The sequence below is a fragment of the Streptomyces sp. NPDC101118 genome, from assembly GCF_044759445.1.
Classification (GTDB): domain Bacteria; phylum Actinomycetota; class Actinomycetes; order Streptomycetales; family Streptomycetaceae; genus Streptomyces.
The window spans coordinates 1-56,040 of record NZ_JBIVZG010000028.1; the positions used below are offsets into that span (position 1 = coordinate 1).

At 73.4% G+C, this 56,040-nt stretch carries 48 protein-coding genes and 2 pseudogenes; 23 read left to right on the plus strand and 27 right to left on the minus strand.

Annotated features, from left to right (window positions below):
* Positions 1 to 202 precede the first annotated feature (202 nt).
* The 4 genes from ACIQUQ_RS31830 to ACIQUQ_RS31845 are packed head-to-tail and all read right to left on the minus strand — an operon-like array spanning position 203 to position 5,625.
* Positions 203 to 862 carry an O-methyltransferase gene (locus ACIQUQ_RS31830; protein ID WP_399951608.1) on the minus strand — a complete coding sequence of 220 codons (660 nt, stop codon included), beginning with the start codon at positions 860 to 862 and terminating at the stop codon, positions 203 to 205.
* A 5-nt stretch (positions 863 to 867) separates the two neighbouring features.
* Positions 868 to 1,692 carry an HAD family hydrolase gene (locus tag ACIQUQ_RS31835; RefSeq protein ID WP_403982967.1) on the minus strand — a complete coding sequence of 275 codons (825 nt, stop codon included), beginning with the start codon at positions 1,690 to 1,692 and terminating at the stop codon, positions 868 to 870.
* Positions 1,689 to 4,406 (minus strand): phosphoribosyltransferase, encoded by a 2,718-nt coding sequence (locus ACIQUQ_RS31840; protein ID WP_403982969.1) that lies wholly within the window; start codon positions 4,404 to 4,406, stop codon positions 1,689 to 1,691. The genes ACIQUQ_RS31835 and ACIQUQ_RS31840 overlap by 4 nt, the downstream gene beginning before the upstream one ends.
* Positions 4,407 to 4,461: 55 nt before the next feature.
* Positions 4,462 to 5,625 (minus strand): HpcH/HpaI aldolase/citrate lyase family protein, encoded by a 1,164-nt coding sequence (locus ACIQUQ_RS31845; RefSeq protein ID WP_403982972.1) that lies wholly within the window; start codon positions 5,623 to 5,625, stop codon positions 4,462 to 4,464.
* 186 nt (positions 5,626 to 5,811) lie between these two features.
* On the opposite strand from ACIQUQ_RS31845, the gene ACIQUQ_RS31850 reads away from it, so the two are divergent.
* Positions 5,812 to 6,594 (plus strand): TerD family protein, encoded by a 783-nt coding sequence (locus tag ACIQUQ_RS31850; protein ID WP_403982975.1) that lies wholly within the window; start codon positions 5,812 to 5,814, stop codon positions 6,592 to 6,594.
* Between the two features lie 26 nt (positions 6,595 to 6,620).
* Here ACIQUQ_RS31850 and ACIQUQ_RS31855 read toward each other — a convergent pair whose 3' ends face one another.
* The 6 genes from ACIQUQ_RS31855 to ACIQUQ_RS31880 form a co-directional block, all read right to left on the minus strand.
* Entirely contained in the window at positions 6,621 to 7,361 is a 741-nt protein-coding gene (locus ACIQUQ_RS31855; RefSeq protein ID WP_403982978.1) for a Tellurium resistance, read from the minus strand.
* A 112-nt stretch (positions 7,362 to 7,473) separates the two neighbouring features.
* Positions 7,474 to 8,595, minus strand: a complete 1,122-nt coding sequence (locus ACIQUQ_RS31860) for a DUF475 domain-containing protein (RefSeq protein ID WP_403982981.1) — start codon at positions 8,593 to 8,595, stop codon at positions 7,474 to 7,476.
* Between the two features lie 23 nt (positions 8,596 to 8,618).
* On the minus strand, positions 8,619 to 9,194 hold the full coding sequence (locus tag ACIQUQ_RS31865) for a TerD family protein (RefSeq protein ID WP_399951589.1): 576 nt from the start codon (positions 9,192 to 9,194) through the stop codon (positions 8,619 to 8,621).
* A gap of 96 nt (positions 9,195 to 9,290) precedes the next feature.
* Positions 9,291 to 9,866, minus strand: a complete 576-nt coding sequence (locus ACIQUQ_RS31870; RefSeq protein ID WP_403982984.1) for a TerD family protein — start codon at positions 9,864 to 9,866, stop codon at positions 9,291 to 9,293.
* 141 nt (positions 9,867 to 10,007) lie between these two features.
* Positions 10,008 to 10,466 (minus strand): peroxiredoxin, encoded by a 459-nt coding sequence (locus ACIQUQ_RS31875; RefSeq protein ID WP_399951583.1) that lies wholly within the window; start codon positions 10,464 to 10,466, stop codon positions 10,008 to 10,010.
* A gap of 131 nt (positions 10,467 to 10,597) precedes the next feature.
* Positions 10,598 to 11,026, minus strand: coding sequence for a DUF3052 domain-containing protein (locus ACIQUQ_RS31880; protein ID WP_403982988.1), 429 nt, complete (start codon positions 11,024 to 11,026; stop codon positions 10,598 to 10,600).
* A 441-nt stretch (positions 11,027 to 11,467) separates the two neighbouring features.
* Between ACIQUQ_RS31880 and aceE the strand changes: the two genes are divergently transcribed.
* Both aceE and ACIQUQ_RS31890 read left to right on the plus strand, forming a co-directional pair.
* Positions 11,468 to 14,215, plus strand: a complete 2,748-nt coding sequence (gene aceE, locus ACIQUQ_RS31885) for a pyruvate dehydrogenase (acetyl-transferring), homodimeric type (protein WP_403982990.1) — start codon at positions 11,468 to 11,470, stop codon at positions 14,213 to 14,215.
* Positions 14,216 to 14,306: 91 nt separating this feature from the next.
* The gene (locus ACIQUQ_RS31890) at positions 14,307 to 15,107 is read left to right on the plus strand and encodes a potassium channel family protein (protein ID WP_403982993.1); all 801 of its coding nucleotides are present in this window, start codon (positions 14,307 to 14,309) and stop codon (positions 15,105 to 15,107) included.
* On the opposite strand, the gene ACIQUQ_RS31895 is transcribed toward ACIQUQ_RS31890, so the two are convergent.
* Together ACIQUQ_RS31895 and ACIQUQ_RS31900 are read right to left on the minus strand one after the other, a co-directional pair.
* A complete protein-coding gene (locus ACIQUQ_RS31895; protein WP_403982995.1) occupies positions 15,088 to 15,615 on the minus strand; it encodes a peptidase inhibitor family I36 protein in 528 nt (175 codons plus the stop codon). The two genes, ACIQUQ_RS31890 and ACIQUQ_RS31895, sit on opposite strands and share 20 nt — an antisense overlap.
* A 196-nt stretch (positions 15,616 to 15,811) precedes the next feature.
* A pseudogene (locus ACIQUQ_RS31900) lies at positions 15,812 to 17,444 on the minus strand (MFS transporter); the annotation flags it as partial.
* A 117-nt stretch (positions 17,445 to 17,561) separates the two neighbouring features.
* On the opposite strand from ACIQUQ_RS31900, the gene ACIQUQ_RS31905 reads away from it, so the two are divergent.
* From ACIQUQ_RS31905 to ACIQUQ_RS31915, 3 genes are all read left to right on the plus strand, one after another.
* On the plus strand, positions 17,562 to 18,245 hold the full coding sequence (locus tag ACIQUQ_RS31905) for a TetR family transcriptional regulator (RefSeq protein ID WP_403982999.1): 684 nt from the start codon (positions 17,562 to 17,564) through the stop codon (positions 18,243 to 18,245).
* A 76-nt stretch (positions 18,246 to 18,321) separates the two neighbouring features.
* A complete protein-coding gene (locus ACIQUQ_RS31910) occupies positions 18,322 to 19,572 on the plus strand; it encodes an alpha/beta hydrolase (RefSeq protein ID WP_403983001.1) in 1,251 nt (416 codons plus the stop codon).
* Positions 19,573 to 19,636: 64 nt separating this feature from the next.
* Positions 19,637 to 20,500: a DUF4429 domain-containing protein gene (locus ACIQUQ_RS31915; protein ID WP_403983004.1), complete on the plus strand. Its 864-nt coding sequence runs from the start codon at positions 19,637 to 19,639 to the stop codon at positions 20,498 to 20,500.
* Between the two features lie 50 nt (positions 20,501 to 20,550).
* Here the strand turns inward: ACIQUQ_RS31915 and ACIQUQ_RS31920 are convergent, their stop codons facing one another.
* On the minus strand, positions 20,551 to 21,570 hold the full coding sequence (locus tag ACIQUQ_RS31920) for an aldo/keto reductase (protein ID WP_403983007.1): 1,020 nt from the start codon (positions 21,568 to 21,570) through the stop codon (positions 20,551 to 20,553).
* Entirely contained in the window at positions 21,570 to 21,947 is a 378-nt protein-coding gene (locus ACIQUQ_RS31925) for a MerR family transcriptional regulator (RefSeq protein WP_403983009.1), read from the minus strand. The genes ACIQUQ_RS31920 and ACIQUQ_RS31925 overlap by 1 nt, the downstream gene beginning before the upstream one ends.
* Positions 21,948 to 21,999: 52 nt before the next feature.
* Between ACIQUQ_RS31925 and ACIQUQ_RS31930 the strand changes: the two genes are divergently transcribed.
* Both ACIQUQ_RS31930 and ACIQUQ_RS31935 read left to right on the plus strand, forming a co-directional pair.
* Positions 22,000 to 22,818 carry a serine hydrolase domain-containing protein gene (locus ACIQUQ_RS31930; protein WP_403983012.1) on the plus strand — a complete coding sequence of 273 codons (819 nt, stop codon included), beginning with the start codon at positions 22,000 to 22,002 and terminating at the stop codon, positions 22,816 to 22,818.
* A gap of 135 nt (positions 22,819 to 22,953) precedes the next feature.
* Positions 22,954 to 25,212, plus strand: coding sequence for an N-acetylmuramoyl-L-alanine amidase (locus ACIQUQ_RS31935; protein WP_403983014.1), 2,259 nt, complete (start codon positions 22,954 to 22,956; stop codon positions 25,210 to 25,212).
* 36 nt (positions 25,213 to 25,248) lie between these two features.
* On the opposite strand, the gene ACIQUQ_RS31940 is transcribed toward ACIQUQ_RS31935, so the two are convergent.
* Complete coding sequence (locus tag ACIQUQ_RS31940; RefSeq protein ID WP_403983017.1) at positions 25,249 to 25,902, minus strand: pirin family protein; 654 nt, start codon at positions 25,900 to 25,902, stop codon at positions 25,249 to 25,251.
* A 59-nt stretch (positions 25,903 to 25,961) separates the two neighbouring features.
* On the opposite strand from ACIQUQ_RS31940, the gene ACIQUQ_RS31945 reads away from it, so the two are divergent.
* The 5 genes from ACIQUQ_RS31945 to fabF all read left to right on the plus strand — a co-directional run bounded on the left by ACIQUQ_RS31945 (position 25,962) and on the right by fabF (position 30,836).
* Positions 25,962 to 27,161, plus strand: a complete 1,200-nt coding sequence (locus ACIQUQ_RS31945) for a PucR family transcriptional regulator (RefSeq protein WP_403983020.1) — start codon at positions 25,962 to 25,964, stop codon at positions 27,159 to 27,161.
* Between the two features lie 89 nt (positions 27,162 to 27,250).
* Positions 27,251 to 28,168: an ACP S-malonyltransferase gene (locus ACIQUQ_RS31950; protein ID WP_399951547.1), complete on the plus strand. Its 918-nt coding sequence runs from the start codon at positions 27,251 to 27,253 to the stop codon at positions 28,166 to 28,168.
* Between the two features lie 19 nt (positions 28,169 to 28,187).
* Positions 28,188 to 29,183, plus strand: coding sequence for a ketoacyl-ACP synthase III (locus ACIQUQ_RS31955; RefSeq protein WP_403672782.1), 996 nt, complete (start codon positions 28,188 to 28,190; stop codon positions 29,181 to 29,183).
* 65 nt (positions 29,184 to 29,248) lie between these two features.
* Entirely contained in the window at positions 29,249 to 29,497 is a 249-nt protein-coding gene (locus tag ACIQUQ_RS31960; protein WP_399951541.1) for an acyl carrier protein, read from the plus strand.
* 76 nt (positions 29,498 to 29,573) lie between these two features.
* On the plus strand, positions 29,574 to 30,836 hold the full coding sequence (fabF, locus tag ACIQUQ_RS31965) for a beta-ketoacyl-ACP synthase II (protein WP_403983024.1): 1,263 nt from the start codon (positions 29,574 to 29,576) through the stop codon (positions 30,834 to 30,836).
* An 87-nt stretch (positions 30,837 to 30,923) separates the two neighbouring features.
* Here fabF and ACIQUQ_RS31970 read toward each other — a convergent pair whose 3' ends face one another.
* Positions 30,924 to 31,418, minus strand: coding sequence for a DUF3145 domain-containing protein (locus ACIQUQ_RS31970; protein WP_403983026.1), 495 nt, complete (start codon positions 31,416 to 31,418; stop codon positions 30,924 to 30,926).
* 317 nt (positions 31,419 to 31,735) lie between these two features.
* On the opposite strand from ACIQUQ_RS31970, the gene ACIQUQ_RS31975 reads away from it, so the two are divergent.
* Positions 31,736 to 32,659 carry an SGNH/GDSL hydrolase family protein gene (locus ACIQUQ_RS31975; protein WP_403983029.1) on the plus strand — a complete coding sequence of 308 codons (924 nt, stop codon included), beginning with the start codon at positions 31,736 to 31,738 and terminating at the stop codon, positions 32,657 to 32,659.
* A 77-nt stretch (positions 32,660 to 32,736) separates the two neighbouring features.
* Here ACIQUQ_RS31975 and ACIQUQ_RS31980 read toward each other — a convergent pair whose 3' ends face one another.
* Positions 32,737 to 35,184: a beta-glucosidase gene (locus ACIQUQ_RS31980; protein WP_403983032.1), complete on the minus strand. Its 2,448-nt coding sequence runs from the start codon at positions 35,182 to 35,184 to the stop codon at positions 32,737 to 32,739.
* Positions 35,185 to 35,325: 141 nt separating this feature from the next.
* On the opposite strand from ACIQUQ_RS31980, the gene ACIQUQ_RS31985 reads away from it, so the two are divergent.
* Positions 35,326 to 35,904 (plus strand): TetR/AcrR family transcriptional regulator, encoded by a 579-nt coding sequence (locus tag ACIQUQ_RS31985; RefSeq protein WP_403983035.1) that lies wholly within the window; start codon positions 35,326 to 35,328, stop codon positions 35,902 to 35,904.
* 102 nt (positions 35,905 to 36,006) lie between these two features.
* On the opposite strand, the gene ACIQUQ_RS31990 is transcribed toward ACIQUQ_RS31985, so the two are convergent.
* Positions 36,007 to 36,795 carry an NAD(P)-dependent oxidoreductase gene (locus tag ACIQUQ_RS31990; RefSeq protein WP_403983038.1) on the minus strand — a complete coding sequence of 263 codons (789 nt, stop codon included), beginning with the start codon at positions 36,793 to 36,795 and terminating at the stop codon, positions 36,007 to 36,009.
* A gap of 58 nt (positions 36,796 to 36,853) precedes the next feature.
* Here ACIQUQ_RS31990 and ACIQUQ_RS31995 point away from each other — a divergent pair, with 58 nt between their 5' ends.
* Positions 36,854 to 37,756, plus strand: coding sequence for a LysR family transcriptional regulator (locus ACIQUQ_RS31995; RefSeq protein WP_403983041.1), 903 nt, complete (start codon positions 36,854 to 36,856; stop codon positions 37,754 to 37,756).
* 1 nt (position 37,757) lies between these two features.
* On the opposite strand, the gene ACIQUQ_RS32000 is transcribed toward ACIQUQ_RS31995, so the two are convergent.
* The 3 genes from ACIQUQ_RS32000 to ACIQUQ_RS32010 all read right to left on the minus strand — a co-directional run bounded on the left by ACIQUQ_RS32000 (position 37,758) and on the right by ACIQUQ_RS32010 (position 40,311).
* On the minus strand, positions 37,758 to 38,660 hold the full coding sequence (locus tag ACIQUQ_RS32000; protein ID WP_403983044.1) for an EI24 domain-containing protein: 903 nt from the start codon (positions 38,658 to 38,660) through the stop codon (positions 37,758 to 37,760).
* Positions 38,661 to 38,791: 131 nt separating this feature from the next.
* The gene (locus ACIQUQ_RS32005) at positions 38,792 to 39,214 is read right to left on the minus strand and encodes an organic hydroperoxide resistance protein (RefSeq protein ID WP_403672809.1); all 423 of its coding nucleotides are present in this window, start codon (positions 39,212 to 39,214) and stop codon (positions 38,792 to 38,794) included.
* Positions 39,215 to 39,279: 65 nt separating this feature from the next.
* On the minus strand, positions 39,280 to 40,311 hold the full coding sequence (locus ACIQUQ_RS32010) for an NADP-dependent oxidoreductase (protein ID WP_403983046.1): 1,032 nt from the start codon (positions 40,309 to 40,311) through the stop codon (positions 39,280 to 39,282).
* A gap of 91 nt (positions 40,312 to 40,402) precedes the next feature.
* Between ACIQUQ_RS32010 and ACIQUQ_RS32015 the strand changes: the two genes are divergently transcribed.
* Positions 40,403 to 40,822, plus strand: coding sequence for a MarR family winged helix-turn-helix transcriptional regulator (locus ACIQUQ_RS32015; RefSeq protein WP_403983049.1), 420 nt, complete (start codon positions 40,403 to 40,405; stop codon positions 40,820 to 40,822).
* Between the two features lie 1,249 nt (positions 40,823 to 42,071).
* Here ACIQUQ_RS32015 and ACIQUQ_RS32020 read toward each other — a convergent pair.
* Positions 42,072 to 42,986, minus strand: coding sequence for a hypothetical protein (locus ACIQUQ_RS32020; protein ID WP_403983052.1), 915 nt, complete (start codon positions 42,984 to 42,986; stop codon positions 42,072 to 42,074).
* 104 nt (positions 42,987 to 43,090) lie between these two features.
* Here ACIQUQ_RS32020 and ACIQUQ_RS32025 point away from each other — a divergent pair, with 104 nt between their 5' ends.
* Positions 43,091 to 43,666, plus strand: coding sequence for a hypothetical protein (locus ACIQUQ_RS32025; RefSeq protein ID WP_403983055.1), 576 nt, complete (start codon positions 43,091 to 43,093; stop codon positions 43,664 to 43,666).
* Between the two features lie 98 nt (positions 43,667 to 43,764).
* Here the strand turns inward: ACIQUQ_RS32025 and ACIQUQ_RS32030 are convergent, their stop codons facing one another.
* Positions 43,765 to 44,451, minus strand: a complete 687-nt coding sequence (locus ACIQUQ_RS32030) for an esterase/lipase family protein (protein ID WP_403983058.1) — start codon at positions 44,449 to 44,451, stop codon at positions 43,765 to 43,767.
* A gap of 193 nt (positions 44,452 to 44,644) precedes the next feature.
* Here ACIQUQ_RS32030 and ACIQUQ_RS32035 point away from each other — a divergent pair, with 193 nt between their 5' ends.
* On the plus strand, positions 44,645 to 45,682 hold the full coding sequence (locus ACIQUQ_RS32035) for a rod shape-determining protein (RefSeq protein WP_399951493.1): 1,038 nt from the start codon (positions 44,645 to 44,647) through the stop codon (positions 45,680 to 45,682).
* The gene (locus ACIQUQ_RS32040; protein WP_403983061.1) at positions 45,679 to 47,295 is read left to right on the plus strand and encodes a GAF domain-containing protein; all 1,617 of its coding nucleotides are present in this window, start codon (positions 45,679 to 45,681) and stop codon (positions 47,293 to 47,295) included. Before ACIQUQ_RS32035 ends, ACIQUQ_RS32040 begins: the two co-directional genes overlap by 4 nt.
* Before the next feature lie 50 nt (positions 47,296 to 47,345).
* Here the strand turns inward: ACIQUQ_RS32040 and ACIQUQ_RS32045 are convergent, their stop codons facing one another.
* Positions 47,346 to 49,082 (minus strand): FG-GAP repeat domain-containing protein, encoded by a 1,737-nt coding sequence (locus ACIQUQ_RS32045; RefSeq protein ID WP_403983064.1) that lies wholly within the window; start codon positions 49,080 to 49,082, stop codon positions 47,346 to 47,348.
* Positions 49,083 to 49,182: 100 nt separating this feature from the next.
* Complete coding sequence (locus ACIQUQ_RS32050) at positions 49,183 to 49,626, minus strand: Lrp/AsnC family transcriptional regulator (RefSeq protein ID WP_403983067.1); 444 nt, start codon at positions 49,624 to 49,626, stop codon at positions 49,183 to 49,185.
* A gap of 70 nt (positions 49,627 to 49,696) precedes the next feature.
* On the opposite strand from ACIQUQ_RS32050, the gene ACIQUQ_RS32055 reads away from it, so the two are divergent.
* From ACIQUQ_RS32055 to ACIQUQ_RS32065, 3 genes and pseudogenes are all read left to right on the plus strand, one after another.
* Positions 49,697 to 50,491, plus strand: coding sequence for a LysE family transporter (locus tag ACIQUQ_RS32055; protein WP_403983070.1), 795 nt, complete (start codon positions 49,697 to 49,699; stop codon positions 50,489 to 50,491).
* A gap of 17 nt (positions 50,492 to 50,508) precedes the next feature.
* Positions 50,509 to 51,960: pseudogene (locus ACIQUQ_RS32060) on the plus strand (acyl-CoA synthetase); the annotation flags it as partial.
* On the plus strand, positions 51,946 to 53,454 hold the full coding sequence (locus tag ACIQUQ_RS32065) for a carboxyl transferase domain-containing protein (RefSeq protein WP_403983122.1): 1,509 nt from the start codon (positions 51,946 to 51,948) through the stop codon (positions 53,452 to 53,454). The pseudogene ACIQUQ_RS32060 and the gene ACIQUQ_RS32065, both read left to right, overlap by 15 nt.
* A 67-nt stretch (positions 53,455 to 53,521) precedes the next feature.
* On the opposite strand, the gene ACIQUQ_RS32070 is transcribed toward ACIQUQ_RS32065, so the two are convergent.
* Positions 53,522 to 54,580 (minus strand): esterase-like activity of phytase family protein, encoded by a 1,059-nt coding sequence (locus tag ACIQUQ_RS32070; RefSeq protein ID WP_403983073.1) that lies wholly within the window; start codon positions 54,578 to 54,580, stop codon positions 53,522 to 53,524.
* 192 nt (positions 54,581 to 54,772) lie between these two features.
* Entirely contained in the window at positions 54,773 to 56,032 is a 1,260-nt protein-coding gene (locus tag ACIQUQ_RS32075) for an MFS transporter (protein WP_403983076.1), read from the minus strand.
* Positions 56,033 to 56,040: the final 8 nt, after the last annotated feature.

The following is a 56,040-nucleotide window of genomic DNA, read 5'->3' on the forward strand; positions in this document are numbered from 1 at the left end:
CAGACGTCGCAATCCACACCGAACCCGGAGGCCCTCACCCATTCAAGAACCCAGCACGCGTGTCACCAACGTCCCAGGACGACACACCTAGGCCGCGCCCCTTCCCTCGGTGCCGGGCCGTCCCCTCGGGGGACGGCCCCGCCACGGCGCGCGGGACCCGCGAGGCGGCGCGCAGGGGCCGCAGGAGCGGGCCCGCGCCGGGTCACCGCTTCCGCGACAGCGTCAGCCCGTCCGAGATGATCGTCAGCACGCTGTCCATCCGCCCGTCCTTGGCCACGTGGTCGTTGAACTGCCGGATGGCCGCCGGAGCCCCCGTCGCCGCCGGGTCGACGACCCGGCCGTGGAAGAGGGTGTTGTCCGCGACGATCAGGCCGCCCGGCCGCATCCGCGGGACCAGCTCCTCCCAGTACGCGATGTAGCTCTCCTTGTCCGCGTCCAGGTACGCCAGGTCGACGTGCGGCTCCTCCGGCATCGCCCGCAGCGTCTCCAGGGCCGGCGCTATGCGCAGCTCGATGCGGTCGGCGACGCCCGCCTCCTCCCAGGCCGCGCGGCCCACGGAGGTCCACTCCTCCGAGATGTCGCAGGCGATCAGCCGGCCGTCGGCGGGCAGGGCCTGGGCCATCGACAGCGCGGAGAAGCCGGTGAACGTACCGACCTCGACCACGTGTCTGGCACCCACCAGCCGCACCAGGAAGGCCAGCAGCGGCCCCTGCTCCTCAGCGGACTGCATGCCCGCGACACCCGGGAAGCGCTCGTACGTGGTCTCGACCAGCCCCCGCTGCACCGCGTCCAGCGGGGGGTTGTGGTCGAGCACGTAGGCGTACAGCTCTTCGGTGATCTTGGTCGTGTTGCCCTTGGTCATGCCGGTCAGTCTTCCCGGCGAACCCTCGCGTTACGGCTGAACCGGCGGACGATTTCCTCGCCCGCCACGACACCGGCCAGATCCAGCGCCGTCACGCCCGGCGCCGTCCAGCCCGCATCGGCCAGCTCGCCGTGCCCCGGCCGCCAGCCGGCGTCCGCGGCCAGCAGCAGGTCGGCGTCCAGCAGCGAGTCGCCGGCGGCCAGGGTGCGGGTGGCGCCGGTGCGCCGGGCCACCTCGCGCATCGCCGCGCTCTTGGTGAGCGGGCGCGGCACGGCGTACACCTTCCGCCCCTGGAGGGAGACGGTCCAGCCGCGCGCCCCGGCCCACTCCGTGAGGGCCTTCAGCCACTCCTCGGGCAGCAGCTGCCGCTCGACGACGAGGTACGCGAAGAGGTCCTCGGCCACCCGCTCCTTGCGCAGCCAGGACGGGTCCGAGGTGGCGATCAGGTGGTTGCGCACCTCCTCCAGCGGGGCGCACTCCTCCGCCAGCCGCCGGGCGACCTGCCGCCGCCAGTCCCGGTCCGGGACGCCGTCGACCAGCAGCTGCCCGCCGTTGGCGCAGATCGCGTACGGCGCGGGGCGGCCGGGGAAGCGGATCCGCTGGTACTGCTTGCGGGTCCGGGTGGTGGTGGGGACGAAGACCACCGACGGGTCGGCGGTGAGCTCGGCCAGCAGCGCCGCCGCGGTCTCCGTCATGAAGGAGAGCGGCCTGCTCTCGTGCACCTCGACGCAGAGCAGCCGGGGCGCCAGCACGTCGGGCATGGTCAGCCCGAGGGCCGCGGACGAGTAGATGAGCGTCCGGTCGAGGTCGCTCGCGACGAGGACGGTCACTTGGCCGCCACCGCCTTGCCGTCGGCGCCGGTCGCGCCGCGCGTGTACCGGGGGTGGATTAGGCCCACGCAGCTGTACGGCAGGTCGTCGACCTCCTCGACGGGCACCCCGCGCTGTTCGGCGAGCAGCCGCACGTGGCCGAGGTCGGCGCCCGCGCCGCGGCGCGCCAGGATCTTCCAGGGGACCCGCCGCAGCAGGACCCGCGTCGTCTCGCCGACGCCGGGCTTGACCAGGTTCACGTCGTGGATGCCGTACTCCTCACTGATCCGTTCGACGGCCGCCCAGCCCTCCCAGGTGGGGGCCCGGTCCGCCGCCAGCAGCTCCTTGACCTCGGCGTCCACCGCGTCGGCCACTTCGTCGAAGCGGGCGGCGACGGTGTCGACGAAGTCGGCCGAGACATCGGCCCCGGCCAGCTCCCGGTAGAACTTCGCGCCGTGGAAGTCGTGGGGGCCGACGAGGTCCGCGCGCAGCACGGTACGGGATATGAGCCCGGAAACGGTGGAGTTCAGGCAGGCCGACGGGATGAGGAAGTCCTCGCGGGTGCCGTACGTGGCGACGCAGCCGCCCGGGTCGGCGAGCACCACGATGTCGGGGTTGAAGCCGGGGCCGCCTTCCTCCTCCCGGTGGGCGTGCAGCGCGGCGGTGAGCTCGCGGGTGATGGCGCCCTTGCCGGTCCAGCCGTCCACGAAGACCACGTCCGCGGGGTCGTGGTGGGCGGCGAGCCAGCGCAGGGCGTTGGCGTCGATGCCCCGGCCGCGCACGATGGAGACGGCGTAGTGGGGCAGGTCCAGGCCGTGCCGGTGCCGGGCCCAGCGGCGCATCAGGACGCCGACGGGGGTGCCGGCGCGGGCCAGCGAGACGAGGACGGGGCGCGGGGAGCGCTCGGCGAGCACGGTCTCGGTGACCGTGCCGACGGCGCGGGCGACCCGGGTGGCGGAGGCGGCCAGCGCCTGCTGGTAGAGCTCCTGGTAGCGCTCGCTCGGCTGGTACTCGACCGGCAGGGACTCGGCGTAGTGCGCGCCGCCCGCCTGGATGGCCTCCTCGCGCTCCTCGGTGGGTGCCTCCAGCCGGACTCCGGACAGGTCCTGGAGCAGCCAGCCGACGTCCTCGGCGGCGTAGGAGGAGAAGTCTGGGCCTCGGAGAGGCTCGGGCATGATCGGCTCCTGCCGGTCGGATGCGGGGGTGCGCCGGTCCGCGGATGCGGTCGCGGAGGCCGGTGCGGAGGCGGGTGTGGACGCGTACGGCGGTACGTACGAGGGGACGACGGCCAGCAGCACCCGGCCCGTGTGCGGGGCGAGGACGGCGGGCAGCCCGTCGGGGGCGTGCAGGGCGGGGGTGTCGCCCGCGGAGTCGACCACCACGACGACGGCGTCGAAGCCGGCTCCGGCGACGTTGTACGCGAAGCGGTCGCCGGGGCCGTCCGCCGGCTCGTCGTGGGCCGGGAAGACCAGGCGGGTGCGGATGGCGTAGCCGGGGTCGTCGACGGCCAGCACCGGGGAGCGGGTGGTGGTGGAGAAGCGGACCTCGGCGGCGCTGCCGGAACGTTCCAGCTCCCGCGCGAGGGCCAGCGGCGCGTACATCAGCTCCTCGTTGCCGAGGACCAGGACGCGGCCGGGCTCCGGGCCGAGCGCGGCCGCGATCCGGGCGGCCATGCCGGGGAGGGCCTCCGCCAGGGCCGCGCGGTGCGCCGGGGTGAACCCGTGGCGGCCGCCGTCGGGCACGCCGGCGGGCCAGCCGAGCTCGACGCGGAGCGGTGGTACGCCGGAGGACCCGGGGCGCCGCCCCGGACCCCGCTCCTCGGCCGCCGGAGCGGCTGGACGGTACGAGGAGGCGGCGCCAGGACCCGGCGGCGCGCCCGCCGGGGCGGAGGGCTCGGCGAGGGCAGCGACGGGGGATGCTGCGGGGGCGGGGGCCGCGGCGGCCTCGTGTGCCGCCACCAGGGCCTGGCCCTTCTCCAGGACCCCCGGCGGGAGGTGGACGGTGCCGGAGGCGAGGGCGACCAGGTCCACCCGCGCGCCCAGGGAGTCCGCGAAGGCGGCGAGGCGGTCGCGGTCCTCCGGCGAGCGCATGTCGACCAGCGCCACGACGACGTACCGGTCGCGCGGGTGGCGGTCGTGGAGGTCGCGGATGGTGTTCAGCACGGTGTTGCCGGTGGAGAACTCGTCGTCCACCAGCACCAGCGGCCCGGTGCCGGCCAGCAGCTTCGGGTCCTCCGGCAGGAGCAGGTGCGAGGTGGCGTGGGAGTGGGACTCCTCGAACCCTCCCGCGGTGGCCACGCCCGGCACCGGCCGCCGGGTCGAGTGCAGGTACGGGGCGTCGGCGAGCCCGTCGGCCACGGAGTGCCCGAGGCCGGTGGCGGTCTCCGCGTACCCGAGCACGACCGCGCGGGCGGCCTCGTCGGGCCCCAGCAGCTCGCGCACGCGCAGGCCGAGCCCGTAGCCGGCCCGGTGGACCGTCCCGGGCGACTGCGGCACGTGCTTGCCCAGCACGTTGGAGACCAGCAGGTGGGCCCGCTTCGGGTTGCGGCGCAGGGCGAGGCCCAGCAGGTCCCGCAGCCCGCCGCCGGCGCCCGCGCCGTGACCGGCGGCAGCACCCGCACCGTCACCGCCGGCAGCACCGGCTCCGGAACCAGCACCGCCGCCGGCACGTGCACCAGCCCCGCCGCCCGCACCGTCACCGGCATCCCGCAGGTCCACGCCCAGCCGTTCGGCCACCCATGATCCCGACCACACCACGTCGTCGACTCGCCCTTCCGTCGTCTGCACCGGCTCAGCCCGACAGCCCGGCGGTGAGCAGGTCGACGAAGCCGACCTCCTCGCGGGCCACGCCGAAGACCTCGGCGCGCAGCATCGTGCGCTCCGCCCAGGCCCGGTGGGGCTTCACCTCGTTCATCTTGTTCGTGTAGGCGGAGCGCATGACTCCGCCGCCGCCCCGCTCCGGCCGCAGGATGTCCTGGGCGTCGCTGAACTCCTCGTGGGAGACCACCGAGAGCGCGTGCACGGGAGTGGTGTGCGCGGGGTGGATGCAGGTCTTGCCGAGCAGGCCGTTGGCCCGGTCGAGTTCGATCTCGCGCAGCAGCCCGTCGAGGTCGTGCTCGATGAGGGCGGTGCGGAGTTCCTCCGCCTGTCCGTCGAGGAAGGGGCTGCGGCGCAGCTGGGGCTTGAACTTCCGCTCCTGGTGGCGGAAGTACTCCCAGACCGGTCCGGTGACCGTGAAGCCGGTGCCGTCGGCCCGGGAGAGGACGTTGACCACGTCCGCGATGACGCCGGCGACGATCTGGACGTCGTACGCGGTCATGTCGGGGGTGCGGCGCAGCCCGTAGGCGGAGCAGAAGTCGGTGACGCCCAGGCGCAGGGCGAGGACGCGGTCGCGGTGCCGGTCGACGGTGCGGAAGATCCCGGCGAGCGAGGCGGCCCGGGTCTCCAGGTGGAGCAGCTCGGGCGATTCGAGCACCGGCATGGCGTAGAGCCGGCGATCGCATACGGACTCCGCACGGGTGAGGGCCTCCAGGAAGGCCTCGCCGCGCTCTTCCGTGAACTTCGGGAGTACGAATCCGGCCAAGTGCCGGACGGCCGGTCCGAGCCGGGCGGTGAGGTCCGGGATCTGCTCCGGTACGCGGACGCGGACGAAGAGCAGCGGCACCTCGCCGCCGGCCGCGTCGAGGTCGGCGAACTGGCGGACGAGGTTTTCCTCCGCGCCCGCGACTTCGCCGTCGCTGATGGAATCCTCCAGGCAGAGCACCATGGAGACCACTCCGCGGGCGGCCTGCTTGCGTACGTCCTCGGCGAGCCGGGGCCGGGTGGCGGGGCTGTAGAGCGTCGCTCCGAGGGCCGCGGCGAGCGTGCGGGCCGGCGACCCGGCGTCGAATTCGACGGGTTCCTGATGGAAGAGGTCCTTACGGACAGCAGGCGAAACGTGCCCGAAATGACGCATGTGCTTCCCCCGTACTGCCTCGGCGGCCCCTCTGGCGTGGCCGGTAATAGTACGTACGAATGAGTGTCAAGAGTTCCTCAAGCTCATGAAATTCAGGTAACCCCCTTGCACCATGCCCACCCTCCCCCGCGCCGACAAGGGGGGCCGCATTGTCCCGCTCCGCTCCCAGAGGGCAGGATGACGGGCATGACGCACGCGATGCAGAAGGGTTCGAACATCCCCGTGGCCGCCACTGCGGTCCGGGCGGTGCTGCGCTGGACCAGCGGTCCGGAGGTTCCGGACGTCGACGCCTCGGCCCTGGTACTGGGCCCTGACGGCCGTGTGCGCTCGGACGAGGACTTCGTCTTCTACAACCAGCCGAGGCACCCGTCGGGGGCCGTCTGGCGGCTGGGCAAGAAGCGGCTCGGGGAGGCCGTGACGGACGCCGTCCAGGCCGACCTGGCCGCGCTGACCTCCGCGGTCGACCGCGTGCTCGTCGTCGCCTCGGCCGAGGACGTGCCCTTCGAGCGGGTCCCGGACCTGCGGATCCTGCTGTACGACGCCGCACCGAGCGCCGGCGGCGACCCGCTGGCCTACTTCGACGTCCGCCCGGAGACCGGCACCGAGACGGCGATGATCTGCGGCGAGCTGTACCGGCGCGGGGACGCCTGGAAGTTCCGCGCGCTGGGCGAGGGCTACTCGAACGGCCTGGAGGGCCTGGCGACCGACCACGGCATCTCGGTCGACGAGAACGCCGAGATGCCCGGTGCGGAGGCCGCCGTGGAGCAGGCCACGCAGGCCATGCGCCCGACGCCCGCCACCGCCACGCCCGCCCCGGCCCCGCAGACCCAGGCTCCGCCGGCCACCCCGCCCGCGTACGGCTACCCGCAGCCGGTCTCGGCCCCGCCGGTGCCCGTGCCGGTGCCGGGCCCGGGCGGCGACCCGGACTTCCGGCTGCCGCCGCAGGGCCCGCAGTTCCTGCGGCGCTGAGCGCCGGGGAACCTCCGGGGTGCGGCTCAGGTCTTGCTCGTCTTGTAGCCGCGCCCCCATTGCAGTCCCCATCCGTAGAGCCGGTCGAGCTCGGCCTGGAAGCCGTACACGAACTTCACCTCACGGCGCACGATCAGCTCGCCCTTGACGTTCTCCAGCGACACCACGGCGCAGGACCGCGCCTGGGGGTGCCGCTCGTCGAGGGCGATCTCGATCCGGGGTCCGGTGACCGGGTAGAGGGTGACCAGGGCGTGGGTGCGGTCGAAGGCCGGCGTCTGGTCGTAGATGTAGACGAAGACCAGCAGGCGCTTGATCGAGTCCCAGTGGTCGAGGTTGACGAAGAGCGTCTCGCCCGAGGGGGCGCCGAACCGGTCGTCGCCGCTCAGCTTCACGTACGGCGGGCTGTTGATGTCGCCGAGGAAGTTCCCCAGGGGCTGTACGACGCCCCGGCTGCCGTCGGTGAGCTCGTACAGGCAGCCGATGTCGAGGTCGACGTTGACCATGCCCTGGGTGTGGGCCTGCACGATCTCGGGCTTGAAGAGCTTGAAGGGGTGGCGCAGGAGCTGGCCGCTCTGGCCGGACCGGCCGCCGATGTCGGAGGTCCGCATCCGCCAGGAGAGGTTGACCCGCAGGTTGCCGTTGACCGCGCCCTGCTTGGTCAGCGAGACGACCGGATGTCGCCTGGTCAGCTCGATCGCGTTCGACGATGCGCTGCCGGACTGGAACTGCGCCGCCCGGCCGCCCCGCAGCCCGTCGAAGAACCCCATCTCCCCCACAACTCCCCAGGTCGTCCGTGCTCGGTGGCAAGACCGCGGGGCGGCCGAAGGGTCCGTACCCTCCCGGCCGCCCCGCGTAGAGCGTTCCGCAATCACCGCCGGGTCACACCCCGGAGGCGACCTCCGCCTTGTCGTCGGACCCCAGCCGCTTGTTGCGGACGACCGAGGACCAGAAGGAGGCGGCGATCAGCACCACGCCGATGAGGCCGGTGATGATCTCGCTGATCTCGTGCTCGATGGTGACGAGCAGGATGACGGCCAGGGCGCCGATGGCGTAGTGGGCGCCGTGCTCCAGGTAGACGTAGTCGTCCAGGGTGCCCTGGCGGACCAGGTAGACCGTGAGCGACCGGACGTACATGGCGCCGATGCCGAGGCCGAGCGCCATCCAGAAGATGTGGTTGGTGATGGCGAAGGCGCCGATCACGCCGTCGAAGGAGAAGGAGGCGTCGAGGACCTCCAGGTACAGGAAGAGGAAGAACGCCGCCTTGCCGGCCAGGCCGACCGCCGAGACCTCCTTGCCCGCGGCCTTGGCCTTCTCCTCTTCCTCGTGCTCGCGCTCCTCTTCCTCTTCGAGCTTGTCCTCGAAGTAGGAGGAGAGGCCGCCGACGATGAGGTACGTGATCAGGCCCGCCACACCGGACAGCAGCACGGTCGCCGACTTGTCCGCGTGACCGGTGCTGGTGTGCGCGTTCGTCGCGAAGGTCATCGCCGTGACCAGCAGGGCGATCAGGGCGATGCAGACCGACAGCATGTCGACCTTGCCGAGCTTGGCGAGGGGACGCTCCAGCCAGGCGAGCCACTTGATGTCCCGGTCCTCGAAGATGAAGTCCAGGAAGATCATCAGCAGGAACATTCCGCCGAAGGCCGCGATCGCCGGGTGGGCGTCGGTGACGAGCGCTTCGTACTGCTCGGGCTGGTCCAGAGCGAGGTTCACGGCCTCGATCGGACCGACCTTCGCACTGATGGCCACGATGGCCACCGGGAAGACCAGGCGCATGCCGAACACGGCGATCAGCACACCGATCGTGAGGAAGATCTTCTGCCAGAAGGCGTTCATCTTCTTCAGGATTCCGGCGTTCACGACCGCGTTGTCGAAGGACAGCGAGATCTCGAGGATCGACAGGATCAGGACGATCCCGAACGCCTCCCACCCCCACTGCCACGCGGCAAAGGCCAGCCCGAGCGCCGTGACGGCGAACGACCAGCCGAAGGTTTTCAGAACCACAGGTACCTCATCCAGGCGCGGCTTTACGAAACATTGACCCCGAAGTCTAGAGCGATGCCCCTCAGGCCCGACGCGTACCCCTGGCCCACGGCCCTGAACTTCCATTCGCCGCCGTACCGGTACACCTCGCCGAAGATCATCGCGGTCTCCGAGGAGGCGTCCTCGCTCAGGTCGTAGCGGGCGAGTTCGGCGCCGTCGGCGACGTTCACGACGCGGATGAAGGCGTTGGTGACCTGGCCGAAGGTCTGGCGGCGGGCGTCGGCGTCGTGGATCGAGACCGGGAAGACGATCTTGTCGACCTCGGCCGGCACCAGCGTGAGGTCGATGAGGATCGACTCGTCGTCGCCGTCACCCTCGCCGGTGAGGTTGTCGCCGGTGTGTTCGACGGACCCCTCGGGGCTCCTGAGGTTGTTGTAGAAGACGAAGTACGGGTCCCCGAGCACCCGGCCGTTCTGGCACATCAGGGCGCTGGCGTCGAGGTCGAAGTCGGCCCCCGTCGTGGAGCGCGCGTCCCAGCCGAGCCCGATCATCACGCGGGTGAGGTTCGGTGCGGCCTTGGAGAGGGAGACGTTGCCCCCCTTGGCGAGTGTGACGCCCATGTTCGTGGTCCTCCCCGGACGACGGTGTGGTGGCAAAGCCGGTCCGGCGCCGCACACACGGGGTGCGCGGCGCCGGACCGGTTACTGCTCGGCGGCTCAGACGTTGACGCCGAAGTCCTGCGCGATGCCCCGCAGGCCGGAGGCGTAGCCCTGGCCGATGGCGCGGAACTTCCACTCGGCGCCGTTGCGGTACAGCTCGCCGAAGACCATGGCGGTCTCGGTGGAGGCGTCCTCGCTGAGGTCGTAGCGGGCGAGCTCCACGTTGTCCGCCTGGTTGACGACGCGGATGAAGGCGTTGCGCACCTGGCCGAAGCTCTGCTGGCGGCTCTCGGCCTCGTAGATCGAGACCGGGAAGACGATGCGGTGCACGTCGGCCGGCACGCCGGCCAGGTTCACCTTGATCTGCTCGTCGTCGCCCTCGCCCTCACCGGTGAGGTTGTCACCGGTGTGCTCCACGGAGCCGTCGGGGCTCTTGAGGTTGTTGAAGAAGACGAAGTTCGCGTCGTTGGTGACCTTGCCCTGGTCGTTCGCCAGCAGGGCGCTGGCGTCGAGGTCGAAGTCAACCCCGGTGGTGGTGCGAGCGTCCCAGCCCAGGCCGACGATGACCGCCGTCAGGTTGGGGGCGGCCTTGGTCAGCGAGACGTTGCCGCCCTTGCTGAGGCTGACTCCCACGGGTCCTCCATTGGTTTGTGTGGGGCGGTGCCCCGTCGTGCGTTGCTATCGGATCAACGGTTCGATCCTAGTGACGGGTTCCCGTCCGCACCGGATTTTCCGGGGCTGCCGCACCGTCTTTTCCCAGGCTGCCGCGCCGCATCAGAGGCTGTCGAGGGCCTTGACGTACTCGTTCAGGTCCCGGGCGTCGGCCAGGCCGTTGACCACGGTCCAGCGGACGACGCCGTCCTTGTCGATGATGAAGGTGCCGCGGACGGCGCAGCCCTTGTCCTCGGCGAAGACGCCGTACGCGCGGGAGGTCTCGCCGTGCGGCCAGAAGTCGGACAGCAGCGGGTACTCCAGGCCCTCCTGCTCGCCGAAGACGCGCAGGGTGGGGACGGAGTCGTTGGAGACGGCCAGCAGCTGGGTGTCCTCGTTCACGAAGCGCGGCAGCTGGTCGCGCAGCTCGCACAGCTCGGTGGTGCACACGCCCGTGAAGGCGAAGGGGTAGAAGAGCAGGACGACGTTCTTCTCGCCGCGGAAGTCGGAGAGCCGGACGGTGACGCCGTGGTTGTCCTTGAGCTCGAAGTCAGGGGCCTTGTCGCCGACCTCGATGGCCATCGCTCGCTTCCCTTCGGTGGGGCTGTACGGGTGCGGCACAGCCTATGCCCGGCGGCCCGGTGCGGAAAAAACGCGGGACCCCCGCCGACCGGGTGGTCGGCGGGGGTCCCGTCCGCACGTGCGGCGCCGGATCAGCGCTTGCCGGACTTGGCGGCCTTCGGGGTCATCAGACGGCTGGCGATCCACTCCTTGCCGACGCTGACGCTCTTGGTCTGCGACAGACCCGCGGTGGTGGCGGCCTCGCTGATGTCGCTGGGCTCCACGTAACCGTCGCGTCCGGTCTTGGGCGTCAGCAGCAGGATCAGCGCGCCGTCCTCGACCAGCTCGGTGGCGTCCACCAGCGTGTCGGTCAGGTCGCCGTCCTCGTCGCGGAACCAGAGGAGCACGGCGTCGGCGACGTCGTCGTAGTCCTCGTCGACGAGCTCACCCACGACTCCCTCGACGATCTCGCGGAAGTCGTGATCGACATCTTCGTCGTAGCCGATCTCCTGGACCACCTGCTCGGACTGGAAACCCAGCCTGACGGCCTGGTTCTCCGCGTGGTCCGCGGTCGCGCTCACGGGTTGCCTCCTGCTCATGTTCGGTGAATGTCTTCGGCCGCGCGCGTACGCGCAGCATTGGGCGTAGTCCACACGGGACCGGCGGATCGCGCAAGTACCCGGCCGTCGAGACCGTCGAAACGGTGACGATCAGGGTCGTCTCGCCGCAACTCAGGGCACCTCGACACCGCCCCTTCCGTGATCCGCGCCACATCGTCCAAGGGTATTCGGAATCCCTTGATGACTTTCCTACCCCTTTGAGGGACGAACGGCCTTACGAACCTCGTAAACCTCTTGGGCGTAAGGTTGCGAGATGTCCGGACCGTCCCATTGGAAACTCGGCAATCACCGGAAGTTCCCTGGGTTACCTAGCGGTAAAGATGACGTCCCGGACGCGGCGGTAGACGATGGGAGGCGGCCTGAAAGCCCAAGGCACGACTCCCCCGACAGCGAAGGAACAGCGTGGCTTCCGCATCCGATCGCAACCCGATCATCATTGGCGGCCTGCCGAGTCAGGTACCGGACTTCGATCCGGAGGAGACCCGGGAATGGCTCGACTCCCTGGACGCCGCCGTCGACGAGCGGGGCCGTGAGCGTGCCCGCTACCTGATGCTGCGGCTGATCGAGCGGGCCCGCGAGAAGCGCGTGGCCGTGCCCGAGATGCGCAGCACGGACTACGTCAACACCATCGCCACCAAGGACGAGCCGTTCTTCCCCGGCAACGAGGAGATCGAGCGCAGGGTCCTCAACGCCACCCGGTGGAACGCGGCCGTCATGGTCTCCCGCGCCCAGCGCCCCGGCATCGGCGTCGGCGGCCACATCGCCACCTTCGCCTCCTCCGCCTCCCTCTACGACGTGGGCTTCAACCACTTCTTCCGGGGCAAGGACGAGGGCGACGGCGGCGACCAGATCTTCTTCCAGGGCCACGCCTCGCCGGGCATCTACGCCCGCGCCTACCTGCTGGACCGCCTCTCCGAGCAGCAGCTCGACGCGTTCCGCCAGGAGAAGTCGAAGGCCCCGTACGGCCTTTCGAGCTACCCGCACCCGCGCCTGATGCCGGACTTCTGGGAGTTCCCGACCGTCTCGATGGGCCTCGGCCCGCTCGGCGCGATCTACCAGGCCCGGATGAACCGCTACATGGAGGCGCGCGGAATCGCGGACACCTCCAAGTCCCACGTTTGGGCGTATCTCGGTGACGGCGAGATGGACGAGCCCGAGTCGCTCGGCCAGCTCTCGCTCGCCGCCCGCGAGGGCCTGGACAACCTGACCTTCGTGGTCAACTGCAACCTCCAGCGCCTCGACGGCCCGGTCCGCGGCAACGGCAAGATCATCCAGGAGCTGGAGTCCCAGTTCCGTGGCGCCGGCTGGAACGTCATCAAGCTGATCTGGGACCGCTCCTGGGACCCGCTGCTGGCCCAGGACCGCGACGGCATCCTGGTCAACAAGATGAACTCGACGCCGGACGGGCAGTTCCAGACGTACGCCACCGAGACCGGCGGGTACATCCGCGAGCACTTCTTCGGCGACGACCACCGGCTGCGCCAGATGGTCGAGAACATGAGCGACCACCAGCTGCTCCACCTGGGCCGCGGTGGCCACGACCACAAGAAGATCTACGCGGCGTACGCGGCGGCCAAGGCGCACAAGGGCCAGCCGACGGTGATCCTGGCGCAAACGGTGAAGGGCTGGACGCTGGGCCCGAACTTCGAGGGCCGCAACGCCACGCACCAGATGAAGAAGCTGACGGTCGACGACCTCAAGCGCTTCCGCGACCGCCTGCACATCCCCGTCACGGACGCGCAGCTGGAGAACGGCGCGCCGCCGTACTACCACCCGGGCCGGAACTCCGAGGAGATCCAGTACATGCACGACCGGCGCCAGGCGCTGGGTGGGTACGTGCCGACCCGGGTCGTGCGGGCCAAGCCGCTGCCGCTGCCGGAGGACAAGACGTACGCGGCGGCCAAGAAGGGCTCCGGCCAGCAGTCCATCGCCACGACCATGGCCTTCGTCCGCATCCTGAAGGACCTGATGCGGGACAAGGAGATCGGCAAGCGGTTCGTGCTGATCGCTCCGGACGAGTACCGGACCTTCGGCATGGACGCGTTCTTCCCGAGCGCCAAGATCTACAACCCGCTCGGCCAGCAGTACGAGGCGGTCGACCGCGACCTGCTGCTCGCGTACAAGGAGTCGCCGACCGGCCAGATGCTGCACGACGGCATCTCGGAGGCGGGCTGCACGGCCTCGCTGATCGCGGCCGGTTCGGCGTACGCGACGCACGGCGAGCCGCTGATCCCGGTGTACGTCTTCTACTCGATGTTCGGTTTCCAGCGCACGGGTGACCAGTTCTGGCAGATGGCCGACCAGCTCTCGCGCGGTTTCGTGCTGGGCGCGACCGCCGGCCGTACGACCCTGACCGGTGAGGGCCTCCAGCACGCGGACGGACACTCCCAGCTGCTCGCCTCGACCAACCCCGGGTGCGTGGCGTACGACCCGGCGTACGGGTACGAGATCGCGCACATCGTCCAGGACGGCCTGCGCCGGATGTACGGCGCGACCGAGGACGGCCGGCCGGGCGAGGACGTCTTCTACTACCTGACCGTCTACAACGAGCCGATCCAGCACCCGGCCGAACCGGCGGGCGTGGACGTGGAGGGCATCCTCAAGGGCGTCCACCGCGTCAGCGCGGGCGAGGCGGGTGCCGTACCGGCGCAGATCCTCGCCTCGGGCGTGGCGGTGCCGTGGGCGCTGGAGGCGCAGCGGATCCTGGCCCAGGAGTGGAACGTCCGGGCCGACGTGTGGTCCGCGACCTCCTGGAACGAGCTGCGCCGCGACGCCGTCGAGGTGGAGGAGCACAACCTGCTCCACCCGGAGGAGGAGCAGCGCGTCCCGTACGTCACCCGCAAGCTGTCCGGCGCGCAGGGTCCGTTCGTGGCGGTCTCGGACTGGATGCGGTCCGTGCCCGACCAGATCGCGCGCTGGGTGCCGGGCCGGTACACCTCGCTGGGCGCGGACGGCTTCGGCTTCGCGGACACCCGCGGCGCGGCCCGCCGGTTCTTCCACATCGACGCGCAGTCGATCGTGCTGGCGGTGCTGACGGAGCTGGCCAAGGACGGCGTGATCGACCGTTCGGTGCTGAAGCAGGCGATCGACCGGTACCAGCTGCTCGACGTGGCCGCGGCCGACCCGGGCGCCGCCGGCGGCGACGCGTAGCCGTACGTACGGCGCCGCAGCGCCGGGAGGGGCCGGGACCGCGGTCAGCCGTGGTCCCGGCCCCTCCGGCGTCTTCTTTACGATGCGGGGCATGAAGGAACCGTCCCGCCAGCTCCGCTGGGAGCGCCGCACCCAGATCCCGCTCTTCGTCTGTGCCGTCGCGTTCGGTGTGGCTTACGCCGTGCCGATCGTGGCGCCGGAGGCGAGCCCGCGGGTGCACGAGGCGTGCCTGTTGGTGGAGTGGTGCGTGTGGGGCGCCTTCGCCCTGGACTACCTGATACGGATGGCGCTCTCGGCGGACCGCCGCCGGTTCGTCCGTACGCACTGGCTGGACCTGCTGGCCGTGCTGCTGCCGATGCTCCAGCCGCTGCGGCTGCTGCGGCTGGTCTCGACGCTGCTGCTGGTCGGGCGGCGGGCCCGGATGGCGCCGCAGATCAGGCTGACCACCTACGTGGCGGGCGCGGTGGTGGGGCTGCTGATGTTCGGCTCGCTGGCGGTGCTGAGCGTGGAGCGGGACGCCCCCGACGGCAACATCAGGAACCTGGGGGACGCGGTCTGGTGGTCCTTCACGACCATGACCACGGTCGGGTACGGCGACCACTCCCCCACCACCGGGCTCGGCCGGGTGCTGGCGGTGGGCCTGATGCTGTCGGGCATCGCCCTGCTCGGTGTGGTGACCGCCAACATCGCGGCCTGGTTCATCTCCCGCTTCGAACGCGACGACCTGGAGGAACGCCGCCAGACCGCCGCGATCGCCGCCCTGACCGAAGAGGTCAGGGCCCTCCGCACGGAAGTGGCCCGCCTCTCGGGGAACGAGCCGGCGGCGGTGCCGGCGGCGGCGCTCCCCGAGGCCGGTGCGGCCGTGGCGCCGCCTAGTTCTCCCACACCTTGAACGCGCGGATCTGGTACGGCGATTCGGGGAGCCAGACGCCGTCGCCGGGGTAGGTCTGGAACTCGCCGGTCTCGGCGCACTCGGCGGACTGGTACGTGGTGACCGGGCGGCCGGTGCGGTTGGCCAGGGCCTGTGCCGTCTTGCCGGGCGGCAGCGGTACGCAGCTGTCCACGTCCGTGGTGCTCAGTTCGTGGACGCGCCGGGTGCTCTGGAAGCCGGGTTTGGCCCAGAGGCAGAGCTGGCCGCGCTCGCAGGTGCCGAGCGTGAGCGGCGGCGGGGCGGCGCCCCGGGTGCCGGGGGCGCCGGCGGGGGCGGGGGCGGTCCGGGTTCGGGCGGCGGGCTGGATGCCGGGGGCCGTGTGGGCACCGGAGGCCGTCTGGGCGCCGGATGCCGTCGTGGGGGTGGTGTGGGTGGTCGGGGCCGCCTGGGCTTGCGGGGTCGTGCTGGGCAGCAGGGCCGTGGCGGCCAGGAACGCGGCCGCCGCGAGGGTGCTGGGGTACGTGCGCATGGTTCGTCCCGTCTCGTGGTGCGGCGATGGCCCGTACGGGTGGTCCTGGCGGACCGGGGGCCCGTACGGATCGCCGTGACCCCACGCTGACCTGCGCCGATGCCCTGGCGGAAGGGGGCAGGCGCGGGTCCACCCGGATAGGCGAGAGCCCCGCCGGCGGTGGCCGGCGGGGCTCTCGTACGCATCGGGTTGACGCCCGTGCGGCGGTCCGGGCGGGCGGGTCAGATGTGGCCGACTCCGGCGCCCGCCTCGGCGTTCTCGCCCCGCTTGGTGAGGAGCGCGACGGCCGCGGCGAGCACGCCGACGACGCCGGCCACCAGGAAGGCGAGGCTCATGCCCGACACGAACGTGTCGTGGACCACGGTGGAGATCGTCTGCGTGACGGCCTCCGGCGTGCCCTCGGGGGACGGCGGGACGTAGCCGACCTCGACCCCCTTCTTCATGAGTTCCAGCTGCTCCGGCTGGAGCGGCGGGAGCTGGGCGTGGGCCCAGTTGTCCTCGAACTCGCCGTCGACCTTGGCCGCCATGACGGCGCCGAGGACGGCCGTGCCGAGGCTGCCGCCGACCTGCATGGCGGCCTGCTGGAGGCCGCCCGCGACGCCGGACAGCTCCAGCGGGGCGTTGCCGACGATGACCTCGGTCGCGCCGACCATGACCGGTGCGAGGCCGAGGCCGAGCAGGGCGAACCAGAGGGACATGGCGAGGGTGCCGGTGCCGGCGTCGAGCCCGGCGAGGCCGAAGCAGGCGGCGGCGGTGGCGACCATGCCGGCGACCAGCGGGATGCGCGGGCCGAGCTTGGTGATGGCCGCGCCGGCCGCCGGGGAGCCGATGATCATCATGCCGGTGAGCGGCAGCAGGTAGAGGCCGCTGTCGACCGGGCTCAGGCCGTGGACGTTCTGGAGGTAGAAGGTCACGAAGAAGAGGCCGCCCATGAAGGCGAAGGCCATCAGGACCATCAGGACCGTGCCTGCGGAGAGCGGTACGGAGCGGAAGATGCCCAGCGGGATGAGCGGTTCGCGGACCTTGGTCTCCCAGAAGGCGAAGAGCACGAAGGAGATCACGGTCCCGGCGAGGAAGCCGAGGGTGCGGCCGTCGCCCCAGCCCCACTCCGGGGCCTTGATGATGGACCACACGAGCCCGAACATGGCTCCGGAGAGCAGCAGGACGCCGAGCAGGTCGAAGGACTTGGGGGCGTTCTCGGCGCGGTGGTCCTTGAGGATGACCAGGCCGAAGACGAGCGCGATGAGACCCACCGGCACGTTGATGAAGAAGCAGGACTGCCAGCTGACGTGCTCGACCAGCAGGCCGCCGACGATCGGGCCGCCGGCGGTGGAGGCGCCGATGACCATGCCCCAGATGCCGATGGCCATGTTGAGCCGCTCGGCGGGGAAGGTGGCGCGCAGCAGGCCGAGCGCGGCGGGCATGAGCAGTGCGCCGAAGAGGCCCTGGAGCACGCGGAAGGCGATGACCAGTTCGACGCTGTCGGAGAGGCCGATGGCGGCGGAGGCGGAGGCGAAGCCGGCGATGCCGATGAGGAAGGTCTGGCGGTGGCCGAACCGGTCGCCGAGCTTGCCGGCGGTGATCAGGGAGACGGCCAGGGCGAGCAGGTAGCCGTTGGTGATCCACTGGACCTCGGCGAGCGTGGCGCCGAGGTCTTCCTTGATCGTCGGGTTGGCTATCGCGACGATCGTGCCGTCGAGGGTGACCACCATGACGCCGATCGCGACAGCGAAGAGCGTGAGCCACGGGTGGCCGCGCAGCCCCTTGCCCGGCTCATCGCCGGGGGTCTCGGAAGTCGCCCCGTCGGCGACGGTGAGCTGAGAAGTCATGACAGGAAGGCTAGTGTCAGTCGCTGACATTTCTCCAACGGGTTAACGAGACAGCGACTGTCATTTGGCTCACAGGCTAGGGTGAGCCGCCCAGGCGGAGAGAGGACAAATCCGGTGATGACGGAACATCGAATCGCGCCGGCCGCCCCGACCGGAGCCCCGACCGGGCTGCGCGAGCGCAAGAAGCAGCGCACCCGGGACGCGCTGCTGCGCGCCGCCCTCGTGCTCTTCACGACCAAGGGCTACGAACAGACCACGGTCGACGAGATCACCGAGGCCGTCGACGTCTCCCAGCGCACCTTCTTCCGCTACTTCGCGAACAAGGAGGAGGTGGCCTTCACCGCCCAGGACCTGGTCGAGTCCCACTTCCTCGCCGCCCTGCGCGCCCGCCCCCCGGAGGAGAACCCCTTCACCGCCCTGCGCGGCGCGGTGCTCGGCGCCTGGGAGACCATCGAGGAGGCCATCGGCGAGGTCGTACCGGTCGAACTCCACATGCGCACCTACCAGATGATCGAGTCGACCCCGGCGCTGCTCGCCGTGCACCTGCGCCGGTCCGTGGAGCTGGAGGAGCAGATCGCCCGGCTGGTGGCCGACCGCGAGGGCCTGGACGTGAACGCCGACCCCCGCCCCCGCGTCGCGGTCGCCGCCTTCTCCGGCGTGATGCGGGTGACCGGACGGCTGTGGGGACTGGGCTCCGACGCCTCCGTCGAGGCGATCCGCCGGATGACGGAGGAGTACCTCGACCACCTCACTCCGGCCCTCGCCGCCGACTGGCGGACACCGGCGGCGTACGGAGGGTGACGCCGGCGCGGTACGGAGGGTGACGCCGGTCACCCTGTGGGGACTCGCCCGTACGGGTCTCCTACTGTGGTCCGCAGTGACTCCCACCGACCCTTCCCCAGCCACCGCTGGGGGCACCCCCACCGCCAGCGGCCTCACCGCCGGGCGCGCGCTGCTCGCCCTCGTGGTGGTCCTCGTCATGCTGTTCACCACCGGCTGGACCGCCCTGCACCGTTCGGCGGAAGAGCCGTCGCCGCGCGCCGGGGCCCTGGCCGTGTGGGCCCGCGCCACCATCGACGGCCGCCGGCTGCCCCCCGCCGACGCTCCCGCCTCACGCCTGCGGAGCTTCTTCGCGAGCCTGGACGGCGCCCAGCGCGCCCGGCTCGCCGACCGCTTCCCGCTCGTCGTCGGCGGCCTCGACGGCGCGCCCGTCACCCTGCGGTACCGGGCCAACCGCCGGGCCCTGACCCTCGCCCGCACCGCCGAGCAGGCCCGCGCACGGGACAGCGGGCTGGCCCCGGCGGCCCGGGACGAGTCCGCCCGCCGCGCGCACCGGTTCGGCTCGCTGCTGGAGCCCGGGCGGCGGATCCTCTTCTTCGACCCCACCGGCGGCGGCCTGGTCGCGGAGGTCTTCGGCGACCTGGACACCGCCGGCCGGGTCTCCGTCGTCGTCCCGGGCGTCGACACCGACGTCCTGACCTTCGAGCGCACCCAGCGCCGCTACTCCGCCCCCGTGGGCATGGCCGAGGCGCTGTACGACGCCGAGCGCGCGGCCGCACCCGGCGACCCCACCGCCGTGATCGCCTGGGCCGGGTACACCACACCGGCCGGCGTCGGGGTGGACGCCGCCACCGGGCACCTCGCCGCCCAGGGGGCCGCACGGCTGGCCGCCCTCACCGCGGGGCTGCCCGGGCACTCCTCGGTGGCCCTGTTCTGCCACAGCTACGGATCCGTGGTGTGCGGGGTGGCCGCACGGCACCTGCCGGCCCGGGTCACCGACATCGCCGTCGCCGGCAGCCCCGGGATGCGTGCCCGATCGGCGGCCGGACTGGGCACGGCCGCGCGGGTCTGGGCCACCCGGGACCCCGAGGACTGGATCGGCGACGTGCCGTACCTGGAGGTCGGGGGCATCGGGCACGGGGCGGACCCGGTGGACCCGGCGTTCGGGGCGAGGGTGCTGTCCTCCGCCGGCGCGAAGGGGCACACCGGCTATTTCACGCCAGGATCGGTCTCCCTCGGCAACTTCGCCCGGATCGGCGTCGGTTCGTACACGTCGGTGACCTGTGTGCCGGGTGAAACCTCCTGTACGCGCGGGGTTTCCGGGACAGACGGTCCCGCAGGGGCCTAGGGACCGGAAATCCGCCCATTGTGCGAGGGGACGCCGGGGCGTACGCCCGCTTACGATGAGCCGCATGGGTGACGTACTGGCCGGAAATCACGCCGTCTGGGAGTTCCATTCGGACTCGGTGCTCATCCGCTTCGAACGGGGGATCAGGACGCCACGGCTGTGGGCAGCGCTGGGTCAACGGCGCGTGCCCTACGAGGCGTTGGCCGGTGCGACGGTCACCCCGGGGAAGCGGGACACGGTGGTGCTGCGGGCCGAGCCGCGGCCGGGCGCCGATCCGCTGGTCGAGGCTGCCGCGGGGCAGCTCAAGGAGGCCTGCGACCCGTACCGGCTGGTGCTGCCGGCCGACCGGGCCGCGCTCGCGGGCGAGCTGGTGCGGCAGCTGCGGGACGCGCTGGGCCCCGTGCCGGACGAGCCGGCGAATCGTTTCCTGGTGGCCGTGCCCGAGGCTCCGGTCCAGTTCAAGGGGTACGACGCCAAGGCCTCCTTCGACGGCACGGCCGTGACGCTGCGCTGGTCGCGGACGGGCGCGTCCACCACCAAGTGGCGGGCCGGCGACCAGTACCTGCCCGTGGCGGAGCTGGGCGGCGTGGAGTGGCGCACCCCGGAGGCGCCCGGCGGGCACCTGCGGCTGCTGCGCCGCGAGGGGCCGGGCGCGGGGGCGCGTACCGCCGAGCCCGACCAGGACCCGGCCACCGTGCTGTTCGGCACGGGCAGCGGTGCGGTGCACGAGTCGCTGCCCTTCGCCGCGGCCGTACTGCGGGCGGTACGGAGCCGGGGGCCGGCCCTGCCGGTCGCGGCGGTCCGCCCGCGCAGCGACCCGGCCGACATCGCCGACCGGATCAGGCACCTGGGCGAACTGCACAGTGCCGGGCTGCTCACGGACGACGAGTTCACCTCGAAGAAGGCGGAGCTGCTGGCCCAGCTGTGAGGGGGCCGGCCGGCACCGGGCTCCGGCCGGCACCGGGCTCCGGCCGCCCCCTATGCCTCCCTGGCCAGCGAGGTGAAGGTCATGTCCGGGTAACGGTCGCCCGCGACCCGGCCCGCGAGGGGCTCCAGCAGCGCGAGTTCCTCCGCGGTCAGCGCGATCCCGGCGGCGGCGGTGTTCTCCAGCAGCCGGGACCGCTTGCGGGTGCCAGGGATCGGCACGACCGCCAGGCCGTGCACCTCGGCCCGCTGGTGCACCCAGGCCAGCGCGACCTGCGCCGGGCTCGCACCGCGCGCCGCGGCCACCGCCCGTACCGGCTCCAGCAGCAGGCCGTTGGCCCGCGCGTTCTCGCCGCTGAAGCGGGGCTGGACCTGCCGGAAGTCGCCGGCGGTCAGCTCCTTGCCGGCGTCGGCGAAGGCCCCGGTCAGGAAGCCCCGGCCGAGCGGCGAGTACGGCACGAAGGCCACGCCCAGCTCGGCCGCGGCGCCCACCGCGCTCAGCTCCACGTCCCGGCTGAACAGGGACCACTCCGACTGCAGCGCGGTGATCGGGTGCACGGCGTGGGCCTCGCGCAGCTCCGCCCCGGTGACCTCGCTCAGCCCGAGGTGGCGCACCTTGCCCTCGGCCACCAGCTCCGCCATGGCGCCGACCGACTCGGCGAGCGGCACGGCGGGGTCGCGGCGGTGCATGTAGTAGAGGTCGACGGTCTCGACGCCCAGGCGTTTGAGGCTGCCCTCGACGGACGAGCGGATGTGGTCGCGGTCGTTGCGGATGCCCCGGTAGGAGGGGTCGTCGGGCCTGCGTACGAGGGCGAACTTGGTGGCCAGGACGATCTCGTCCCGGTGGGCGGCCACGAAGGGGGCGAGGAACTCCTCGTTCCTGCCGAGGCCGTAGACGTCGGCGGTGTCGAAGAGGGTGACGCCGGCCTCCAGGGCCGCGTCCAGGGTGTCGCGCGCCGCCGCCTCGTCCGTCTCGCCGTAGTACTCGCTGATGCCCATGCAGCCGAGGCCCTGGACGCCCACCAGCGGGCCGCCGGTGCCGAGTGCCACCTGTGCGATCTTGCCGTGCTCCATCAGGATCGTGCCCTCCCCGTGTAGATGCCGATCTTGCGGTCGAGGACCGCGAGGGTGCCGGTGAGCTCGTCGATCCGCGCGAGGACGTCGCGCCGGGTCCGCTCCAGCAGCTCGCGCCGCTCGTCGAAGGTGTGGTCGCCCGCGCGGACCAGCTCCGCGTACCGGACCATGTCGGCCACCGCCATGCCGGTGGCCCGCAGCTTGCCGACGAAGGCCAGCCAGTCGAGGTCCCGGTCGCTGAACCGCCGCTGTCCGGAGTGCGACCGGTCCACGTGCGGCATCAGGCCGATCCGCTCGTACCAGCGCAGGGTGTGCGCGCTCAGTCCGGTGCGCTCCGCCACCTCGCCGATGGTGTACCGGGTCTCCGTCAGGCTCATGGCCCCCACGCTAGAGACTTGGAGTGCACTCCAAGCAAGTAGGCTCGGCGGCATGGAGAGCCTGCGCATCATCGAGACCTGGCCCGTGCCGACCGCCGCCGCCGCGGTGGTCCGGGCCGACGGCACCGTCGCCGGAACGCACGGACCGGTCGGACACCGCTTCGCGCTGGCCTCCGTCACCAAGCCGCTCGCCGCGTACGCCGCGCTGGTCGCGTACGAGGAGGGGGCGGTCGAGCTGGACGAGCCGGCCGGGCCCGAGGGCGCGACCGTACGCCACCTGCTCGCGCACACCAGCGGGCTGGCCTTCGACGAGCACCGGGTGATGGCCCCGCCCGGGCAGCGGCGGCTCTACTCCAACGCCGGCTTCGAGGTGCTCGGCGACCACATCGCCAAGGCCACCGACATCCCCTTCGCCGAGTACCTGCACCAGGCGGTGCTGGAGCCGCTCGGCATGACCTCGACCACCCTGGACGGCTCGCCGGCCAAGGACGCGGTCTCGACCGTCGAGGACCTGGTCCGCTTCGCGGCGGAGCTCCAGGCACCCCGCCTGCTCGACCCCCGGACGGTGGCCGAGGCCACCGCGGTGGTGCACCCGGGCCTCAAGGGCGTGCTGCCCGGCTACGGGAGCCAGTCCCCCAACGACTGGGGCCTGGGCGTGGAGATCCGCGACGGCAAGTCCCCGCACTGGACCGGCGCCGGGTCCTCGCCCCGCACCTTCGGTCACTTCGGCCAGGCCGGCACCTTCCTGTGGGTGGACCCGGACGCGCGCGCCGCGTGCGTGGCGCTGACGGACCGCCCCTTCGGGCCCTGGGCCGTCGAGGCGTGGCCGCCCTTCACGGACGCGGTGCTGGCCGAGCTGCGTTCCCTTTGAGACGCAGATCACGTACCCGCCTCCTGACGGTCTGTCCGGTTGCGGCTGAAAAGCGCCCGTAGTCGGCCGTCTTCGGATGGATAGATTCCGGTTCTCACCCCGCCACCCCCCACTGGTCGGAGAGAAAGAGAACCGGTGCGCACGCGCAGAATCTGGCTGACGGCCGTCGCCGTCACCGCAGGAATCGCCGGCGTCCTCACCCTCCAGGGTGTGGTCGGCACGGACGGCCTCGACCCCGAGTCGGAGAACGGCGGCAGATCCTCCGGACCGGTCGTCTCCACCGTGCGCACCCCGGCCCTGGAGGTGTCCGGCGCCGAGGCCGCGTACAAGGACGAGGACACCGGCCCGTTCAGCATGCTGGCCGTCTCCTGGGCCGACCCCTCCCGCACGGTCGACGGCGTGATCAAGGTCCGCGCCCACTCCCGGAAGACCGGCGAGTGGGGCCGCTGGCTGACCCTCGGCTCCGAGGGCGAGGCCGCGTCCGACGGCGCCGCCCGCCCCGGCCTGCGCGGGGTCTCCGAACCCGCCTGGACCGGCCCCTCCGACGGCGTCGAGGTCCGGGTCGAGGGCCACGGCTCCGCCGCCCTGCCCAAGGGCCTGCGGGTGGACCTGGTCGACCCGGGCAGCTCCCGCGCCGTGCGGGCCGAGCCGGCCGCGTACGCCGTCGGCAGCACGGAGGAGGAGACGGCCACCCCCACCGCGCCGGCTCCCGAGCCGTCCGAGAGCGCCACCGCGCCGGAGCCCACGCCCGCCGGCACCCCCACCGCCGACGGACCCGCGCCCTCCGCGAGCACCACCTCCCCCGAGCCGTCGGCCACCACCTCGGAGCCCGCCCCGGCGACGCCGTCGCCGAGCGTCTCCACCACCCCGCCCCCGGCGGCGCCGGTCTCCACCGTGCCCCGGCCGCCGATCGTCACCCGCGCCGAGTGGGGCGCCGACGAGACGATGAACGACGAGGCGCCCACGTACGGCACCGAGGTCAAGGTCGCGTTCGTCCACCACACCGCGCAGAACAACGACTACAGCTGCGCCGACTCGGCCGCGATCATGCGCGGCCTGCACACGCTGCACGTGAAGACGAACGGCTGGAAGGACCTCGGCTACAACTTCATCGTCGACAAGTGCGGCACGGTCTTCGAGGGCCGCAAGGGCGGCGTCGACCTCCCCGTCGTCGGCGCCCAGACGTACGGGTTCAACACCGACACCACCGGCATCGCCGTGATCGGCAGCTACACCGACGTCGACGCACCGGCCGCCGCCAAGACCGCGGTCGCCCGCGTCGCCGCCTGGAAGCTCGGCCAGTACAAGTACGACCCGGCCGGCAGCACCACCGTCAAGGCCGTCATCAACAACGGCAAGTACACGGCCGGTACGGACGTCACCTTCCAGCGGATCTCCGGCCACCGCGACGGCTTCGCCACCGAGTGCCCCGGCACCACGCTGTACGGACAGCTGCCCGCCCTGCGCACCTGGGCCGCCGGCCCGGTCGCCGGACTGGCCGTCAGCTCCGTGTCGGGCGCGGGGAAGTCGGGCAGCACCTACTACACGAAGGGCGCGGTCACGGTCCGCTGGACCGCCACCACCCCCGCCGCCCTGATCGCGAAGTACGAACTGCTCGTGGACGGCACGCCCGTGGCGAGCACCGGCGGCACCGCCGGCTCGGCGTCGGCGACCCTGGCCCCCGGCAGCCACCAGGTCCGGGTCCGCGCCACCCACCAGTCCGGGCGCACCTCGGACTCGGCGGCCGTCACCGTGGTCGCGGAGACCACCCCGCCCACCTTCCCGGTCCAGCCCTCGCTCGCCCTGCGCGCCGGCACCGTGGAGCCCACGGCCGTCCCGGTCACGCTCTCCTGGCGGGCGGCCGACACCGCGGCGCTGAAGAACGTCAAGCTCACCGCCCCGGTCCAGGTCACCTACCTGCCGACCACGCTGAGCTCCGCGAAGACCGCCGCGCCCGGCGTCACCACGGCCTTCACGATGACCGCGTACGACCAGGCAGGCAACACCGCCACCGCCTCGGGCACCGCCGCGCCGGCCGTCGTCCAGGAGACGGCGGCCGTCAGGTCGGGCACCTGGGCGGCCCGTTCGAGCAGCAGCTACCTCGGCGGCGGCTCGCTCTCGACCTCGTCCGCGAACGCCTCCCTCAGCTGGACCTTCACCGGCCGCTCGGTGGCGTGGGTGGTGTCCCGGGCGAGCGGTTCCGGACAGGCGTACGTCTACCTCGACGGGACCAAGGTCGCCACGGTGGACCTGAAGTCGGACACGGTGAAGTACCGGGACGCGATCTTCACCAAGTCCTGGACCACCGCCGGCACCCACACCCTGAAGGTCGTCAACGCCGGCACCGCCGGCCGCCCGACGGTCACGACGGACGGCGTCGTCCACCTGAAGTAGCCGGGCCGGCCCTTCGGGCCGCTGCCGGAGCCGCCGTCACGGCAGCTCCCACATCAGCAGCTCCCCCGGGGACTCCGCCACGATCTCCAGGCCCTCCGCGCCGGTGATCCGCGCCGAGTCCCCGGGGCCGAGCAGCTCGCCGTCAAGGCCGTGCTCGCCGCGCACCACGTGCACGTACACGCGGGCCGCGTCCGGTACGGCCGTCCGCTCGCCGGCGGCCGGCCGGCGCACGTGCAGCACCGCGCCGGCGGCCGGCAGGGCGTACGGGGTGCCGTCGGCGATGTCCCGGACCACCTCGTACGAGGGATCGCCCCCGGCCTCCAGAGGCGCGAGCCACATCTGCACGAAGCGCAGCGGAACGTCGCCGTCGTTCCGCTCGACGTGCCGGACACCCGCGGCGGAGCCGAGGCGCTGCACGTCCCCGGGCCGCACCACGGTCGCGTGGCCCGCCGTGTCGCGGTGGGTCAGCTCGCCCTCCACGACCCAGGTGACGATCTCCGTGTGGCTGTGGGGGTGCTCCTCGAAGCCCGCGCCGGGCGCCAGCAGCTCCTCGTTGCACGCCAGGACCGGCCCGAACCTGATGTTCTCGGGGTCGTAGAAGCTCCCGAAGGAGAAGGCGTGCCGGGTCGTGATGCCGGCCTCCCCGTCCCCGCCCGCATACCGGTCAGCACCGCGCCGCACATCCGTCATGGGAGCCACCGTAGACCCCGGGGCTCCGCCCGGGCGTCCGGATAAGGCAGTCTTGTCCCGTGCCAGAACCCGATCGTGAGCATTCCCCCGCGCATCCCGCCCACCCGCACGCCGCGACGCTGCGACGGCTCGAGAAGTCGTCGGGCCGCCTGGCCGCGAACGCGATCGCCCGCATGGACGAGATGCTGCCGTGGTACCGGGCGATGCCCCCGGAGAACCGGTCGTGGATCGGTCTGGTCGCCCAGGCCGGCATCGCGGCCTTCACCGAATGGTTCCGGCACCCCGAGACCCCCCAGGCCATCTCGACCGACGTCTTCGGCACGGCTCCGCGCGAGCTGACCCGGGCGATCACGCTCCGCCAGACCGTCGAGATGGTGCGCACCACGATCGAGGTCATGGAGGCCGCGATCGAGGAGGTCGCCGCACCCGGCGACGAGTCGATCCTGCGCGAGGCGCTGCTGGTGTACGCCCGGGAGATCGCCTTCGCCACGGCCCAGGTGTACGCGCAGGCCGCCGAGGCCCGCGGCGCCTGGGACGCCCGGCTGGAGTCCCTGGTCGTCAACGCGGTGCTGTCCGGCGAGGCCGACGAGGGCGCGCTCTCCCGGGCCGCCGCGCTCGGCTGGAACTCGCCGGAGCACGTCTGCGTGGTGCTGGGCACGGCCCCCGACGGCGACAGCGAACTCACGGTGGAGGCCATCCGGCGCGCCTCCCGGCACGCGAAGGTCCAGGTGCTCACCGGGGTGCTGGGCGACCGGCTGGTGGTCATCGCGGGCGGCAGCGACAACCCGCTGGGCGTGGCCAAGGCGCTGATCGGCCCGTTCGCCGCGGGCCCGGTCGTGGCGGGGCCCGTCGTACCCGACCTGCTCACCGCGACGAGGTCCGCGCAGGCCGCGGCCGCGGGCCTGAAGGCCTGTTCGGCCTGGCAGGACGCGCCGCGCCCGGTGCTGGCGGACGATCTCCTGCCGGAGCGCGCCATCGCGGGAGACCCCTCGGCCCGCGAACAGCTGGTGGAGGAGATCTACAGACCGCTGGAGGAGGCCGGATCGGCGCTCCTGGAAACCTTGAGCGTCTATCTGGAGCAGGCGAGCAGTCTGGAGGGGGCTGCACGGATGTTGTTCGTGCACCCGAACACCGTGCGCTACCGGCTGCGACGTGTGACGGACGTCACCGGATGGTCCCCGTCCGATGTACGTTCAGCGTTCACCCTGAGGATCGCGCTGATTCTGGGGCGTCTGGCCGACGGTGATACTGGGTCCTAGACTTTTGTAGGACATCAACAATTACCCCATCGGTTCTTCGTCCCTGTCCCCACGGGCGGCGGGGACCATCGACAAGAGAGAGTGTGAGGGTGCTCGTACTCGTCGCTCCCGGCCAAGGCGCTCAGACGCCCGGCTTCCTGACCCCCTGGCTCGACCTTCCCGGCGCCGCCGACAAGCTCGCCGCCTGGTCCGACGCCATCGGTCTCGACCTCGCCCACTACGGCACCCAGGCCGACGCCGACGCGATCCGTGACACGGCGGTGGCCCAGCCGCTGCTCGTCGCCGCGGGTCTGCTGTCCGCCGCCGCCCTGGACGCGGGCTCCGCCTTCGGCGCCGTCGCCGGCCACAGCGTCGGTGAGATCACCGCCGCCGGCTACGCGGGCGTGTTGTCCGAGACGGACGCGCTCAAGCTCGTCCGTACCCGCGGCCTGGCGATGGCCGAGGCCGCCGCGGTCACCCCGACCGGCATGTCCGCCGTGCTCGGCGGCGACCGGGACACCGTGGTCGCCCACCTGGAGAAGCTGGGGCTCACCCCGGCCAACATCAACGGCGCGGGCCAGATCGTGGCCGCCGGCACGATGGAGCAGCTGGCCGCCCTGGGCGAGGACAAGCCCGAGGGCGCCATGAAGGTCGTCCCCCTCAAGGTCGCGGGGGCCTTCCACACGCACCACATGGCTCCGGCCGTGGCCACCCTGGAGGTGGCCGCCAAGGCCCTCTCCCCGGCGGACCCGTCGCTGAGCTACGTCTCGAACAAGGACGGCCAGGTCGTGGCTTCGGGCGCCGAGGTCGTCGCCCGCCTGGTGGGCCAGGTGGCCAACCCGGTGCGCTGGGACCTGTGCATGGAGACCTTCGCGGAGCTGAAGGTCACCGGGATCGTCGAGCTGTGCCCGGGCGGGACCCTGACGGGCCTTGCCAAGCGCGCGCTCAAGGGTGTTCCCTCGGTGGCCCTCAAGACCCCGGACGACCTCGAAAAGGCCGCCGCGCTCATCGCCGAGCACGCGGCCTGAGAGAAGGAGCCCCCACAGCATGTCGAAGATCAAGCCTGCCAAGGGCTCCCCGTACGCCCGCATCCTCGGTGTCGGCGGCTACCGCCCGACCCGCGTGGTGCCCAACGAGGTCATCCTGGAGACGATCGACTCGTCCGACGAGTGGATCCGTTCCCGCTCCGGCATCGCCACCCGTCACTGGGCCGGCGAGGACGAGACCGTCGCCTCGATGTCCGTCGAGGCCTCCGGCAAGGCCCTGGCCGACGCCGGCATCTCGGCGGAGCAGATCGGCGCCGTGATCGTCTCGACGGTCTCGCACTTCAGGCAGACCCCCGCGGTCGCCACGGAGATCGCCGACCGCATCGGCGCGGGCAAGCCCGCCGCGTTCGACATCTCCGCGGGCTGTGCCGGCTTCGGCTACGGCCTGACCCTGGCGAAGGGTCTGGTCGTCGAGGGTTCCGCCGAGTACGTGCTGGTCATCGGCGTGGAGCGGCTCTCGGACCTGACCGACCTGGAGGACCGTGCCACGGCCTTCCTGTTCGGTGACGGTGCCGGTGCCGTGATCGTCGGTCCCTCGGACGAGCCGGCCATCGGCCCGACCGTCTGGGGCTCCGAGGGCGACAAGTCGGAGACCATCAAGCAGACCGTGCCGTGGGACAAGTACCAGACCGGGGACAAGTTCCCGGCCATCACGCAGGAGGGCCAGGCGGTGTTCCGCTGGGCCGTCTTCGAGATGGCGAAGGTCGCCCAGCAGGCGCTGGACGCGGCCGGGATCACCCCGGACGACCTGGACGTCTTCATCCCGCACCAGGCAAACATGCGGATCATCGACTCGATGGTGAAGACTTTGAAGCTGCCGGAGCACGTCACGGTCGCCCGTGACGTCGAAACCACCGGCAACACCTCGGCCGCCTCGATCCCGCTCGCGATGGAGCGGCTCCTGGCGACCGGGCAGGCGAAGAGCGGGGACACCGCGCTCGTCATCGGCTTCGGGGCGGGTCTCGTCTACGCCGCGACGGTCGTTACTCTCCCCTAGGCGTCCGGATCCTCCGGTCACCCGCCGAGCACCACCTTTTACGACAGCTATCGAAGGAGCGCCAGATGGCCTTCACCCAGGACGAGATCGTCGAGGGTCTCGCCGACATCGTCAACGAGATCGCGGGCATCCCGACCGAGGACGTTCAGCTCGACAAGTCCTTCACCGACGACCTGGACGTCGACTCCCTGTCCATGGTCGAGGTCGTCGTCGCCGCCGAAGAGCGCTTCGACGTCAAGATCCCGGACGAGGACGTCAAGAACCTCAAGACGGTCGGCGACGCTGCCGACTACATCCTGAAGCACCAGGCCTGATCGAGCGCGCTTGTCGCCACCCGGCGGTGGCGCCGTGACAATTCAGCACCCTCTTACACGTGGAGAAAGAATTCCTGTGAGCCCGACCAATCGCACCGTGGTCGTCACCGGTATCGGCGCCACCACTCCGCTGGGTGGCGACAGCGCGTCGACCTGGGAAGGCCTGCTCGCCGGCCGTTCCGGGGTCAAGCCCCTGGAGGGCGAGCGGTTCGCCGACCTGCCGGTCCGCATCGCCGCCCAGGCCGCCGTGGACCCGATGGACGTGCTGCCCCGCCCGGTGGCCCGCAAGCTGGACCGCTCGGCGCAGTTCGCGCTGATCGCGGCCAAGGAGGCCTGGCAGGACGCCGGTTACACCGGCCCCGCCGGCGAGGACGCGTCGATCGACCCGGACCGCCTCGGCACCGTCATCGCCTCCGGCATCGGCGGCGTGACGACCCTGCTCGACCAGTACGACGTACTGAAGGAAAAGGGTGTGCGCCGGGTCTCCCCGCACACCGTCCCCATGCTCATGCCGAACGGCCCGTCGGCCAACGTCGGCCTGGAGGTGAACGCCCAGGCGGGCGTGCACACCCCGGTCAGCGCCTGCGCGTCCGGCGCCGAGGCCATCGGCTACGCCGTCGAGATGATCCGTACCGGCCGTGCCGACGTGGTCGTCGCCGGCGGCACCGAGGCGGCGATCCACCCGCTGCCCATCGCGGCCTTCGCCAACATGATGGCGATGTCCAAGAACAACGAGAACCCCACGCTCGCCTCGCGTCCCTACGACAAGGAGCGCGACGGCTTCGTCCTCGGCGAGGGCGCGGGCGTCGTCGTCCTGGAGTCCGCCGAGCACGCCGCCCGCCGTGGCGCCCGCGTCTACTGCGAGGTGCTCGGCCAGGGCCTGTCGGCCGACTCCCACCACATCGCGCAGCCCGAGCCCACCGGCCGCGGCGTCGCGGCGGCGGTGCAGAACCTGCTGGACAACACCGGCCTGAAGCCGTCCGAGGTGGTCCACCTCAACGCGCACGCCACGTCCACCCCGCAGGGCGACATCGCCGAGATCAAGGCCCTGCGCAAGGTGCTGGGCGACGACCTCGACCACGTCGCGATCTCCGCGACCAAGTCGATGACCGGCCACCTGCTGGGCGGCGCCGGCGGCATCGAGACCGTCGCGACCGTGCTGGCGCTGCACCACCGCCTCGCGCCGCCGACCATCAACGTCGACGCCATGGACGAGGACATCGACGCCGACGTGGTCGTCGGCGAGCCGCGGAAGCTGCCCGAGGGCCAGATCGCCGCGATCAACAACTCCTTCGGGTTCGGCGGCCACAACGTGGTCCTCGCCTTCCGGACGGTCTGATCCGCGGAGTCCCACTGACGTGAAGGGCCCCGCCCGGCGCTTGCCGGGCGGGGCCCTTCGTCATGACCACGGGCGCTCCGCGCGCCCTCAGACCACCTGGTGGAGCCAGCGGACGGGGGCGCCCTCGCCCGCGTAGCGGAAGGGCTCCAGCTCGTCGTCCCAGGGCTTGCCCAGCAGCCTGGCGATCTCCGCCTCCAGGTCCGTCTCGCCGCCGGCGGCACGGGCCAGGGCGGCGCGCAGCCGGTCCTCGGGGACCAGGATGTCGCCGTGCAGGCCGGTGACGGCGTGGAAGATGCCCAGTTCGGGGGTGGAGCTGTAGCGCTCGCCCTCGGCGGTGGGGCAGGGCTCGGCCGTCACCTCGAAGCGCAGCAGGTGCCAGCCGCGCAGGGCGGAGGCGAGCTTGGACGCCGTACCCGCCTCGGCCTCCCAGGAGAACTCGGCCCGCCAGGTGCCCGGCGACGCGGGCTGTCTGATCCAGTCGAGGCTCACCCGCACTCCGAGCACGCCCGCAACCGCCCATTCCACGTGCGGGCAGAGCGCGCGCGGTGCGGAGTGCACGTACAGAACTCCACGTGTCGTCACCGGGACCTCCAGTGTGGGACGAGGTTCGCCTTCCCCAGCGGCCTCGTTCCGGTGCCGCTCCCGAGGTCACCGATAGTAAACAACATCGGGAGTGAATCTCCTGAAAACGGACAGTATGTGACGTGTTGTAATTTACCGGAACCGATCTGACATTGCGCCACTGGGGTTGTGCGGCTGAATCGCCACGGGGAAAAGCTACCGTGCGCCGGGGTCCCAGGTGTGACGTACGGTCGGTCCCAAGGGCCGGAAACACCGAGCTTTCACTCAGCAGGACGCCGACGGAACACCGCCCGGCGACGAGGGAGGGGACCACGGGCATGTGGAGGACGACGGGGCGCCACCGCGTCGGGACCACCGTCGCGGGAGCGGCGACGGCCGCACTTGTGCTGGTCGGAGCGGTCTCGGGCTGTTCCGCGGGTGACGGCGGGGGTCAGGGTGGACGCGGCGGGGTGTCCGCCGCGCGGCCTTCGGCGAAGCCCACCCCTGAGTGGAAGGCGAATCCTTCCTCCATCGCCGCTGTGGGTGACTCCATCACCCGTGGTTTCGATGCCTGTTCGGTTCTGGCGGACTGTCCCGAGGCCTCGTGGGCGACCGGCAGCGATCCCGAGGTGCGCAGTCTGGCCACCCGGCTGCTCGGGGACGCGAAGGCCGCGGGCAGCAGCTGGAACTTCGCCCGCACGGGCGCCCGCATGGCCGACCTGCCGGCGCAGCTGGAGGAGGCGGCGGTGCAGCGCCCCGAGCTGGTCACGGTGATGACCGGTTCCAACGACGCGTGCCGGGCCACGGCCGGCGCGATGACGCCGGTGGCCGAGTTCCGCACCGACTTCGAGCGGGCGCTGAAGACGCTGCGGGCCAGACTGCCGAAGACGCAGGTGTACGTGTCGAGCGTGCCGGACCTGATGCGGCTGTGGGAGCAGGGCCGGGGCAGCCCGCTGGGCCGGAAGATCTGGAACCTGGGCGTGTGCCCCTCGATGCTGGCGGACCCGCTCGCCGTGGACGCGCCCGCGGTGACGCGGCGCAAGTCGGTGCGGGCCCGGGTGGTCGCGTACAACGACGCGCTGCGCGAGGTGTGCGGGAAGGACCCGCTGTGCCGGTACGACGGCGGCGCGGTCTTCCAGTACCCCTTCACGGTCGGGCAGCTGAGCCGGTGGGACTGGTTCCACCCGGGCAAGGACGGGCAGGCGCGGCTGGCTGAGCTGGCGCACCGCCAGGTGACGGCGGCCCGGGCGCCGCTGGCGTAGGGGGCTGATGGAACCGGGGCGGGTGGAACCGGGGCGGGTGTCAGGGCCCGCCCCGGCTCCGGTCCTGGGGGTGCGGGTCAGTGGACGATCGTGGCGGTCAGGCGGAGGTCGCCGACCGAGCGCCCGGCCTGGATCTCGTACACGCCGGGCACGTGCGCCCAGGACCCGGCCTCCTCGTCCCAGATCTCGAAGGCGCGCGCGGGCAGCGCGATCACGGCCTCGGCGGTCTCGCCGGGGCCCGCCTCGACGCCGGCGAAGGCGGCCAGCCAGCGTGCCGGGCGCTCCACCTTGTCCGCGAGCGGGGCGGCGTACAGCTGGACCACCTCGCGGCCGGGCCTGGTACCGGTGTTGCGGATCCGGACCCGGGCGGTGGATCCCGTCACTTCGAGCGACTCGTACGCCCAGTCGGTGTAGCCGAGGCCGTGGCCGAACCAGTACGCGGGGACGGCGCCGGCCTTCTCCCACGCGCGGTAGCCGATGAACAGGCCTTCCCCGTACTCCAGGCGGCCGTCGACCGGGGTGACGTCGGTGACGGGTACGTCACCGAGGGCGGCCGGCCAGGTGGTGGGCAGGCGCCCGCCGGGCTCCGCGACGCCGAGGAGTACGTCGGCCAGCGCGGCCCCGCCCTCCTGGCCGGGGAACCAGCCGAGCAGCACGGCCGCGACCTCGTCGCGCCAGGGCAGCTCGACCGGGGAGCCGGCGTTGACGACGACCACGGTGCTGGGGTTGGCGGCGGCCACGGCCCGGACCAGGTCGTCCTGCCGGCCCGGCAGGCGCAGGTCCTTGCGGTCGAAGCCCTCGGACTCGACGCGCTCGGTGGTGGCGACGACCACGACGGCGGTGTCGGCGGCGCGGGCGGCCTCCGCGGCCTCGGCGATCAGCTCGTCGCCGTCGCGCTGCGGGCCGAGGTGGAGGAAGGAGAACATGACGGCCTTGAGGGGCGCCGCGGTCATGTCCGGCACCTGGTACAGCAGGGAGACCTCGACGGGCTCGCCCTCGGTGAGGGTGACGCGGCCGCGCTCGCTGGGGGCGCCGAAGAAGGCCTCGAAGGGGTCCGCCTCGTCGCCCATCTCCTGGACGCCCGTCCAGAGCGGGGTTCCGCCGACGGTGAGCGTGAAGGCGCCGAGCCCCCGGGTGCCGAAGGCGTGCCCCCCGCTCTCGCGGGGCACGAAGGTGCCGGTGACCTCGATGGTTTCGAGGGTGTCGTACGAGACGCCGGCGGGCAGGTCGTCGCCGATCCACTGCACCTGGCCGCTGGGCAGGGTGCCCTCGCCCAGGACCGTGCCCTCGGCGTCGCGGCAGACGGCCCGGAGGGTGAAGCCCTTGTCGGCGGGGGCGAGTTCGTCGCTGGGGTCGGCGCCGATGCTGAAGGTCAGGGCGCCTTGGGGCAGGGCGGCGGTCAGTCCGTCGAGCGGGGAGACCACGCGTTCGGGGAAGACGGTGGCGGAGCCGCCGCCGAGGACGCGGGCGTCGCGGGCGGCGGCGCCGACGAGGGCGACGGTGCGGCCCTCGGGGAGCGGGAGGGCGCCGTTCTCGTTCCGTACCAGGACGAAGGAGCGGCGGGCGATCTCGGCGGCCAGGGCCTGGCCGTCGACGGCCGCGGGCGGCTCGGCGACCACGGGCGGCGCGCCTTCGAGGAGGCCGACGCGGGCGGCGAGGCGGAGGACGTTGCGCACGGCGGCGTCGACGTCCGCCTCGTCCGCCTCGCCGGCGCGGACGGCGGCGGCCAGCGGCTCGCCGTAGACGGTCTGCGGGCCGGGCATGGCCACGTCGAGGCCGCCGGCGATGTCTCCGGTGGTGGAGCGGGCGGCCATCCAGTCGGAGACGTTGAGGCCGTCGAAGCCCCACTCGCCGCGGAGCACCTCGTTCACCAGGTAGCGGTGCTCGGTCATCGTCGTGCCGTTGACCTGGTTGTAGGCGGTCATGATGCCCCAGGGGTGGGCGTTCTCGACGATGGCCTCGAAGGGGGCCAGGTAGAGCTCGCGCAGGGGGCGGGGCGCGATGCGGTTGTCGACGGTGAAGCGGTCGGTCTCGGCGTCGTTGCCCACGAAGTGCTTGACGGTGGTGCCGACGCCGCCCTCCTGCACGCCCTTCACGTAGCCGGTGCCGATCAGGCCGGTGAGGTACGGGTCCTCGGAGTAGCACTCGAAGTGGCGGCCGCCCAGCGGCGAGCGGTGCAGGTTCACGGTGGGCGCGAGGAGCACGTGGACGCCCTTGCGGCGGGCCTCCTGGGCGAGCAGCCGGCCGGCGCGGCGGGCCAGCTCGGGGTCCCAGGCGGCGGCCAGGGCCGTCGGGGACGGCAGGGCGATGGACGGGTCGTCCGCGGTCCAGCGCACGCCGCGGACCCCGATGGGGCCGTCGGACATCACCAGGGACGCCAGCCCGATCTCGGGGAGGGCGGGCAGGGTCCACATGTCCTGGCCCGACAGGAGCCGGGCCTTCGTGTCGAGATCGAGCTTGCCGAGTGCCGCTTCGACGGCCTCGTCGCGGGTCCGGTCGGCCTGGGTGTCGGGCGTCTCCGCCACGGCCGCACCTCCTCGTTGCAGTGCTGGTGGGGTGCCCCCATCGTGCAGCCGTTCCCTGTAGACCGGTAGGTGACGTTATTGTTTCGTGACTATCGCATGCCGTACGGTCCTCGTGAGGGACCGAAGGAAGGGGTGCCGGCGATGGCCAGGGCCAGGAGCGAGGAGCGGCGCGGGGAGATCCTGCGCGCCGCCGTCGAGGTGATCGCCGAGCGCGGCTACCGGGGCGCGTCGCTGGGCGCGGTGGCCGAGCGGGTCGGCCTGACGCAGCAGGGCGTGCTGCACTACTTCCCGACCAAGGAGGCGCTGCTCGTCGCGGTGCTGGAGGAGCGGGACCGCTGGGACACCGGGGGCGGGCCGCGGTCGGCCGACGCCTGGCGGCTGGACCTGCTGGCCTCGCTGGTGGACTACAACGCGATGCGCCCGGGGATCGTGCAGACCTTCTCGGCGCTGCTGGGCGAGAGCGTCACGGACGAGCACCCGGCGCGGGAGTTCTTCACCCGCCGGTACGTCCAGGTGCGCGAGGACATGGCGGCGATGCTGCGTGCCGAGTTCGGGCCGCGGCTGCCGTCGGGGCTCACGCCGGAGCAGGCCGCCCCGCTGCTGACGGCGGTGATGGACGGTCTCCAGTTCCAGTGGCTGCTGGACCCCGCGTCCGTGGACATGCCGGCGGCCTTCCGGTCGTTCGTGACGCTGCTGGGGACGGGCCCGGAGGCCGCCTGAGACACCCGTACCCCGCCGGGGCGGCCGGCCCGCCCCCCGCACGGGCCGGCCGCCCCGGCGAGGTGTCCCGGGGTGCCGTCGGAGAGCGTGCCAGGCGCCGCCTCAGAAGCGGATAAGTGCCAGGTCCCGCCCGGCGAGATCCGGGCGGGCGGCGAGGCCCGCGCGTACGGCCTCCAGCACCGGCAGTTCCGCCAGCGCGGTCGCCAGGCCCACGTCCTTGGCCGCGAGTGACACCGGGAAGTGCGCGCCCTCGGCGAAGGCCCGGCCCACGGCCCCGGCGAGCGGCCCCTTGGCGAGCTCCGTACGCACCAGCTCCTCCGGCAGCCCCAGCGCCCGGCCCAGCCTCAGGGCCTCGGCCACGACGGCCACTCCGCCGATCACGGCGTTGATCAGCACCAGCTTCAGCGCCGCCCCCGCGCCGGGCCCGCCGCAGCGCGTCACCGCGCCCAGCCGGTCGAGCACCCGCTCCACGGGGCCGGGCAGCGGCCCGCCGGCGAGCACCCAGAGGTCGCCCGTGGCGGCGCGGTCCACGCTGCCCATCACGGGCGCGTCGGTGAGGGTGGCCCCGGCCGGCAGCCGTGCCGCCAACTCCCCTACGGGCTCCGGGCCGATGGTCGAGGTGTCGATCCAGTGCGCGCCCGGCCGCAGCGCGGGCACCAGGTCCTCCGCGACGGCCAGGACCGCCGCCGGGTCGGCCAGCATCGTGATGACGACGTCGGCCCCGCGGACCGCCTCCGCCACGGTCGCGGCCACCACGGCACCCTCGGCGGCCAGTGGCGCCGCCTTGCCGGCGGTTCGGTTCCACACGGTCAACGGGTGTCCGCAGGACATCAGGTGACGGGCCATCGGTGCACCCATGCCGCCCAGTCCGATGAATGCGATCTTCTCCATGCCCCCGACGCTAGGCCGCCCGCATTAATGCGACAAGCGAATGTCTAGCATGGCACCCATGCCTGATCCGCATAGCTTGTACGAGGTCTTCCTGCGGGTGGCCCGGGAGGGCTCCTTCACCGCCGCCGCCCGCGCCCTCGGGTACACCCAGTCCGCGGTCTCCCGTCAGATCCAGGCGCTGGAGGACGAGTGGGGCACCGCGCTCTTCGACCGGCTGCCGCGCGGCGTGCGGCTGACCGAGGCCGGGCGGGTGCTGCTGCCGCACGCGCAGGGCATGCACGACCGGCTGCGGGCGGCGCGGGCCGAGCTGGACGCGGTGCGTTCGCTGGGCGGCGGGATGCTGCGGCTCGGGGCGTTCGCCGCCGCCGACGTGACGCTCGTACCGCGGGCCATGGCGGAGTTCCGCGAGCGGCACCCGGAGGTCGCGGTGGTGCACACCGAGGGCCCGACGGCCAGGCACGTGGCCCTGCTGGAGGCCGGCGAGCTGGACCTGGCCGTGGTGAGCACCCCGGCCGGGCACCCGCTGCCGGGCCCCGAGCTGCAGCCGCTGCTGGACGAGCCGATGTACGTGGCGCTGCCCCGCGGGCACCGGTTGGCCGGTCGGCGCTCCCTGCGGCTGGCGGAGCTGGCCGGGGAGGAGTGGATCGAGGGCGACGTGCGGCCCGAGCGGACGCTGATGTTCCCCGCGCTGCGGGCGGGCTTCGAGCCCCGGGTGGCGTTCCGGGTGAACGACTGGACGGCCAAGCAGGGCTTCGTCGCGGCCGGGCTCGGCATCACGGTGCTGCCCGCGCTGGCCGCCGGGGCGGTGCGGGCCGACGTGGCACTGGTCCGGGTCTCGCCGCGGGACCTGCCGCACCGGGAGGTGTACGCGGCCACCCCGCGCGGCCTGACCCGCTCCCCCGCCGTGACGGCGTTCCTCGGGGTGCTGACGGGGGTGGCGGAGGGGCTGGGCCTGGAGTGACTCAGGCCGGGGTGGAGTACGGGTTGCGGCCCTTGCCGGTGTCCGGTCCGCCCATGACCGGCGGCGGGCCGAAGCCGGGTGCGGGGCCGGCGGGAGTCGTGCCGGGGGCCGCCGCGGCGACCTCGTCAGGGCCGTCGGCCTGGTCGTCCGCGTCGTCCGCGTCGCCCGCCGCGCCCGTGAGGTCGCGGACCATCAGGGTGGCGCCCGCCACCGCGCCCGGCATCAGGAACACCGCGACCAGCGGGACCAGGAAGGACAGCACCAGCGGCACGCCGAAGCCGAGGGCGAGCATCCGCCGCCCGCGCAGCAGCGCCAGCTGGTCGGTGAGGCCGACCCCGCGCCGCTGGAGGGCGACCGAGGTCAGTTCCTGGGTGAGGAAGAAGCCGGAGACGCAGAAGCCGAGGGCCGGGATCACGGTCTGCCCGATGACCGGCACGAACCCGAGGGCGAAGAGCAGGATCCCGTAGAGCACCACGCGCGCCAGGATCCGCAGGCTGTCCCGGGCCGAGATCAGCAGCTCCTTCCAGAGCGGCAGGCCGGACTCCGGCACCTCGCCGCCCTCGGAGCGGTCGACCTGCTCGGACAGCGACTCGTAGAAGGGCTGGCCGATCAGCAGGGTCACCGCCGTGAAGGTGATCACGGCGAGGAACAGCCCCAGGGAGAAGACCAGGAAGGTCAGGAAGCCCCGGAACAGCCCGATCCAGGGCGAGGACCAGTCGTCGGCGAAGGGCGTGGCCCAGGCCGTCAGGTCGTCGGCGCCGTAGCCGAGGGCGATCAGCGCCCCCGCGTAGAGCAGGAGCGAGACCAGCCCGGGCAGCAGCCCGAAGCCCAGCCACCGGCCGTGGCCGACGACCCACCGCTGTCCCGACACCAGATAGCGGAAGCCCCCCGCAAGATCTCGCATGGGACCAGCCTAACGACCGAGGGCCGCACCCCGGTCGACGGGATGTCGACGGGGGTGCGGCCCTCGGCGGAGGCGGTGCGCCGCGGATGCCTCAGACGACTCGGAGGCTCAGCGGCTCAGCGGCCGGTGGCTCAGACGGCGAGCTCGACCGTGATGTTGCCGCGGGTGGCCTTGGAGTACGGGCAGACCTGGTGGGCCTTCTCGATGAGCTCCTTGGCCTTGGCCTCGTCCACGTTCGGGATCGTGGCGGAGATCTTGACGATCAGGCCGAAGCCGTCGTCGTTCTTGCCGATGCCGACCTCGGCGGTGACCGTCGAGCCGGAGATGTCGGCGTTCTCGTTGCGGGCGACGACACCGAGGGCGCCCTGGAAGCAGGCGCTGTAGCCGGCGGCGAACAGCTGCTCCGGGTTGGTGCCGGCGCCGCTGCCGCCCATGGCCTTGGGCGGGTTCACGACGACGTCGAGCTGGCCGTCGTCGGTGGCGACGCGACCGTCACGGCCGTTCTCCGCGGTGGCGACAGCGGTGTAGAGCACGTCGGACTGCTGGATGGACATGTAAGGAAAATCCTCCTGGTCAGCACCACGACTCGCGCCCACGATCGCGGTGGTCTGGAGTGAGCCTAGCGGGTGAAAGAAACGATCATCTTTCCGGTGTTCTCGCCGCGCAGCATTCCGAGGAAGGCGTCGACCGAGTTCTCGATGCCCTCGACCACCGTCTCGTCGTAGGTCAGCTCGCCCGAGCGGAGCCAGCCGGCCACGTCGGAGACGAACTGCTGCTGGAGGCCGTAGTGGTCGCCGACCATCACGCCCTGGAGGCGCAGCCGCTTGCCGATGACCAGGGCCAGGTTGGCCGGGCCGGGGGTGGGCTCGGTGGCGTTGTACTGGGCGATCGCGCCGCACAGGGTGGCACGGCCGTGGACCTTCAGGGAGCCGATGGCGGCTTCGAGGTGGTCGCCGCCGACGTTGTCGAAGTAGACGTCGATGCCCTCGGGGGCGGCGTCCTTCAGCTGGCCGGCGACCGGGCCGTTCTTGTAGTTGAAGGCGGCGTCGAAGCCGTACTTCTCGGTGAGCAGCTTCACCTTGTCGTCGGAGCCGGCGGAGCCGATGACGCGCGAGGCGCCCTTGATCTTCGCGAACTGGCCCACCAGGCTGCCGACCGCGCCGGCCGCGCCGGAGACGAAGACCTCGTCACCCTCCTTGAAGGAGGCCGTCTCGAACAGGCCCGCGTAGGCGGTCAGGCCCGGCATGCCGAGGACGCCGAGGTATGCGGAGAGCGGGGCGAGGGTGCCGTCGACCTTGGTGGCGAGCTTGGCGTCGCCCTCGGCGTACTCGCGCCAGCCGAGGCCGTGCAGGACGTGGTCGCCGACCTGGAAGCCCTCGTCGGTGGAGGCGACGACCTCGCCGACCGCGCCGCCGTCCATCGGGCGGTCCAGCTGGAAGGGCGGGATGTAGGACTTCACGTCGTTCATCCGGCCGCGCATGTAGGGGTCCACGGACATGTGGAGGTTGCGGACCAGGATCCGGCCGGGCTCCGTGGGGACGACCACGGGCACCTCGCGCAGGGCGAAGTCCTCGGCGACGGGCCAGCCCTGGGGGCGGCGCACCAGGTGCCATTCGCGGCTGACGGAGGGGATGACGGGGGTCTCGGTCATGGCTTTACTTCACTCCCTGAATGATTTCCGGACTGAAACAACCATGCGCCGGGATATTTCATGTTGTCAAGTAAATGGGTACCCTGGATCCATGCCCAGCCAGAGAGACCCCCTGACCTGTGAGGTCGTCGAGCTCATCGCCGCCGTGGTGTCCCGGTACCACGAGGAGTACGAGCACGCGGCCGCGCGTCACCAGCTCACCGGCGCGCAGGCCAAAGTCCTCGGCCTGCTCGCCCAGGAACCCATGCCGATGCGGCACATCGCGCAGACGCTGAAGTGCGAGCCGTCGAACGTCACCGGCATCATCGACCGCCTGGAGGGCCGGGGGCTCGTCGAGCGCCGCCCGGACCCGGCGGACCGCCGCGTGAAGCTCGCCGTCGCCACGGAGGCGGGCGGCGACACCGCCGCCCAGCTGCGCGACACCCTGGACTTCGCCCGCGAGCCGCTGGCCGCCCTCTCGGAGGCGGAGCGCACGACCCTGCGGGACCTGCTGAAACGCATGCTCGGCTGACCGGGTCCCGTACGGTGCCGCCGCCCCCTCCCGGCCCGGGCGGGCCCCGCCGGGAGGGCGACCACGCCCGGCCACCGATGCCCAGGCGCCGGGCGCGCCGGAACCCGACGTCAGGCGCTGCGCACGGGAGGCGGTCCCGCACGCACGTAACGCGGGCTCGTCCCGCCCCGCGTCCGCGGCGGTCGCGCCGTCCGGCGCTCTGCCCAGCCGGACCGTGCCGACGGCAGCCCGCCCGGGCACCTGCGGTGGCCCGCGCAGTGACGGGCCCCCTGCCGGGGTGCGGGTGCGGCCCCTTGCTGCGAGCTCGGCGCGCGCCTACACGGGCAGGCCGGCCCATGGCCCCGAACAACGCCGCACCCGGCGGTCGGCGGTCGGCAGTCGGCGGAAAGTGCCCCGGGCGCGGGCCAGGACCGGCCCCGGCCGGGTGGTGGGTGGGCGGCACGGAAGCGTGCAGACCCGGCACGGGAGCAGGCGCACGCTGCGCCGGGAGCTCCGCCACGGCCGGCACCGGGCGCGGATGGCATCGGCGCGGGGCGGGACGGGACGGGACCGGCACGGTGGTGAGGCCACGGCGCCGCGGAAGCCATCCAGGCCCCCGGCACGAGTGCCCCGGCGCGGGGCCTGAGCAGGCCCCGCCGAGAACTCCGTCACCTGGGGGCCGGGCTTGAATGGCCACGGCGCAGAGCCGGACCGGACCCGGCACGGTGACGGGGGCCGTGGGTGACCCGGGGCCCAAACACACCGCCTCCGCCACCAGCAGCGGGCGGCCGCGGGCGCCACCGGCGCGGGTCGGGATCGGCACCGGCACCGGCACCGGCGCGGTGGTGAGGCGGTGGGTGGCGCGGGGCGCAATCACGCCGCCTCCGCCACCAGCAGCGGGCGGCCGCGGGCGCCACCGGCCGCCACAGCGCAGAGCCGGACCGGACCCGGCACGGTGAGGAGGGCCGTGGGTGGCCCGGGGCCCAAACACGCCGCCTCCGCCGTCAGCAGCGGGCGGCCGCGGGCGCCATCGGCGTGGGTCGGGAGCGGCACCCGGCACGGTGGTGAGGTCCCGGGCGGCGCGGAAGCGGGCACGTCACCGGCACGAGAGCCCCGGCGCGAGCGGGCTCACGCCGCCCTGGGCACCGGCCACCGGCAGGGGCGGGCGCGGGTACCACCGGCACGATGGCGGGACCGGCACCCGCGCGCGGGCGGGGGCCGCATCCGGGCCGGCGGCGGTGCGGGGTGGGGCCCGGAGACCGCCGGACGGCTAGACGCACCACCAGAGGAACCACTCGCACTCGTCCGACTGCGTCGGGGTGGGCGAGGGGGTCGGGGTGGTGCCTTCGTCGTCCTTGCCGTTGCCGTTGTCGTCGGCGTCCGGGGACGCCGTGTCGCCCGGCTTGCCGTCGTCCGTGGCGCGCGGCTTGCCCGAGTCCTTCTTCGGCTTGTTCGTCCTGGCCGAGCCGTTCCTGGACGGCGACGCCTCCGGTGTGGGAGCGGTCGTGGTGGGGGCCCCGGTCGTCTCCCGGGGCACCGGAGGGGTACCTGCGGCGGTGGCGGCCGGGCTCGTGCCCTCCACCGTCGCCGCCCCGCCCTCGCTCGCGAGCGGCGAGGGGTCGGCCGCGCCCCCGGTCTCCTCCGCCTCCGGCTGCTCCATGCCCAGGTCCTGCTGCTGGACCACCGTGGACGCGCGGTCCTTCGCCGGGTCGTCGGCCACCAGGTTCGCCACTGCCAGCGAGCCGGCCACCGCGAAGACCAGGGCCGAACCGGCCGTGAGGGCGGTGCGCCGCCGGCGCCGGTGCGCCGACCGCCGCCGCCTGGCGCCCCCGGGCTCCCCGGCCTCGGGCGCGCCGATGACCCCGAGGTCGCCGGAGTCGGCCGGGTCACGGGGCTCGGGGCCCTCCGCCGGGAGGCCGTACGCGACGGCTTCCGGGGCGGCGTACGCCTGTGGCGCGGGGTACGAGCCGGGGGCCGGGTACTGGGCGTACGGGCCCGCCTCGGCATACCCGCCGGGCTCCTCGTACGGCCCGGGCCCCGCGTACGACCCCGGCGCCGCGTACGGCTCGGGGGCCGCACCCGAGGGCGCGGCGGGGCGGGTGGTCAGGTACTCGGCCGGCGTGCCGCATCCGGCACACGCGAGTGCGCCGTTGAGGTGCCGCCGACACGCGTTGCAGTAGTCCATGGCGCCCGCAGGCTACGTGGCGCCCGGCAACATCGGAGTCCCGGGACTGTAAGGATCCTGTGTGGAATTCGGCCGCCGCCAGGCGGAATGGCAGCCTGTACCTCATGAACGCCTTCGGCCCGGCCGCCTTCCAGCTCGTCCTGCTGCGCCGGATGGCCGACTTCCAGCCGGACCTCGCCGAGGACGCCCGCCGCTCGCTCGGCGCCACGCTCGCCGACCAGCGCGAGGCCAACAAGCGCTGGCAGGCCATGGTCCGCTCGCCCCGCTCCCGCGGTGCCCTGGCCCGCTACCGCTCCGTGCTCGGCCCCGCCGAGTCCGTCGGCCGGCGCCGCATCGGGGACCTGGAGTGCGAGGCACTGCTGTGGCCGGTGCCGCTGTGGCCCACGCTCCGCTTCGAGGTGCTGGCCGGGCCGGACGGCGCGGTGTGGAACGAGTGGCTGGTCAGGGCGCCGGGCGAGCCGGGTCCGGTGCTGGAGACCCTGGACGACCTGGCCCCCTGGTCCTGCGTGGTCGACGAGGTGGCGCGCGCCTTCGCCCCCGTACGGCCGATGGAGGGCACCGCCCCCACGCGCTGGCGGCTGGAGTTCCACGGGAAGGACGCGGCGGGGGCAGAGGGGCGCTGCGTGGCCGAGTTCACGTACGGGCTGCTGCAGCGCCTCTCCCGGGACGGCGGTGCCTGACGGCCCCGGATGCGGGTGCCGGAGGCCGGCGCATCCGGCGGCGGCCTGAGGGGGCCGCCGGCGCCCTGGCCCGAGCGCGGCTCAGGAGGACGCGCGGTTCAGGAGCCCAGGAAGGCCCGTACCCCCTGCGCCACGCCGTCGTCGCCGAGCAGGTCGTTGTGCTTGAGGCAGCCGACCGCGGTGTTGACGGCGCCCGAAAGGGCCACGCTGCCGTCGGGGTTGATGACCTCGTCGCAGTTGGACCAGAAGGTGGCGTACGCGACGGAGCCCGGCGTCTCGTCGCCCTCGGCCAGCCGGCTGACCACCCAGGAGCCAGGGGTCATGTCGCGGCAGGCCTGGTCCCACAGGGCGCAGGCCCACGCCGTGGAGGTGCCGTGGTTGGGGCCGGCGAGGGAGGCCCAGCGGCCGACGGTGGCGGTCCCGCCGCCGAACTTCACGTACCAGCGGGTGACGAGCGAACCGAACGAGTGCGCGACCAGGTCGACGCGGTCGGCGCCGGTCTGCGCCCTGACCTGGTCGACGTACGAGGAAAGGCGCCCGGAGAGCACCTCGTTGACGGACTGGTGGGTGTCGTAGCCCCAGGAGAACAGCTCGGCGTCCGGGTAGCCCGCCGCCCTGAGCTTGCCGCGGAGCGATCCCCACACGCCGGGGTCGGCGTTGTAGCCGTGCACGAACACGACCGGGTTCCTCGGTACGGCCTGGTCAGCGGCGTGGGCCGGGAGCGGGGCGAGGAGTGCGGCGAGCAGGACGAGGAGGGCTGCCAGTCTCTGGCGGGCCGTCAGCATGCGGGCCTCCATACCTTGTTACGCGCGAGTAGTGAGGGCATGTTGGGGCCTGACACGGCAGAAGACCACCCTTGTGCAGCACCCCCGTGCGGCTCAGCCCAACGTGGCAAATGTCCGAAATGCCCGAGAAGGTGTGAATTGTGATCGGCGCTCGGCCGGTCGCCTTGCGTCAGCGCTCTCGGGAGGATCCGCCGTGACCGTCAGTCTTGAGCAGTTGCGCCGCTGCCACGTCGCCGTCGACCTGGGTGCCGCCAGGACCCGCGTCTACGTGAAGGGCCAGGGACTGGTCGTCGACGAGCCCAGCGTGGCCGCGGTGAACACCCGGACGGGCGCCCTGATCGCCGTCGGCACCTTCGCCGAACGGATGACCGGCCGCACCCCCGACTACATCCGGGTGGCCCGCCCCGTCTCCGGCGGCACCGTCGTCGACATCGAGATGGCCCAGCGGATGCTGCGCCACCTGCTCGGCGAGAAGCTGCGCCGCGCCCTGCGCCGCAAGCCGCGGCTGCGTGCCGCCGCCTGCACCCCGCACGACGCCGACCCGCTGGCCCAGCGGGCGGCCGTGGAGACCCTGGTCGGACTCGGCGCCCGGCGCGTGGAGCTGGTCGACACCCTGATCGCCGCGGCCGTCGGCTGCGGACTCCCCGTCGAGCAGCCGACCGCGACGATGATCATGGTGTGCGGCGCCGCGGCGACCCAGATCGCGGTCCTCTCGCTCGGCTCGATCGTCACCGCCGAACGCGTGGGCGTGGGCGGCGACGCCGTCGACCACGCCATCGTCCAGCACCTGCGCCACCAGCACGAGCTGATGCTGCCCAGCCAGGCCGTACGCCCCCTCCAGCTGGCCCTGCACGGCAACGGCATCACCCCGCACGGGCCGGCCGTCACGGAGATCCACGGCCGGGACGTGGCCACCGGCCTCGCCCGTTCCGTGCGGGTCGACACCGCGGCGGTGCGCAACGCCATCCACACCCCCCTGACCGCCGTGCTCGACGGCATCGGCAAGGTCCTCCGGGACTGCCCGCCCGACCTCGTCGCCGACCTGACGGACCGGGGGATCATGATGGTGGGAGGCAGCGCCCTGCTGCCCGGCCTCGACCAGATGCTGCGGGACGCCACCGGCATGCCCGTCGCCATCGCGGAACGGCCCGACGTGTGCGCCGTGATGGGCCTCGGCGCGATGCTGGAAGGGAAGATCGCCCCGATGGTTCTCAACCCCCTGGCCGAATGACGCCCCACGAGCCCGACCCCACCCCCGCCCACGACCCCAGCGGCAGCCGGGACGTCTCCCCCGAGGCGCCCCGGCTGCCGGTGCTGCTGGAGGCCGTGCTCAGCGTGGGCACCGACCTGGAGCTGCGCTCCACGCTCCAGCACATCGTGGACTCCGCCACCGAGGTGTGCGGTGCGCGGTACGGCGCGCTCGGCGTCGTCGACCCGGACCGCACTCACGGCAGCAAGCTGACGGACCTCTTCACCTCGGGCCTCACCGAGGAACAGGCCGCCCGCATCCCGAAGCGTCCCGACGGCCGGACGGGCCTGCTCGGCGCGCTCATCAACGACCCGCGGCCGCTGCTGCTCGACGACCTGACCACCGACCCCAGGTCCGCCGGCCTGCCGCCCGGGCACCCGCCGATGCGGACCTTCCTCGGGGTGCCGATCCGCGTCCACACCGAGATCTTCGGCAACCTCTACCTCGCCGAGAAGCGCGGCGGCGGTCCCTTCACCGAGGACGACCTCGCCCTGGTGCGCGTACTGGCCTCGCAGGCCGGCATCGCCATCGGCAACGCCCGGCTGTACGAGACCGCGCGCCGCCGGGAGCGCTGGATCGAGGGCGCCGCCGCGGTGACCACCACCCTGCTGGCCGGGCGGCCCGCGGCCGACGCCCTGATGTGCGTGGCCGACCGGGCCCGGCTGCTCGCGGACGCGGCGGCCGGGGTGGTGCTCCAGCCCACCCCCGAGGGCGGCATGGAGATCGTCGCCGCCTCGACGCACGACGACCCCGGCGACCTGATCGGCACGACCATCGCGCCCGGCAGCCCGGTGCTGGAGCAGCTCCTCGGCGGCGAGCCGGTCTTCATCGACGACTCGGCCACCGACCCGCGGATGACCACCCACGTCCGCAAGCGCTTCGGGCCCAGCATGATGCTGCCGCTGCAGAGCGGCGGCCAGCTGATCGGCACCCTCGCCCTGCCCCGGCACCGGGGCGGCGAGCCGTACGACGCGGTGGACCGGCTGCTGGCCAGCCAGTTCGCCTCGCAGGCCGCGCTGGCGCTCGTCCTGGCCGACGCACAGCACGACCGCGAGCAGCTCGCCGTGTACGAGGACCGCGACCGGATCGCCAGGGACCTGCACGACCTCGTGGTCCAGCGGCTGTTCGCCACGGAGATGATGCTGGACGCCACCCGGCGGCGGTCCGCCGCGGCAGGGGTGGAGGACACCCCCACGGTGGGCGACCAGCTGAGCCTCGCCGTGGACGAGCTCGACTCCACCATCCAGGAGGTGCGTACGGCGATCTTCGCGCTCCAGCAGCCGCCGGGCGACGCGCCGACCACCGTCCGCGGCCGGGTGCTGCGGGAGACCAGCGGCGCCGGGGTGCTGCTCGGCTTCCAGCCGTCGGTGAAGTTCGCCGGGGCGGTGGACGCGCTGCTGCCGGACGAGGTGGCGGCGGAGCTGATCGGGGCGCTGCGCGGGGCGCTGGCCGCCGCGCACCGGCGACCCGAGGTCGGCGCGGTCGACGTCGAGGTCGACGCCCGGCCGGAGGGCGTGCGCCTGACGGTGGCGGACGACGGCCGCACCCCGGAGGGCACCCGGGGCACGACCGTCACGTGGGAGTCGTCGCTGTAGCCGAACGGGCTCGGCGGCACAGCGGCTCGGCGGCTCGGCGGCTCGTCGGCTCAGAACAGGGCCGTGTAGTCCCGTACCGCCCCGTCGTCGCCCCCGAACCGGAAGAGTTCGGCCCGCTCGCGGGCGCCGAAGGGCCCGTCCGCGCGCCCGGTCCCCCGGTACAGGTGGACCACGCCCTCCCGGTCCTGGGCGAGCAGGTCCGGACGGCCGTCGTCGGTGAGGTCACCCGTCGCCGCGACGGCGCGGTACTGGCGCCAGTCCGTGCCGTCCGCGATCCGCGTCCGGCCGCCGAAGGGGGCCTTGGCGTCGCCGGTGCCCGCGTACAGCCACAGCGCGCCCGTGCCGTCCACGGCCAGCAGGTCGGCCTTGCCGTCCCTGGTCAGATCACCGGCGCCGACCAGCCTGTCGTACTGGTTCCAGCCGCCGCCGACCTTGGCCCGGGCCGCGAACGGGGCCTTGGCGTCCTTGGTGCCCGCGTACAGCCACAGCACCCCGGCCGGGTCCCGGGCCAGCAGGTCGGCGCGGCGGTCGCCGGTCAGGTCACCGGCGCCGGTGATCTCCCGGTACGCCTTCCAGCCCGGGCCCACCTTGGTACGGGGCGCGAGCGAGCCGGAGGTCTCCGTCGGCGCGTAGCTCCACAGCACGCCTGCGGAGTCCCGGCCCAGGATCCGGCCGCCGGTGCCGCGGCCGGTCACCGGGGCGGTCTTGGTCAGCTGGTCGTACGCGTTCCAGCCGGGCCCCACCAGGTCCGCCCGCTCGACGAGGCCGTCGGCCCGGCCGGTGCCGGAGTGCTGCCGGAGGCGGCCGTCCGGGGTGCGGCCGAAGAGCTGGTGGCGGTCGCGGACCCGGTACGGGCTGTCCACCTGGAAGGAGGCGGTGCGGGCCGGGTTGGCCTCGTCGGACGTCCAGACCTCGTACCGGGCACGGACGTCCAGGTGCCAGGCCTGGAGCCGCTCCTCGGACGTGACCCGGTAGGTCAGGTTCACGTCGCCGGGCTTCCGGACGTCGCACTCGACGGCGGGGCCGTCGTGCCAGTCCGGCACGCACGTGGCGTCCGGCCCGGCAGAGACGGAGTCGATGGTGTAGCGGTCGTCCTCGTAGTCCATCCGCCGCTCGGTGGCCGGCGCCGCGGACTGGACGAGGGCCACGGAGAGGCGGCCGGTGTGGACGGCCTTGAGCGCGACGGTGTGCGTCACCGCCGCGCCGGCCTTCAGCCGCGGGGTGGTGAGGGTGATCGTGTTGCGGGCCACTTCCGCGGGCGTCCGCACGGTCACCCGGCGGGCGGCGTGGGTGCTGTCCTCCCGCAGCAGGCCGGCGGTCTGGGCCTCCTTGACGCCCTGCTCCAGGTCGCCGCCGGAGGGCACGTACACCACTCCGTAGTACGCGGTGGCCCCGTCGGCCGCCCTCGCCCCGGCGCCCACCAGCGGCGACGGGATGTGGCCCAGCCCCTTGGCGGGGCACAGGAAGACGCCGGCGACCCCGGGCTTCGCCTTGCAGGTCTCGAAGGAGGCCAGGTCCACCGTCATGCCGGCCGGTGCCCCGCCGGCCCGCCAGGCCGGGTCGGTCAGGGGCTTGCCGCCGACCGCGTAGACGAAGGTGCCCTCGGGCTGCCCGCTGCCGTCGGTCGCCAGCTGCGGGTTGATCCAGGCCCGGTCGCCGGGCCTGATCACGTGGTCGGTCACCTGCTCGAAGCCGAAGCGGGGCTCGGCGGCGGCGGTTCCGGTCAGGGTGCCGGTGGCGACGACAGCCACCGCGCCCCCCAGCGCCGCCAGGACGCGCATGCGCATGTGTGTGTTCCCCCAGAAGGGCGGCCGGTCAAGCCGCTGTTGCCGGCGCCGGGTGTCTCCCTGCGGCGCCGGTCGGGAACTTACCCGACACCTCTGACATTCAGGGCAGCTGGGGTGACCGCGAGGCCGCGCGCAGGGCGATCCGGGTGTTGGACTGCGCCACGCCCGCCTCCCGCTTGAGCCGGCGCAGCAGCGCGTCGAGCGCCGCGGGGTCCGCGGCGCGAGCCCGGACCAGGTAGTCGTGGGCGCCGGTGACGTGGACGACCTCCGTGATGCCGGGGAGCGTGGCGACCCGGGCCTCGAACTGCTCGTTCGTGGTGTCCTCGCGCAGGGTCACGTCGATGAACACCACCAGCCCGCCGCCGGTGTCGGCCGCCGGATCCACCAGCACGGTGAAGGCGCGGATCACCCCGTCGCGGCGCATCCGCCGGACCCGGTCGGCGGCGGCGTTGGCGCTGAGGCCGACCCGTACGCCGAGGTCGCGGTACGAGATCCGCGCATCCTGCTGCAGGATCCCGAGGATCTCCCTGTCGAGCCGGTCCATACCGCGATTATCGCGGTGCGGGCCGGTAATCGCTGCCGCGGCCGGACCCGAGCGGTCCAGTCTCGGGCCCATGAGCGGACTGTGGACGACAGCGGTGGCGGGTGCGGCGGCGGGCCTGGGCGTGGCGATGCCCGTGGGGGCGATGGGCGTGCTGCTGCTCCAGGAGAGCATGCGCGGGCGGCGCGGTGCAGTGGCCGCGGCGGCGGCCGTGGCCGTCGTCGACCTCGCGTACGCCGCCCTCGCCACCGCCCTCGGCCCGCTGGTCTCGGCCGCGCTGTCGGACGTGGAGGCCTGGGTGCGACTGCTCTCGGCGGCCGTCCTGCTGACCATCGCCGCCCGCGGGCTGTGGACATCGCGGAACGCGGCGGGCGCGGGCGCGCCGGGCGAGGGCGGGCCGGTGGCCGGTGCGGGGCCGGTGGCGGGCGGCGGGCCGTCGGCGGGTGCGGCGGCGGTGGCGATCGGTGCCGGGGCGGCGGCAACGGGCTCCGGGCCGGCGGCGCCGGCGAACCCGGCCGCAGCCACCGCCTCCGGTCCCGCAGCCACCGCCTCCGGTCCCGCGGCGGCCGGTCCGAGCCCCGCCCGCACCTTCCTCCGCTTCGCGGCGCTGACCGCCATCAACCCCACCACCGCCCTCTACTTCGCGGCCCTGACCACCGCCCAGGGCGACGAGCTGGCCCGCGGCACCGCGGGGGCCGTGTTCGTCGCGGCGGTCTTCGCCGCCAGCCTCCTCTGGCAGCAACTCCTCGTGCTCGCCGGGTCGTTCGCCGGCACCCGGATCTCCGACGCCGCCCGCGCCTGGACCTTCCGGATCGGCTACGGTCTGGTCGCCGTGTACGCCGTGAAGATCGCCCTCCCGTTGCCGTGACGCCGTAGGGTACGGGCGTGACCGCCCTCTTCCCGGCGCTGGACGCGCCCTCCGACCGCATCGCCCTGCGCTTCGACGGGCGGACGCTGACCTACCGTCAACTGGCGGACGCGGCAGGCCCCCTGGCCGCACGCCTGGCCGGGGCCGGCGGGGTCGCGCTGTGGGCCACCCCCACCCTGGAGACCGCGGTCGGGGTGGTCGCGGGGCTGCTGGCCGGGGTGCCGGTCGTACCGCTGAACCCGAAGACCGGCGCGCGGGAACTCGTACACGTCCTGGACGACAGTGCACCCTCCCTCGTGCTCGCGGCCACGGACGCTCGACTCCCGGCGGAGCTGGCCGGGCTGCCGCGCCTCGGCATCCCCACCGAGGGCGACACCGCGGACGGCCCGGCCGCCGCCCCGGCCCTGGACGCGGCCGGCGACGACGCCCCGGCCTTCGTGATCTACACCTCCGGCACCACCGGGCCGCCCAAGGGCGCGGTGCTGCCCCGCCGGGCCGTCGCCGCCACCCTGGACGCCCTGGAGGACGCCTGGGACTGGACCGCGGCCGACACCGTGGTCCACGCGCTCCCCCTCTTCCACGTGCACGGCCTCGTCCTCGGCACCCTGGGCCCGCTGCGCCGCGGCGGCACCGCCCACCACCTGGGCCGGTTTTCCGCCGAGGGCGTCACGCGGGCGCTGGACGAGGGCGGCACGATGCTCTTCGGCGTACCGACCATGTACCACCGGCTCGCCGACGCGGTCGGCACCGACCCGGCCCTCGCCAAGGCCCTGGCGGACGCCCGGCTGCTGGTCTCCGGCTCCGCGGGGCTGCCCCTGCACGACCACCGGCGGATCGCGGCGGCGACCGGGCGCCGGGTGATCGAGCGGTACGGCATGACCGAGACCCTGATGAACACCAGCGTCCGCGCCGACGACACCGCCTCCGCCCCCGGCACGGTCGGCGTCCCGGTGCGGGGCGTGGAGCTGCGGCTGGCCGACGACGCGGGCGCGGTGCTCGACGCGTACGACGGCGAGACCATCGGCGAGATCCAGGTGCGCGGCCCGAACCTCTTCACCGAGTACCTGAACCGGCCCGACGCCACGGCCGGTGCCCTGACCGCGGACGGCTGGTTCCGCACCGGCGACATGGCCACCCGCGACGCGGCCGGGCACCTGCGGATCGTCGGCCGCAAGGCCACCGACCTGATCAAGAGCGGCGGCTACAAGATCGGCGCCGGCGAGATCGAGAACGCCCTCCTCGACCACCCGGGCGTGCGCGAAGCGGCCGTGACCGGCGAACCCGACGCCGACCTCGGCGAGCGGATCGTGGCCTGGGTGGTGCCGGCCGACCCGGCGGCCCCGCCCTCCGCCGACGAACTGACCGCGCACGTGGCCGGGCTCCTCGCCCCGCACAAGCGCCCCCGCGCGGTCCGCTTCCGCGAGACCCTTCCCCGCAACGACCTGGGCAAGATCATGAAGCGGGCGCTGGCCGCGGAGCGCCTCACCGCCCGCGAGACCCTCGACGCGCTCACCGAGCCCGGCTCCTTCACCGAGCTGCCCGCCCCGGCCCGCACGTCCCGGCCCGACGGCCCGCTCGGCTGGGCGGGTTACGACGCCTCGCGCGCCCGCGCCGCCGGGCGCACGGGCGAGGACGAGTCCGTGGTCTGCGGCACGGCCCGGGTGGGCGGCCGGGAAGCGGTGCTGGTCTCCTTCGAGTTCGGCTTCCTCGGCGGTTCCCTGGGCGAGCGCACCGGGGACCGGCTGGAGGCCGCGTACACGTATGCGCGCGAGCACCGGCTGCCCCTGGTGTCGCTGATCGCGACCGGCGGCTCGCGCATGCAGGAGGGGATGCTCGCGCTGACCCAGCTCCAGCGGGTGGCCCGCCAGTCGGTGCTGACGCGGGCCGCGGGGCTGCCGCAGATCGCGGTGCTGCGCGACCCGACCACCGGCGGCGGCTGGGCCACGCTGGGGGCCGGGGCGGACGTGGTGCTGGCGCTGCCCGGTGCGCAGGTCGGCTTCGCGGGGTCGCGGGTGCGTCCGGCGGACGCCGACCCGGGCGCCTACACCGCCGAGGGCCAGTACGCGGCGGGGCACGTGGACGCCGTGGTGCCGCGGGCGGAGCTGCCGGGGGTGGTGGGCGGGTGGCTGCGGCTGCTCGCCCGGGCGGTGGGGGCTGCTGGGGCGGTGGGGGCTGCCGGGGCCGTGGGGGCTGCCGGTGCGGACGCCGGTGCTGCCGGGGCCGTGGAGGCCTCCGGTGCGGACTCCGGCGCTGCCGGGCCGGACGGGAGTGCCGGCTCGCACGCCGGCCCCGGCGGGCCCGTGGAGCCGCCGGCCGCGCTCGCCGCCGCCGAGCCCGCCGCGACCGGGTGGGAGGCCGTACTGCGGGCGCGCGACCCGCGGCGGCCGCGGGCGGAGGCGTACCTGGACGCGTACTTCGAGCTGCGGCTGCCGCTGTCCGGCGACCGCGCGGGCGGCACCGACCCGGGGATGCTCTGCGGGTTCGGGCTGCGCGGCGGGCGCACGGTGGCGTACGCCGCCCAGTGCGGCACCGCGACCCTCCCGGCGGGCTACCGCACCGCCGCCCGGGTGATCCGCCTGGCCGACCGGCTCGGGATCCCGGTGCTCACCCTCGTCGACACCCCGGGCGCCGCGAACGACGCCGCGGCGGAACGCTCCGGGGCGGGCGCGGCCATCGCGGACACCTTCGCGGCGGTGGCCGGGGCGCGGGTGCCGGTGACCACCCTGCTGATCGGCGAGGGCGGCTCCGGGGGCGCGCTGGCCCTGGCGGCCCCCGGCAACACCTGGGTGACGCCGGACAGCTACTTCTCCGTCATCGCCCCGGAGCTGGCCGCCGCGATCCTGAAGCGACCGCCGGAGGAGGCCCCGGCCACCGCCGGCCAGCTGCGCCTGCGCCCCCAGGACCTGGTGGACCTGGGGGTGGCCCGCGGCATCGTGGTGCCGGAGGACCGGGGCCCGGCCTGATCCGAAGGGCCCGTCCTGAAAGGCCGTCCTGAAAGGCCCGTCCGGAAGACCCGTCCGGACGGCCCGCCTAGAACCGGCCGGGCAGGCGCACGTCCAGCCGGTACAGGCGGGTGATCTGCTGCGGCAGTTCGTTGTCGTCGCTGACCAGCGTCAGCCGCAGCCGCTGCGCCCCGGCCCGCCCGGTGACGGCCATGCCCTCGATGTTGTCGACCAGCGGGTGGTTCTGCGGCAGCTTCGAGGGCGCGCCGAGCGTCGGGCAGGTGTCCAGGTCGGCCAGCAGCGTCTTGCGGGCGGTGCGCAGCCCGGGCCCCTCGGCGAGGACCGCGGTGCCGCGGGTGTCGGTGGCGCCGAGCGGGTCGGCGACGTACAGCCGTGCCGTGATCTTGAACTCGCGGGTGAAGCCGCGCTCCAGGACCAGCAGCCGCCCGTCGTGGGTGGGCGCCAGCTCCACCAGCCCGTGCCCGGGGTCGACGGCGTACGCGTACTGGCGGGCCGGCACGAACCCGCCGCCGCGCCGTTCCCAGGTCTGGACGCGCTGGAGCGTACGGCCGGACGCGTCGGTGCCGTCGCCGTCGAGGGGGCCTTCGACCCCGGCGACCAGCGTGTGACCGCCGGGCAGCAGCGTCAGGCTCTCGAAGGTCTGGTTGGGCCTGGCCCGGCCCTCGGGAGGCAGCCGCAGCGCCTGCGGGACGGGCAGGGTCCCCAGCAGCCGCCCGTCGGGCGCGTACCGGCGGACGGCGGGGGCGAACTCGTCGGTGATCAGGTAGCTGCCGTCGCGGTCGACGACGACGCCCTCGGAGTCGACGGGCCCGCCCGCGCCGTCGGCCAGCGGGAGCTGCGCGGTCGCGCGGGCGGCCGGCACGTCGCCGTCGGCGGCGTCGAGGGTGAAGAGGACGGAGCGGTCGGAGACCGCGGCGAGGAGTCCGTCGTGGCGGACGGCCAGGCCGGAGATCCCGCCGACCAGCCGTCCGTCCACGGTGGTCTTGTCGAGCGCGTCGGAGTACCCGGCCGCGGAGACGTACGGGGAGCAGGCGCGGTCCTGCTGCGTGGTGTGTGCGGCAGCGCCGGTGGCGGTGAGGGCGGTGGCGAGCACCGCCCCTGCGGTGGCGAACGTACGGAGGCGCACGGCCTTCCTTCCTGGAACGAGGACGGTGGAGGGAGGGCAGGCGGACGGACCTGCCGAACCGTCATATGACTGTTCGTAGGAAAAGGGAAGGCTTCGGCGGCCCCTGCAACGAACCGGCAACACCGCAGGCACGCCAAGGGGGTGGTACGGCCGCCCGTCCGGCCGCCGGTCCGGCCGCCGGCCCGGCCCGGGTCAGGCTTCCGGGGTGTGGGCGTCGTAGCGGGCGAAGCCCCGCCAGACGGCGGCGAGCACGGCCAGGGCCGCCACGCAGGCGATGCCGCCGCCCGTGATGGCCACGGCCGGCGAGGTGAGGTCGGCCGCGGTTCCGGCGAGGAAGTCGCCGAGGCGCGGGCCGCCGGCCACCACGACGATGAACACGCCCTGGAGGCGGCCGCGCAGGTCGTCGGGGGTGGCGGCCTGGAGCATGGTGGTGCGGAACACCATCGAGATGGTGTCGGCGCAGCCGGCGAGGGCGAGGAAGAGCAGGCCGAGCCAGAGGTTGCGGGTCAGCCCGAAGACGGCGACGGCGGCGCCCCAGGCGGCCACGGACAGCAGGATGGCCAGGCCGTGCCGGCGGATCCGGCCGAGCCAGCCCGAGAAGAGGCCGCCCAGCAGTGCCCCGACGGCCGGGGCGGCCACCAGCAGGCCCACGGTCTTGGCGTCGCCGCCGTACCAGAGCCCGGCGATGGCCGGGAACAGCGCACGGGGCTGGGCCAGGACCATCGCGCACATGTCGGAGAAGAAGGTCATCCGGATGTTGGGCCGGGTGGCGAGGAAGCGCAGCCCGTCGACCACGGAGGCCCGGCCCCGCTTGCCGTCGGCCCGGTCGGGGCGCATCGCGGGCAGCCGCCACATCGCGTACAGGGCGGCGGAGAAGGCGACCGCGTCGATCAGGTACGCCGCCTGGTAGCCCCACAGGCCGACGATGAAGCCGCCGAGCATCGGGCCGATCATCATCCCGGACGTGGTGGTCACCGACTGGAGGGCGTTGGCGGCCGGCAGCTGCTCGGGCGGCAGCAGCCGGGGGATCATGGCGGACCTGGCGGGCGAGTTCAGGGCGCCGCACACCGCCTGGAGGGCCACTACGGCGTACAGGAGCCAGACCCGGTGGTACCCGGCGAAGGCGGCACCGGCCAGGGCGACGGACAGCACGGCGGCGCCGAGCGCGCTGTACAGGCCGAGCCTGCGGCGGTCTACGGTGTCGGCGATGGCCCCGCCGTACAGGCCGAAGGCGACCAGGGGGACGAGCGAGAAGAGCCCGACGAGGCCCACGGAGAAGCTGGACCGGGTGATCTCGTACACCTGGAGCGAGACGGCGAGGGCCGTCATGGCCTGGCCCATCCAGGAGATGGTGTTGCCGAGCCAGAGCCGCCGGTAGTCGGCGGAGGTGCGCAGGGGGGTCAGGTCGGCGAGGATCCGCCGCTTGGGCGGTGTCGAGGTCGTAGCGGTCACACGGGATG

What these genes read in the sequence shown, in the direction of transcription:
- ACIQUQ_RS31830 (WP_399951608.1), bottom strand. Translation starts at nt 862, where the DNA reads ATGACCAAGGGCAACACGACCAAGATCACCGAAGAGCTGTACGCCTAC.
- ACIQUQ_RS31845 (WP_403982972.1), bottom strand. Translation starts at nt 5,625, where the DNA reads ATGCGTCATTTCGGGCACGTTTCGCCTGCTGTCCGTAAGGACCTCTTC.
- ACIQUQ_RS31850 (WP_403982975.1), top strand. Translation starts at nt 5,812, where the DNA reads ATGACGCACGCGATGCAGAAGGGTTCGAACATCCCCGTGGCCGCCACT.
- ACIQUQ_RS31855 (WP_403982978.1), bottom strand. Translation starts at nt 7,361, where the DNA reads ATGGGGTTCTTCGACGGGCTGCGGGGCGGCCGGGCGGCGCAGTTCCAG.
- ACIQUQ_RS31865 (WP_399951589.1), bottom strand. Translation starts at nt 9,194, where the DNA reads ATGGGCGTCACACTCGCCAAGGGGGGCAACGTCTCCCTCTCCAAGGCC.
- ACIQUQ_RS31875 (WP_399951583.1), bottom strand. Translation starts at nt 10,466, where the DNA reads ATGGCCATCGAGGTCGGCGACAAGGCCCCTGACTTCGAGCTCAAGGAC.
- ACIQUQ_RS31890 (WP_403982993.1), top strand. Translation starts at nt 14,307, where the DNA reads ATGAAGGAACCGTCCCGCCAGCTCCGCTGGGAGCGCCGCACCCAGATC.
- ACIQUQ_RS31895 (WP_403982995.1), bottom strand. Translation starts at nt 15,615, where the DNA reads ATGCGCACGTACCCCAGCACCCTCGCGGCGGCCGCGTTCCTGGCCGCC.
- ACIQUQ_RS31905 (WP_403982999.1), top strand. Translation starts at nt 17,562, where the DNA reads ATGACGGAACATCGAATCGCGCCGGCCGCCCCGACCGGAGCCCCGACC.
- ACIQUQ_RS31915 (WP_403983004.1), top strand. Translation starts at nt 19,637, where the DNA reads ATGGGTGACGTACTGGCCGGAAATCACGCCGTCTGGGAGTTCCATTCG.
- ACIQUQ_RS31920 (WP_403983007.1), bottom strand. Translation starts at nt 21,570, where the DNA reads ATGGAGCACGGCAAGATCGCACAGGTGGCACTCGGCACCGGCGGCCCG.
- ACIQUQ_RS31925 (WP_403983009.1), bottom strand. Translation starts at nt 21,947, where the DNA reads ATGAGCCTGACGGAGACCCGGTACACCATCGGCGAGGTGGCGGAGCGC.
- ACIQUQ_RS31930 (WP_403983012.1), top strand. Translation starts at nt 22,000, where the DNA reads ATGGAGAGCCTGCGCATCATCGAGACCTGGCCCGTGCCGACCGCCGCC.
- ACIQUQ_RS31940 (WP_403983017.1), bottom strand. Translation starts at nt 25,902, where the DNA reads ATGACGGATGTGCGGCGCGGTGCTGACCGGTATGCGGGCGGGGACGGG.
- ACIQUQ_RS31955 (WP_403672782.1), top strand. Translation starts at nt 28,188, where the DNA reads ATGTCGAAGATCAAGCCTGCCAAGGGCTCCCCGTACGCCCGCATCCTC.
- ACIQUQ_RS31960 (WP_399951541.1), top strand. Translation starts at nt 29,249, where the DNA reads ATGGCCTTCACCCAGGACGAGATCGTCGAGGGTCTCGCCGACATCGTC.
- ACIQUQ_RS31975 (WP_403983029.1), top strand. Translation starts at nt 31,736, where the DNA reads ATGTGGAGGACGACGGGGCGCCACCGCGTCGGGACCACCGTCGCGGGA.
- ACIQUQ_RS31985 (WP_403983035.1), top strand. Translation starts at nt 35,326, where the DNA reads ATGGCCAGGGCCAGGAGCGAGGAGCGGCGCGGGGAGATCCTGCGCGCC.
- ACIQUQ_RS31990 (WP_403983038.1), bottom strand. Translation starts at nt 36,795, where the DNA reads ATGGAGAAGATCGCATTCATCGGACTGGGCGGCATGGGTGCACCGATG.
- ACIQUQ_RS31995 (WP_403983041.1), top strand. Translation starts at nt 36,854, where the DNA reads ATGCCTGATCCGCATAGCTTGTACGAGGTCTTCCTGCGGGTGGCCCGG.
- ACIQUQ_RS32000 (WP_403983044.1), bottom strand. Translation starts at nt 38,660, where the DNA reads ATGCGAGATCTTGCGGGGGGCTTCCGCTATCTGGTGTCGGGACAGCGG.
- ACIQUQ_RS32005 (WP_403672809.1), bottom strand. Translation starts at nt 39,214, where the DNA reads ATGTCCATCCAGCAGTCCGACGTGCTCTACACCGCTGTCGCCACCGCG.
- ACIQUQ_RS32010 (WP_403983046.1), bottom strand. Translation starts at nt 40,311, where the DNA reads ATGACCGAGACCCCCGTCATCCCCTCCGTCAGCCGCGAATGGCACCTG.
- ACIQUQ_RS32015 (WP_403983049.1), top strand. Translation starts at nt 40,403, where the DNA reads ATGCCCAGCCAGAGAGACCCCCTGACCTGTGAGGTCGTCGAGCTCATC.
- ACIQUQ_RS32020 (WP_403983052.1), bottom strand. Translation starts at nt 42,986, where the DNA reads ATGGACTACTGCAACGCGTGTCGGCGGCACCTCAACGGCGCACTCGCG.
- ACIQUQ_RS32025 (WP_403983055.1), top strand. Translation starts at nt 43,091, where the DNA reads ATGAACGCCTTCGGCCCGGCCGCCTTCCAGCTCGTCCTGCTGCGCCGG.
- ACIQUQ_RS32030 (WP_403983058.1), bottom strand. Translation starts at nt 44,451, where the DNA reads ATGCTGACGGCCCGCCAGAGACTGGCAGCCCTCCTCGTCCTGCTCGCC.
- ACIQUQ_RS32040 (WP_403983061.1), top strand. Translation starts at nt 45,679, where the DNA reads ATGACGCCCCACGAGCCCGACCCCACCCCCGCCCACGACCCCAGCGGC.
- ACIQUQ_RS32045 (WP_403983064.1), bottom strand. Translation starts at nt 49,082, where the DNA reads ATGCGCATGCGCGTCCTGGCGGCGCTGGGGGGCGCGGTGGCTGTCGTC.
- ACIQUQ_RS32050 (WP_403983067.1), bottom strand. Translation starts at nt 49,626, where the DNA reads ATGGACCGGCTCGACAGGGAGATCCTCGGGATCCTGCAGCAGGATGCG.
- ACIQUQ_RS32055 (WP_403983070.1), top strand. Translation starts at nt 49,697, where the DNA reads ATGAGCGGACTGTGGACGACAGCGGTGGCGGGTGCGGCGGCGGGCCTG.
- ACIQUQ_RS32065 (WP_403983122.1), top strand. Translation starts at nt 51,946, where the DNA reads ATGAAGCGGGCGCTGGCCGCGGAGCGCCTCACCGCCCGCGAGACCCTC.